The 44,844-nt window shown below is 72.2% G+C and carries 48 protein-coding genes (1 of these 48 cut by a window edge); 38 read left to right on the forward strand and 10 right to left on the reverse strand.

Annotation, left to right across the window (positions count from 1 at the left end):
- The 5 genes from purU to ABZW17_RS06880 all read right to left on the reverse strand — a co-directional run.
- Positions 1-439 carry the 5' portion of a formyltetrahydrofolate deformylase gene (purU, locus tag ABZW17_RS06860; protein WP_354810441.1) on the reverse strand. The gene continues 437 nt to the left of window position 1, outside the view, so 439 of the gene's 876 nt are visible here — the first part of the coding sequence; the start codon lies at positions 437-439; the stop codon falls past the left edge of the window.
- Between the two features lie 14 nt (positions 440-453).
- Positions 454-1,023: a maleylpyruvate isomerase family mycothiol-dependent enzyme gene (locus ABZW17_RS06865; RefSeq protein ID WP_354810443.1), complete on the reverse strand. Its 570-nt coding sequence runs from the start codon at positions 1,021-1,023 to the stop codon at positions 454-456.
- Positions 920-1,621, reverse strand: a complete 702-nt coding sequence (locus ABZW17_RS06870; protein WP_354810445.1) for a VTT domain-containing protein — start codon at positions 1,619-1,621, stop codon at positions 920-922. The genes ABZW17_RS06865 and ABZW17_RS06870 overlap by 104 nt, the downstream gene beginning before the upstream one ends.
- 63 nt (positions 1,622-1,684) lie before the next feature.
- Positions 1,685-2,485: a class I SAM-dependent methyltransferase gene (locus tag ABZW17_RS06875; RefSeq protein WP_354810447.1), complete on the reverse strand. Its 801-nt coding sequence runs from the start codon at positions 2,483-2,485 to the stop codon at positions 1,685-1,687.
- A complete protein-coding gene (locus ABZW17_RS06880) occupies positions 2,464-2,970 on the reverse strand; it encodes a DUF2505 domain-containing protein (protein WP_354810449.1) in 507 nt (168 codons plus the stop codon). The genes ABZW17_RS06875 and ABZW17_RS06880 overlap by 22 nt, the downstream gene beginning before the upstream one ends.
- Positions 2,971-2,994: 24 nt before the next feature.
- Between ABZW17_RS06880 and ABZW17_RS06885 the strand changes: the two genes are divergently transcribed.
- The 7 genes from ABZW17_RS06885 (at position 2,995) to ABZW17_RS06915 (ending at position 10,152) form a co-directional block, all read left to right on the forward strand.
- Complete coding sequence (locus ABZW17_RS06885) at positions 2,995-4,050, forward strand: UDP-N-acetylmuramate dehydrogenase (protein WP_354810451.1); 1,056 nt, start codon at positions 2,995-2,997, stop codon at positions 4,048-4,050.
- Positions 4,051-4,208: 158 nt separating this feature from the next.
- Entirely contained in the window at positions 4,209-5,384 is a 1,176-nt protein-coding gene (locus tag ABZW17_RS06890; protein ID WP_354810453.1) for an Ig-like domain-containing protein, read from the forward strand.
- A gap of 3 nt (positions 5,385-5,387) precedes the next feature.
- Complete coding sequence (locus tag ABZW17_RS06895; protein WP_354810455.1) at positions 5,388-6,203, forward strand: alpha/beta hydrolase; 816 nt, start codon at positions 5,388-5,390, stop codon at positions 6,201-6,203.
- A gap of 52 nt (positions 6,204-6,255) precedes the next feature.
- Positions 6,256-7,530, forward strand: a complete 1,275-nt coding sequence (gene mshA / locus ABZW17_RS06900) for a D-inositol-3-phosphate glycosyltransferase (protein ID WP_354810457.1) — start codon at positions 6,256-6,258, stop codon at positions 7,528-7,530.
- On the forward strand, positions 7,527-8,039 hold the full coding sequence (locus tag ABZW17_RS06905; RefSeq protein WP_354810459.1) for a YbjN domain-containing protein: 513 nt from the start codon (positions 7,527-7,529) through the stop codon (positions 8,037-8,039). The genes mshA and ABZW17_RS06905 overlap by 4 nt, the downstream gene beginning before the upstream one ends.
- A gap of 71 nt (positions 8,040-8,110) precedes the next feature.
- Positions 8,111-8,968 (forward strand): DUF4349 domain-containing protein, encoded by an 858-nt coding sequence (locus tag ABZW17_RS06910; protein ID WP_354810461.1) that lies wholly within the window; start codon positions 8,111-8,113, stop codon positions 8,966-8,968.
- Between the two features lie 434 nt (positions 8,969-9,402).
- Positions 9,403-10,152 (forward strand): phosphoglyceromutase, encoded by a 750-nt coding sequence (locus tag ABZW17_RS06915; RefSeq protein WP_354810463.1) that lies wholly within the window; start codon positions 9,403-9,405, stop codon positions 10,150-10,152.
- 51 nt (positions 10,153-10,203) lie between these two features.
- Here ABZW17_RS06915 and ABZW17_RS06920 read toward each other — a convergent pair whose 3' ends face one another.
- Positions 10,204-10,842, reverse strand: coding sequence for a DNA-binding response regulator (locus tag ABZW17_RS06920; protein WP_354810465.1), 639 nt, complete (start codon positions 10,840-10,842; stop codon positions 10,204-10,206).
- Between the two features lie 67 nt (positions 10,843-10,909).
- Between ABZW17_RS06920 and ABZW17_RS06925 the strand changes: the two genes are divergently transcribed.
- From ABZW17_RS06925 to ABZW17_RS06980, 12 genes are all read left to right on the forward strand, one after another.
- Entirely contained in the window at positions 10,910-11,770 is an 861-nt protein-coding gene (locus ABZW17_RS06925; RefSeq protein WP_354810467.1) for an aldo/keto reductase, read from the forward strand.
- Positions 11,771-11,916: 146 nt separating this feature from the next.
- On the forward strand, positions 11,917-13,158 hold the full coding sequence (locus tag ABZW17_RS06930) for an ATP-binding protein (RefSeq protein WP_354810469.1): 1,242 nt from the start codon (positions 11,917-11,919) through the stop codon (positions 13,156-13,158).
- Positions 13,155-13,844 carry a response regulator transcription factor gene (locus ABZW17_RS06935; protein WP_086680214.1) on the forward strand — a complete coding sequence of 230 codons (690 nt, stop codon included), beginning with the start codon at positions 13,155-13,157 and terminating at the stop codon, positions 13,842-13,844. Before ABZW17_RS06930 ends, ABZW17_RS06935 begins: the two co-directional genes overlap by 4 nt.
- A 123-nt stretch (positions 13,845-13,967) precedes the next feature.
- Positions 13,968-14,951 (forward strand): Ppx/GppA phosphatase family protein, encoded by a 984-nt coding sequence (locus ABZW17_RS06940; RefSeq protein WP_354810471.1) that lies wholly within the window; start codon positions 13,968-13,970, stop codon positions 14,949-14,951.
- Positions 14,952-15,108: 157 nt separating this feature from the next.
- The gene (locus tag ABZW17_RS06945) at positions 15,109-16,761 is read left to right on the forward strand and encodes a hypothetical protein (protein WP_354810473.1); all 1,653 of its coding nucleotides are present in this window, start codon (positions 15,109-15,111) and stop codon (positions 16,759-16,761) included.
- A gap of 69 nt (positions 16,762-16,830) precedes the next feature.
- Positions 16,831-17,643: a sugar phosphate isomerase/epimerase family protein gene (locus ABZW17_RS06950; RefSeq protein ID WP_354810475.1), complete on the forward strand. Its 813-nt coding sequence runs from the start codon at positions 16,831-16,833 to the stop codon at positions 17,641-17,643.
- A 144-nt stretch (positions 17,644-17,787) separates the two neighbouring features.
- On the forward strand, positions 17,788-18,606 hold the full coding sequence (locus ABZW17_RS06955) for a thioesterase family protein (protein WP_354810547.1): 819 nt from the start codon (positions 17,788-17,790) through the stop codon (positions 18,604-18,606).
- 253 nt (positions 18,607-18,859) lie between these two features.
- A complete protein-coding gene (gene proC / locus ABZW17_RS06960) occupies positions 18,860-19,672 on the forward strand; it encodes a pyrroline-5-carboxylate reductase (protein ID WP_354810477.1) in 813 nt (270 codons plus the stop codon).
- A gap of 204 nt (positions 19,673-19,876) precedes the next feature.
- On the forward strand, positions 19,877-20,092 hold the full coding sequence (locus tag ABZW17_RS06965) for a helix-turn-helix domain-containing protein (protein WP_013222402.1): 216 nt from the start codon (positions 19,877-19,879) through the stop codon (positions 20,090-20,092).
- Positions 20,093-20,247: 155 nt separating this feature from the next.
- On the forward strand, positions 20,248-20,349 hold the full coding sequence (locus ABZW17_RS06970) for an AURKAIP1/COX24 domain-containing protein (protein ID WP_007030867.1): 102 nt from the start codon (positions 20,248-20,250) through the stop codon (positions 20,347-20,349).
- A gap of 256 nt (positions 20,350-20,605) precedes the next feature.
- Positions 20,606-21,649: an NAD-dependent epimerase/dehydratase family protein gene (locus ABZW17_RS06975; RefSeq protein ID WP_354810479.1), complete on the forward strand. Its 1,044-nt coding sequence runs from the start codon at positions 20,606-20,608 to the stop codon at positions 21,647-21,649.
- On the forward strand, positions 21,646-22,656 hold the full coding sequence (locus ABZW17_RS06980; protein WP_354810481.1) for a lysophospholipid acyltransferase family protein: 1,011 nt from the start codon (positions 21,646-21,648) through the stop codon (positions 22,654-22,656). Before ABZW17_RS06975 ends, ABZW17_RS06980 begins: the two co-directional genes overlap by 4 nt.
- A gap of 63 nt (positions 22,657-22,719) precedes the next feature.
- Here the strand turns inward: ABZW17_RS06980 and ABZW17_RS06985 are convergent, their stop codons facing one another.
- The 3 genes from ABZW17_RS06985 to ABZW17_RS06995 all read right to left on the reverse strand — a co-directional run bounded on the left by ABZW17_RS06985 (position 22,720) and on the right by ABZW17_RS06995 (position 25,575).
- A complete protein-coding gene (locus tag ABZW17_RS06985) occupies positions 22,720-23,607 on the reverse strand; it encodes an HAD-IB family hydrolase (RefSeq protein WP_354810483.1) in 888 nt (295 codons plus the stop codon).
- Between the two features lie 87 nt (positions 23,608-23,694).
- Complete coding sequence (locus tag ABZW17_RS06990) at positions 23,695-24,768, reverse strand: DUF5667 domain-containing protein (RefSeq protein WP_354810485.1); 1,074 nt, start codon at positions 24,766-24,768, stop codon at positions 23,695-23,697.
- A gap of 114 nt (positions 24,769-24,882) precedes the next feature.
- Positions 24,883-25,575 (reverse strand): sigma-70 family RNA polymerase sigma factor, encoded by a 693-nt coding sequence (locus ABZW17_RS06995; RefSeq protein WP_354810487.1) that lies wholly within the window; start codon positions 25,573-25,575, stop codon positions 24,883-24,885.
- A gap of 314 nt (positions 25,576-25,889) precedes the next feature.
- Between ABZW17_RS06995 and ABZW17_RS07000 the strand changes: the two genes are divergently transcribed.
- The 16 genes from ABZW17_RS07000 to ABZW17_RS07075 all read left to right on the forward strand — a co-directional run bounded on the left by ABZW17_RS07000 (position 25,890) and on the right by ABZW17_RS07075 (position 41,713).
- Positions 25,890-27,401 carry a long-chain fatty acid--CoA ligase gene (locus tag ABZW17_RS07000; RefSeq protein ID WP_354810489.1) on the forward strand — a complete coding sequence of 504 codons (1,512 nt, stop codon included), beginning with the start codon at positions 25,890-25,892 and terminating at the stop codon, positions 27,399-27,401.
- Between the two features lie 10 nt (positions 27,402-27,411).
- Positions 27,412-27,651 carry a glutaredoxin family protein gene (locus tag ABZW17_RS07005; RefSeq protein WP_354810491.1) on the forward strand — a complete coding sequence of 80 codons (240 nt, stop codon included), beginning with the start codon at positions 27,412-27,414 and terminating at the stop codon, positions 27,649-27,651.
- Positions 27,652-27,708: 57 nt separating this feature from the next.
- The gene (locus tag ABZW17_RS07010) at positions 27,709-29,265 is read left to right on the forward strand and encodes a molybdopterin-dependent oxidoreductase (RefSeq protein ID WP_354810493.1); all 1,557 of its coding nucleotides are present in this window, start codon (positions 27,709-27,711) and stop codon (positions 29,263-29,265) included.
- 307 nt (positions 29,266-29,572) lie between these two features.
- A complete protein-coding gene (locus ABZW17_RS07015) occupies positions 29,573-30,487 on the forward strand; it encodes a redox-sensing transcriptional repressor Rex (RefSeq protein ID WP_354810495.1) in 915 nt (304 codons plus the stop codon).
- Positions 30,484-31,791 carry a glutamyl-tRNA reductase gene (locus ABZW17_RS07020; RefSeq protein WP_354810497.1) on the forward strand — a complete coding sequence of 436 codons (1,308 nt, stop codon included), beginning with the start codon at positions 30,484-30,486 and terminating at the stop codon, positions 31,789-31,791. Before ABZW17_RS07015 ends, ABZW17_RS07020 begins: the two co-directional genes overlap by 4 nt.
- Before the next feature lie 20 nt (positions 31,792-31,811).
- Positions 31,812-32,741 (forward strand): hydroxymethylbilane synthase, encoded by a 930-nt coding sequence (hemC, locus tag ABZW17_RS07025; protein ID WP_354810549.1) that lies wholly within the window; start codon positions 31,812-31,814, stop codon positions 32,739-32,741.
- 84 nt (positions 32,742-32,825) lie between these two features.
- A complete protein-coding gene (locus tag ABZW17_RS07030; protein WP_354810499.1) occupies positions 32,826-34,358 on the forward strand; it encodes a bifunctional uroporphyrinogen-III C-methyltransferase/uroporphyrinogen-III synthase in 1,533 nt (510 codons plus the stop codon).
- 160 nt (positions 34,359-34,518) lie between these two features.
- On the forward strand, positions 34,519-35,439 hold the full coding sequence (locus ABZW17_RS07035) for a helix-turn-helix transcriptional regulator (protein ID WP_354810501.1): 921 nt from the start codon (positions 34,519-34,521) through the stop codon (positions 35,437-35,439).
- Between the two features lie 171 nt (positions 35,440-35,610).
- Positions 35,611-36,582, forward strand: a complete 972-nt coding sequence (hemB, locus tag ABZW17_RS07040; protein ID WP_354810503.1) for a porphobilinogen synthase — start codon at positions 35,611-35,613, stop codon at positions 36,580-36,582.
- A gap of 17 nt (positions 36,583-36,599) precedes the next feature.
- The gene (locus ABZW17_RS07045; protein ID WP_354810505.1) at positions 36,600-37,136 is read left to right on the forward strand and encodes a hypothetical protein; all 537 of its coding nucleotides are present in this window, start codon (positions 36,600-36,602) and stop codon (positions 37,134-37,136) included.
- Entirely contained in the window at positions 37,133-37,573 is a 441-nt protein-coding gene (locus ABZW17_RS07050) for a hypothetical protein (RefSeq protein WP_354810507.1), read from the forward strand. The genes ABZW17_RS07045 and ABZW17_RS07050 overlap by 4 nt, the downstream gene beginning before the upstream one ends.
- A 13-nt stretch (positions 37,574-37,586) precedes the next feature.
- On the forward strand, positions 37,587-37,925 hold the full coding sequence (locus tag ABZW17_RS07055) for a hypothetical protein (protein WP_354810509.1): 339 nt from the start codon (positions 37,587-37,589) through the stop codon (positions 37,923-37,925).
- A gap of 62 nt (positions 37,926-37,987) precedes the next feature.
- Positions 37,988-39,274, forward strand: a complete 1,287-nt coding sequence (locus ABZW17_RS07060) for an HlyD family efflux transporter periplasmic adaptor subunit (protein WP_354810511.1) — start codon at positions 37,988-37,990, stop codon at positions 39,272-39,274.
- Positions 39,271-39,975 carry an ABC transporter ATP-binding protein gene (locus ABZW17_RS07065; protein ID WP_354810513.1) on the forward strand — a complete coding sequence of 235 codons (705 nt, stop codon included), beginning with the start codon at positions 39,271-39,273 and terminating at the stop codon, positions 39,973-39,975. The genes ABZW17_RS07060 and ABZW17_RS07065 overlap by 4 nt, the downstream gene beginning before the upstream one ends.
- A complete protein-coding gene (locus tag ABZW17_RS07070; protein WP_354810515.1) occupies positions 39,972-41,174 on the forward strand; it encodes an ABC transporter permease in 1,203 nt (400 codons plus the stop codon). The genes ABZW17_RS07065 and ABZW17_RS07070 overlap by 4 nt, the downstream gene beginning before the upstream one ends.
- 11 nt (positions 41,175-41,185) lie before the next feature.
- Positions 41,186-41,713, forward strand: coding sequence for a hypothetical protein (locus ABZW17_RS07075; RefSeq protein WP_354810517.1), 528 nt, complete (start codon positions 41,186-41,188; stop codon positions 41,711-41,713).
- Here ABZW17_RS07075 and ABZW17_RS07080 read toward each other — a convergent pair.
- On the reverse strand, positions 41,710-42,186 hold the full coding sequence (locus ABZW17_RS07080) for a TspO/MBR family protein (RefSeq protein ID WP_354810519.1): 477 nt from the start codon (positions 42,184-42,186) through the stop codon (positions 41,710-41,712). The two genes, ABZW17_RS07075 and ABZW17_RS07080, sit on opposite strands and share 4 nt — an antisense overlap.
- Positions 42,187-42,246: 60 nt before the next feature.
- Here ABZW17_RS07080 and hemL point away from each other — a divergent pair, with 60 nt between their 5' ends.
- From hemL to ABZW17_RS07095, 3 genes are read left to right on the forward strand one after another with little or no spacing between them, the layout of a single operon-like run.
- Entirely contained in the window at positions 42,247-43,548 is a 1,302-nt protein-coding gene (hemL, locus tag ABZW17_RS07085) for a glutamate-1-semialdehyde 2,1-aminomutase (protein ID WP_354810521.1), read from the forward strand.
- Positions 43,545-44,171 carry a histidine phosphatase family protein gene (locus ABZW17_RS07090; RefSeq protein WP_354810523.1) on the forward strand — a complete coding sequence of 209 codons (627 nt, stop codon included), beginning with the start codon at positions 43,545-43,547 and terminating at the stop codon, positions 44,169-44,171. The genes hemL and ABZW17_RS07090 overlap by 4 nt, the downstream gene beginning before the upstream one ends.
- Complete coding sequence (locus tag ABZW17_RS07095) at positions 44,168-44,734, forward strand: TlpA disulfide reductase family protein (protein ID WP_354810525.1); 567 nt, start codon at positions 44,168-44,170, stop codon at positions 44,732-44,734. Before ABZW17_RS07090 ends, ABZW17_RS07095 begins: the two co-directional genes overlap by 4 nt.
- The last annotated feature ends 110 nt before the right edge of the window (positions 44,735-44,844 follow it).

Here is a 44,844-nt window from a genome sequence, read left to right on the forward strand (position 1 = left end):
GGAACGGGATGCCGTGCGCGCGCGTGATGTCGGCGAGCGAGTCGTGGTTGCCGATCACCGCGGCGACGTCGACGTCGAGCTCCCCGGAGGCGACCCGGCCGAGCAGGTCGTACAGGCAGTGCCCGGCCTTCGAGACGAGGATCACCGCGCGGCGCCGCTCACCGGTGTCGCTGACCTGCCAGCTCGACTCCGCGGACAGCTCCGCGGCCACCTCGCCGAACCGGGCGCGCAGCTCGGCGGCGGCGAAGGGCAGCGAGTCGGCCCGGACCACCTGGCGGGTGAAGAACCAGCCCGTGTCCGGGTCGGTGTGGTAGGCCGCCTCGACGATCCAGCCGCCGTGCTCGGCGAGGAACCCGGAGATCCGGGCGATGATGCCGGTGCGGTCGGGGCAGCCGAAGGTGATGACGTAGCGGCGTTCGGGAGCGGTCACGCCGGACATTCTCCCCGCGCTGGTCAGACGGCCGGGAGCCGGTCCCCGCTGATCGCCGCCCGGTGCGGGCGGCCCCACAGCGCCCGGTAGACGTCGTCGGCGTCGCCGGTCACCTCGGTGCCCGGGGTGCCGACCGTCCACGTCCGCTCCGGGGTCGTGACCCGCACGTCGATGGCGAAGCCGCGACGCGGGACGACGAAGGTCAGGAACTCGTCGATGCCGTCGTTGGCGAATTCGGGGGAGAAGCGGGTGTGTGCCGGGTCCGGTAGGGCGGATTCGGCGTCGAGGCGGTGGATCGCGGTCTCGTGGGCCATCCGGCGGGTCCACGGCGTGTCCGGATTGCGCGTCAGTGCTTCGCGCAGGGCCAGGCGCCGACCGTCCCACCACCCGAGGACGTCTTCCCAGTCCGGTGGCGGCTCGGGGTGCGGCGGCCGCCCCATCGCCAGGCTGGTGATGGTGTCGTGCACGAGCGCGATGTGCGTCACCAGGTCATGGACAGTCCACTTCGGACAGTTCGGCACCGGGGCCGACGGCCCGGCCGCCAGCGCCGCCCGCTTCAGCGCGTCGGCGTGGACGTCGATCGCTTCGAGCATGGGCCGACCGTAGCCGTCGCCCGGCCTCGATGGCGAACACCAGACCCAGGCCCAGGCTGAACGACAGCAGCAGCCCCTTGGCCGGCTCGTCGGCGAAGGCGGCTCCGCCCGCGAGGCCGATCAACACGCTGTACACCGCCCAGATCGCCGCGCCGGCGGCGTCGAGCGGCACGAACCGGCGCAGCGGGTAGCCGAGGCTGCCGTTGGCCAGCGCACTGGCGACGCGGCCGCCGGGCAGGTAGCGGGCCGCGATGATCAGCAGGCCGCCGTTGCGCCGCACCTGGTCACGGGCCCACTCGTAGCGGCGGCGGCCGTCGGGGCCGCGTTGCAGCCGCGCGATGGCCTGCGGCCCGGCGGCGCGCCCGACCGCGTACCCGAGGCAGTCGCCGGCCCACGCGCCGGTGGCCGCGACGGCGGCCAGCAGGGCCAGCCGCGCCGGGTCGGGTCCGAGCAGGACGGCGACGGTGACGACGGTGGTCTCACTGGGCATGAAGGGCAGCAGCGCGTCCAACCCGGACACGGCGAAGACGAGCACCCAAAGCCACGGCGAACCGAGCGCGTCGCGCAGCAGTTCGGTGACGTGCCCCAGGAGTTCCACGGCTCAATGGTGATCACCGAAGGTCACTTCGGGGTGACGCAGCGGGGGTGGGCTGGTGAACGTTCAGGCGGGGGCGACCGCCGCCCACGGCACCGTCAGCTCGCCCAGCCGGATCCGCGACGGCGGGCCCACCACCGGCCAGCCCCGCGCGGCCAGCAGCCGGACCGTTTCCAGCCAGCGCGAACGCACGCCGAAGGACTGGTGGGGTGCCGCGGCCGCCCAGCAGGCGTCCAACCCGGACAGCAGCGCGTGGACGCGTTCACCGGGCACGTTCCGGTGGATCAGCGCCTTCGGCAGCCGCTCGGCGATCGTCGACGGGCGGTCCAGCCCGGCCAGCCGCATCGACAGCGTCAGGGAGACCGGCCCGGCCGCCGAGACCAGCACCCACGTCGACAGCCGCCCGATCTCGTCGCACGTGCCCTCCACCAGGAGGCCCTCGGCGGGCATCGAGTCCAGCATCAGGCCCCACGCGCCGGGCACCTCGTCCTCGGCGTACTGCCGGAGCACGTTGAACGCCCGCACCAGGACCGGCCGCGTCCCGGCCAGCTCGAACCCGCCGCGGCGGAACTCCAGCAGTGGCGGCGCCGCGGCGGACTGGGCGACCGCGACCCGCTCCGGGTCCAGCTCCAGGCCCAGCACGCGGACGTCCGGCCGGACCCGGCGCAGCCACCGCGCCAGTTCGACCGTCGTCACCGGGGAAGCGCCGTAACCGAGATCGACCACCAGCGGCGAGCCTGCCGTGCGCAGCAGCCGGGACGTCGGCGGTGCCGACGCGATCCACCGGTCGACCCGGCGCAGGCGGTTGGGGTTGGTGGTGCCGCGGGTCGGCGCGCCGACCGGGGTCAGTTTGCCTGCGCGAGCCACTTCGCGGTGAATTCGGCTTCGCGCTCCAGCAGTTTCGTGACCTGCTCGGCGATCACGCTCTCCAGCTTCCCGCCGAACAGCGGGATCCGGACGGTGACCTCGCCGCTGGTCCGGTGCACGGTCTTGTCGGCGTTGGCCAGCAGGGCGGTCCGCGCGGTGATCTCGCCCGGGACGCCGCCGACCTCGACCGAAGCGTTGCCCTGGTGGCCGGTGCCGTCGTTGCTGACGCGCCAGGTCTGCGTGCGGGTCACCAGCAGGTCGCCCTTGTGCAGCGTCCGCACCGCCTGCGGCAGCTTGTCCGCGCTGATGCCCTGCCGCAGCTGGTAGCGCAGGTCCGTGCCGGACACCTCGTACGCCAGCAGCGCCGCGTCGTGGCCGCCGATCTCCGCCAGGCGGGCCCGCAGCGCGTCCTCGCCGGCGACGGCCGCGTACGTGGACGCGACGTCGGCGGCGAACTCGGCGCGGTGCTCGATCCGGGATCCCATGGGCCGGACAGTACCGTCAGACCCGTGAACTCCGCCCGAACTCCCGCCCTCCCGAAGCTCTCCGCGTACACCACGCTGCGCCTCGGCGGCCCGGCTCGCCGGTTCGTCAGCGCCGTGACCAGCGAAGACCTCGTCGCGGCGGTCCGCGAGGCGGACGCGGCGGGCGAGCCGGTGCTGCTGCTCGGCGGCGGCTCCAACCTGGTGGTCGGCGACGCGGGGTTCGACGGCACGCTCGTCGAGGTGGCGAACACCGGCTGGCGGCGTGACGAGGACGTCGTCGAGGTCCAGGCCGGCCAGAACTGGGACGCGTTCGTGGCCGCGCTGGTCGAGGCCGGGCTGGGCGGCCTCGAGTGCCTCTCCGGCATCCCCGGTAGCGTCGGGGCGACGCCGATCCAGAACGTCGGCGCGTACGGCTGCGAGGTCGCCGAGTCGATCGTCTCGCTGGAGCTCTACGACCGCGTGACGCGCGAGGTGCGCACGCTCAAGGCCGACGAGCTCGGCTTCGCCTACCGCACCAGCGTCCTCAAGGGCACGGACACCGGCGTCGTCCTCTCGGTCCGGTTCGAGGTCCGCGAAGACGGCCTGTCCGCGCCCATCCGCTACGCCGAGCTGGCGCGCACGCTCGGCGTCGAGATCGGCGCGCGCGTCCCGGCCGCCGAAGCGCGCTCCGCGGTTCTCGGGCTGCGCCGCGGGAAGGGCATGGTGCTCGACCCGGACGACCACGACACGTGGAGCGCGGGCTCGTTCTTCACCAACCCGATCGTGCCGGGCGCCGAAGCCGAGGCCGTCCTCGAGCGGATCACGTCGGCCGTCGGGTCCGAGGTGCCGCAGTACCCGGCCGACGGCGGCGTCAAGCTGTCCGCGGCGTGGCTGATCGAGCGCGCCGGCTTCGGCAAAGGGTACCCCGGGCCGGGGAACCGCGTTTCGCTGTCGACGAAGCACACCCTCGCGCTGACCAACCGCGGCGACGCGACCACCGAGGACCTGTTGGCGCTGGCCAGGACGGTCCGGGACGGCGTTTTCGAGCGGTTCGGCGTCCGGCTGCACCCCGAACCGCTGCTGATCAACTGCGTGATTTGAGCCAAACCGGGCAACCCGTACGTGTCTGGGACGTCTTTGTCGACAAAGGCGTCGCCACCTGATTGGTTGGTCTTTACCTTCCGGCAGGTAACGTCGGCTGCGCTACCAGCGCTAAAGGCGTGTGCCCGCTGGTCCGCGGGGGATTTCGGGAGGTTTCGGTGATCGAACGGCGTACGGTCTTCAAGGCCGCTCTGGCGGCGGGGGCCGCCCTGGTCGCCGCCGCGTGTTCGAGCACGAACGACGGCACCGCGCTGCCCACCGGCGCCGCGGGTGCGGACGGCGAAGGCAGCCAGCCCGTGGCGAAGATCACGGCCGAGCCCGCCGCCGACGCCAAGGACGTGCCGGTGCTCAAGCCCGCCGTGCTGAAGGTGGCCGACGGCAAGCTCACCGAGTGCAAGCTGACCGCCGACGGCGGCAAGGCCGTCAAGGGCGATCTCACGCCCGACGGCCTCACCTGGACCAGCTCCGAGCCGCTCGGCTACGGCAAGACCTACACCTACGCGGCCAAGGCCACCGGCTCCGACGGCAAGCCGGTCGAGTTCAAGGGCACCTTCACCACGGTTTCCCCGGCCAAGCAGGTCCGCGCCACGCTCAACCCGGCCGACAACCAGACCGTCGGCGTGGCCATGCCGATCAGCGTCAAGTTCCAGTCGCCGGTCAAGGACCGCAAGGCGGTCGAGAAGGCCCTGTCCGTGAAAACGGACAAGGAGGTCGAAGGCGCCTGGGGCTGGCTGTCCGACAGCCAGGTCGACTACCGGCCGAAGGAGTACTGGCCGCAGAACATCACCGTGAACGTCGAGGCGAAGCTGTACGGCGTCGACCTGGGCGGCGGCGCGTACGGCAAGGCCGACGTCACGACGAAGTTCAAGATCGGCCGCAACCAGGTGGTCAAGGTCAACACCCCGGATCACCAGATGCACGTCTACCGCGGCGGCTCGCAGGTCAAGAGCTACCCGTGCGCGAACGGGCTGGACGCCGAGGTCGACCGCAACACCCCGAACGGCACCTACATCATCATGACCAGGGAGCCGACGGCCGTCTTCGACAACGCCCGCTACGGCTACACGAACGTCAACAAGAAGTGGGCCTGCCGGTTCTCCAACCACGGCGAGTACATCCACGAGAACCAGGACAACGCGGCCAACATCGGGAAGAACAACAACTCCCACGGCTGTGTCAACCTGCTGGAAGCCGACGCCAAGGACTACTTCGACTCGGCGATGATCGGCGACCCGGTCGAGATCACCGGCTCGAAGCTCAGCCCGCCGATGGCCTCGGACGTCAAGGACTGGAACTACAGCTGGGCGGCCTGGCAAGGGCTGGGTGCGAAGTAACCCGTGCGCACCGAAGTCGTCGGGCACGGCGGGGTCCGGCTCGGCCTGCGGGTCGAGGGCGAGGAGAACAGCCGGCCGATCGTGTTCGTGCACGGCTGGGCGCAGTCGGGCGGCTGCTGGGCCGCGCAGCTCGCCGACCCGGCGCTGACCGAGCGGTTCCGGCTGGTCGCCGTGGACCTGCGGGGGCACGGCGCCTCGGACGTCCCGGCCTCGGGCTACGACGACCCGCAGGTGTGGGCGGACGACCTCGCCGCCGTGCTCGACTTCGCCGGCCCGGACGCGATCGTCGTCGCCTGGTCCTACGGCGGCCTGGTACTGACCGACCACATCCGCGTGCACGGCACCGCACGCCTGCGCGGGCTCGTGCTCGTCGGTGCCATCACCGAGATCGGCCGCGACCGGCCAGGCGGGCGCGTCGGCGCGCTGATGCGCGAGCACATGCGCGCGATGCTTTCGGACGATCCGGACATCGCGGTCCCGGCGCTCACCGCGTTCAGCCGCGGGATGACGACCGGTCCGGTGCCCGGCGCGCAGGTCCAGGCCCTGCTCGGGGCGTCGCTGAGCGTGCCGCCGTCGGTCCGCTCGGCCCTGTTCCGCCGCGACGCCGGCAGCGAAGACGTGCTGGCCGCGATCGACAAACCGGCCCTGGTCGTGCACGGCACGGCCGACCGCGTGATCGAGCCCTCGGCGGCCGAACACGCCCTCGGGAAGATTCCGGGTGCCGTCGGGCGTTGGTTCGTTGACGGGGGGCACGCGCCCTTCGCCGAGTCCGCGGCCGAGTTCGACGCGGTGCTCCGGCAGTTCGCCGAGGAATGCTGAAGTACGCAGGAGACGTGACCAGGTGACCAGCTCCATCCGGAGGTTCCGGGCTGTGCCGCGCCGGATCGCCGTGCTGTCCGTGCACACCTCACCGCTCGAACAGCCGGGCACCGGCGACGCGGGCGGGCTGAACGTCTACGTCAGCCAGACCGCGACCGAGATGGCCCGCCGCGGCGTCGAGGTCGAGGTGTTCACCCGCGCGACCGCGTCCGGCCAGCCGCCGGTGGCCGAGCTGGCGCCCGGGGTGACCGTGCGGCACGTGCAGGCCGGTCCGTTCGAGCCGCTGGGCCGCGACGAGCTGCCCGCCCAGCTGTGCGCGTTCACCTCCGGCGTGCTGCGGACCGAGGCGTTCCACGAGCCCGGCCACTACGACCTGATCCACTCGCACTACTGGCTCTCGGGCCAGGTCGGCTGGCTCGCCCGCGACCGCTGGTCCGTGCCGCTGGTGCACACCGCGCACACCCTGGCGAAGGTGAAGAACGCCGCGCTCGCCGAGGGCGACAAGCCCGAGCCGCGCGTCCGCGTGATCGGCGAGGAGCAGGTGGTCGCGGAGGCCGACCGGCTGGTCGCCAACACCGCGGTCGAAGCGCGGCAGCTCATCGACCTCTACGACGCCGAGCCGCACGCGGTGCACGCCGTGCCGCCGGGTGTCGACCTCGAACGCTTCACCCCGGGCTCGCAGTCCCTCGCCCGCGCGGAGCTGGGCCTGGCCGACGACGACGTCGTGCTGGCCTTCGCCGGCCGGATCCAGCCGCTGAAGGCGCCGGACGTGCTGCTGCACGCCGCGGCCGCGATGCTGCGCCGCCGCCCCGAGCTGGCCTCCCGGCTGGTCGTGCTGATCGTCGGCGGACCGTCCGGGACCGGGCTGGAGCAGCCGCAGGCCCTGCGTGAGCTGGCCGTTTCCCTCGGCATCGAGCGGCAGGTCCGGTTCCTGCCGCCGCAGCCCGGCGAGGCGCTCGCCCGGGTGTTCCGCGCCGCCGACGTCGTCGCGGTGCCGAGCTACAACGAGTCGTTCGGCCTGGTCGCGCTGGAGGCGCAGGCCTGCGGGACGCCGGTGGTCGCGGCCGAGGTCGGCGGGCTGCCGGTGGCGGTGCCGCACGGCGTCTCCGGGCTGCTGGTGCCCGGGCACGGCGCCGACGAGTGGGCCGACGCGCTGGCCGCCGTCGCCCTGCGCCCGGACCGGCGCCGCGAACTGGCCGCCAACGCCGTCGTGCACGCGCGGCGGTTCTCCTGGCGCCGTACGACGGACGCGCTGCTGGACATCTATGCTCAGGCCACGAGCGCGTTTTCCCGCGCGCTGGACCTGCGCACGGAGGTGGCGGTGTGAGCCTGGACCGGCTGATCCAGTCTACTTTGGACTCCGCCGAGCTGAAGTACGACAAACGCGGTCCTGGCAAGTACTTCGTCACGCTGCCGGGCACCAAGAAGCTGCAGACGAACGCGTGGCTCGTCGACGGCGACCACGCGTTTTCGGTGGAGGCGTTCGTCTGCCGCCGTCCCGACGAGTCCCATGAGGACGTTTACCGGTTCCTGTTGCAGCGCAACGCCAAGCTCTACGGCGTGCACTACACAGTGGACAGTCTCGGGGACATCTACCTGGTCGGCCGGTTCGGCAAGGAGACGATGTCCGCCGACGAGCTCGACAAGGTGCTCGGCCAGGTGCTCGAAGCGGCCGACGGCGACTTCAACACGCTGCTGGAGCTGGGCTTCGCGACGTCGATCAAGCGCGAGTGGGACTGGCGCGTCTCCCGCGGCGAATCGCTGGCCAACCTCCAGGCGTTCAAGCACCTCGTCGCGCCCGAGAAGCCGCACGAACCGGGCTTGACCGAGTCGTGACCGGAGGCCGTGCAACGGCCGTGAACCGGACATCCGTCTCCTCGCCAGTCGAAACTGGAGGGAGACGCAGAATGCGAACTCGATGGAGAGCCGGGCTCGCGGCCGCCGCGGTGGCGTTCGCGCTGGCCGGGTGCTCGGCCGCGGAAAACGGGGCATCGTCCACGGCGGACAGTGCCGGGACCGGGCCGGTCCCGGCCGCGCCGCAGCAGGGCAAGGGCGGCGCGGCCAAGGTGACCCCGCCGCAGGCGGGTGCGACCGACCGCAAGCTCTCGCGCAGCGCCCGGCTCGAACTGACCGCCACCAAGGTCACCGACGTCGTCGCCCAGGCCCGCGGGATCGCGCAGGGCGCCGGCGGCTACACCGGGCAGGAGAGCACCGGCGACGAGTCGGCGACGCTCAGCCTCGCGGTGCCCGCGGACAAGCTCGACGGCGTGCTCGACCAGCTCTCGCACCTGGGGACGAGCCTGGTCAAGCGGGAGCTGAACACCCAGGACGTGACCGAGCAGGTCGTCGACGTCGAAGCGCGGCTGGCGACGCAGCGGGCGTCGGTGGAACGGATCCGCGCGCTGCTCGCGCGGGCGACCTCGGTGTCCGAGATCGCGTCGGTCGAAAGCGAGCTGACGAGCCGCGAGGCGACGCTCGAATCGCTCGAGCAGCAGCGGAACTCGCTGGCGGGCAGCGTCGCGATGGCGACCGTGGCGATGACCGTCCGCAGCGTCGCCGCGCCCCCGCCGCCCGGTGAAGACCACAGCGGCTTCCTCGGCGGCCTGGCCGGCGGCTGGCACGCGTTCCTGGTCTTCGGCGGCGGCCTGCTGACGGTGCTGGGAGCGATCGCGCCGTTCCTGCTGTTCCTCGCGCCGCTGGGCTGGCTGGCGTGGTGGCTGCACCGGCGTCGCCGCATCCCGGCGCCGGAACCGGAGCAGGGCTGAGCGGAACAGGCGGGACGGCTCGAGGGAGGGGGGAGTCGCGATCTCGAGCCGCCCCGCTGAAGTTCCCGCCGATCAGGACCCGGTGACGAGGGGGGTGCCAACGGGGCCGGGCGGGCCGCGGCTCGGCAGGGGGGAGACGAGCCGCGGTCAAAGCCCGAAACCGGCCGGGGAGTGCGTGGAATCCGGCCGCTCGGGACGTAGTCAACCTGTCAGATCCCGCCGGGTAATCACAAGGCTACTGGCTAGCCCGTTCGAGTGAATTTACCGCTGAGCGATAACAGTGCGCAGTCTGTTGCCGGGATTTTGCGCGTTGTTGGCCAACGGCCTTGTCGAAGAGTGAAGTGTTACTTCGGAGTAACACACTCTCGGTAGGACGCCGGGTGCGGCGGAGGTCACCAGTGGGCCGCGCGGTCCGTTCTGGCAGGCTAAGGGCCATGGCCGAGATTGGGACGTTGGTGCTGCTGCGGCACGGGCAGAGCACGTGGAACGCGGAAAACCTGTTCACCGGCTGGGTGGACGTACCGCTGTCGGAGCAGGGCGAGGGCGAAGCCCGCCAGGGCGGTCAGCTCCTGGCCGGCGCCGGCCTGCTGCCGGACGTGGTGCACACCTCGCTGCTGCGCCGTGCGATCTCCACCGCGAACATCGCGCTGGACGCCGCCGACCGGCACTGGATCCCGGTGAAGCGCGACTGGCGCCTCAACGAGCGCCACTACGGCGCGCTGCAGGGCAAGGACAAGAAGCAGACGCTCAACGAGTTCGGCGAGGAGCAGTTCATGCTCTGGCGCCGCTCGTACGACACCCCGCCGCCGGCGATCGACCCGAAGGACGAGTGGAGCCAGGCGGGCGACGCCCGCTACGCGAACCTCGGCGACGACGCCCCGCTGACCGAGTGCCTCAAGGACGTCGTCGAGCGGCTGCTGCCGTACTGGGAGTCCGAGATCGTGCCGGACCTGCGCGCGGGCAGGACGGTGCTGGTCGCCGCGCACGGCAACTCGCTGCGCGCGCTGGTCAAGCACCTCGACGGCATCTCCGACGCCGACATCGCGGGCCTGAACATCCCGACCGGCATCCCGCTGCGCTACGACCTCACCGAGGACCTGCGGCCGGTGCGGCCGGGCGGCGAGTACCTCGACCCGGAAGCGGCGAAGGAAGCCGCCGCCGCGGTGGCCAACCAGGGCCGCTGAGCTTTTCCGAAGGCCGCGCAACCGGGATCCCGGTTGCGCGGCCTTCGTGCGTCACAGGAGCCCGGCTTCGCGGGCGCGCGCCCCGGCCTGGAAGCGCGACGACGCCCCGAGCAGTTCCATCAGCTCCGCGACCCGCCGCCGGTACGTCCGCAGGCTGACGCCCAGAACCCGCGCCGCCGTCTCGTCCTTGCAGCCCGAGCCCAGCTGCTCCAGGATCTCCCGCGCGCCCAGCTCGGCGAACCGCGCCTGGTAGGACTCCAGGTCGGTCGCGCCGTGCCAAGCCGCCTCGAACAGGGACCGGATGCCCTGGACCAGGTCCGGGTTGCTGATCACCGTGTAGCCGCGGACCCCGCCGACCAGGTCGCCGGCCACGATGGCGATGCGGCGGTCGAGGATGATCGTCTCGTTGATCTCGCGCTCGGTGATCCGGATCCGGGCGCCGTTCTCCGCCATGAAGCGCAGGTGCTCGGCCAGCGCCGGGTCGAACAGCACGCCGGGCAGGTACACCTTGCGCACGGTCATCCCCTGCACCGACCGCTCGCGCTCGGGTGCGCTCGGGTGGGCCACCGACCAGGTGTGCAGGTCGCGAGCCGCGCACGAAATCTCCGTCGCGACCTCGAACAGGTGCGCCGTCCGCTCGAACAGCTCGGCCTCGCCGCGGACCATGACGACGTCGGTGACCTTCTCCACGTGTTCCAGTGTGGCAGCAAACTGCCAAACCCGGAGGTCACGCGAGCCCCGCCGGAAGGCTGGAGCCATGACCACGAACACGCTCCCCGCCGCCGCGGCGGGCACCTGGAAGCTCGGCTCCTTCGAAGTCAACCGCCTCGGGTTCGGCGCCATGCGCCTGATGTCCACCTCGGACGGCGGCATCCGCGCCCGCGAGACGTCGATCGCCGTGCTCCGGCGCGCCGTCGAGCTCGGCGTGAACCACTTCGACACCGCCGCCTTCTACTTCGCCGGCCCGCGCTCGGCCAACGAACTGCTCAACACCGCGCTCGCGCCCTACGACGACCTCGTCCTCACCACCAAGGTCGGCCCCGGCCGCGACTACGAGGGCACCTTCTACACCGCCCGGCCCGAGCAGCTGCGCGCCCAGGTCGAGGAGAACCTGCGCGAGCTGGGCCTGGACCACCTCGACGTCGTCAACTACCGGATCGGCCAGGCCCTCGACCGCGGCACCGGCTCGCTCGCCGACGGCTTCGGCGCCCTCGCCGAACTGCGCGAAGCCGGGCTGATCCGCGAGCTGGGCATCTCCAACGTCGGCCCCGAGCACCTCGCCGAGGCCCTCGAAATCGCGCCCGTCGTCTGCGTCCAGAACCAGTACGGCCTCACCGCGCGCCGCGAGGACGACGAGCTCGTCCGGATGTGCGCCGAGCGGGGGATCGCGTTCGTGCCGTTCTTCGCCGTCGCGAGCGGGACCGGCGAGGACGAGCGGGTCGCCGAAGTCGCCCGCCGCCACGACGTCACCCCGGCGCAGGTGCGGCTCGCGTGGACCCTGCACCAGGGCCCGCACGTGCTCGCCATCCCCGGCACCGGCGACGTCGGGCACCTCGAACAGAACGTTGCCGCGGCCGCGATCGAGCTCACCGAGGGCGATCTGGCGACCCTCGGGTGATTTCACCCGGAATGTCTCGCCGGGGAATCGATCGGGTGAACGCCGCCTGAAGCCCCGGCGAACATGTCCTCCGCAGGTGTCGCGGTGCTCACGACAAGGCGGACAACGCTAGGCCGAAGGGCCACTTCTCAGCTTACGATCGGGCCGTGACCACGCCTGTTTCACTCGCACTGGCCATCGGCGCACTGGTGGCCGGTGCGGTGGTCGGCTACTTCCTGGCGCGGGCCCGCACCCGCCGGGAGACCGCCCGGCCGCCGGGCCCGACCGTCGCGGAACTCCTCGAACGGCTGGTCCGCTCGTCCACCAACGGCATCGTCGTGCTGAACCGCTTCGGCGACATGGTGCTGCACAACCCGCGGGCCTACGAGCTGGGCCTGGTGAAGGTCAACCAGGCCGACCCGCGGGCCCGCAAGGCCGCCGAACAGGTCGTCGAGACCGACGAACCGCTGGAAATCGATCTCTCGCCGCTCGAAGCGCGCGGCCGCCAGCCGGAGGCGGTGCTCGGCCAGGTCCGGCCGCTCGGCGACGGCTTCACCGTCGTCGAGGCCGTCGACCACTCCGAGGCGATCCGGCTGGAGGCCGTGCGCCGCGACTTCGTGGCCAACGTCAGCCACGAGCTCAAGACGCCGGTCGGCGCGATCGCGCTGCTCACCGAGGCCGTGCTCGACGCCGCCGAGGACGTCGAGGAGGTCCGCCGCTTCGGCGGCAAGATCCTGCGCGAGTCCACCCGGCTCGGCCAGCTCGTGACCGAGCTGATCGCGCTGTCCCGGCTGCAGGGCGCCGAGCGGCTGCCCGACCTCAACGTCGTCGAGGTCGACGCGGTCGTGCGCGAGGCGCTCGGCCGGACCACGCTGTCGGCCGAGTCCGCCGACATCAGCATCACCACCGACGCGGCCAGCGGCCTGCTCATCGAGGGCGACCGGACGCTGCTGGTCACGGCGCTGTCGAACCTGCTGGAGAACGCGGTCGCGTACTCGCCGGCCGGCAGCCCGGTGTCGATCAGCAGGCGGCTGGCCGACGGCATGGTCGAGGTCGCCGTCACCGACCGCGGCATCGGCATCCCCGAGGACGAGCAGACGCGTGTGTTCGAGCGCTTCTACCGCGCCGACAAGGCCCGCTCGCGCGCCACCGGCGGCACCGGGCTGGGCCTGGCGATCGTCAAGCACGTCGCGGCCAACCACGGCGGCTCGGTCGGGCTGTGGAGCCGTCCGGGCACCGGCTCGACGTTCACCCTGCGCATCCCCGCGCACGTCAGCCCCGAGCCGGCCCCCGAGCCGGCGCGGGCGGCCAAGACCTCGCCGGCACCGCGGCAGGAGAAGACCCCCGAGCGCACCCAGAGGCTCGTGGTTACCGGGCAGGACAGCCCAGATCATGGAGGAAACCTGTGACCAGGGTTCTCATCGTCGAGGACGAGGAGTCGTTCGCCGACCCCCTCGCCTTCCTGCTGCGCAAGGAAGGGTTCACCGCGGCCGTGGCCGGGACGGGCCAGGCGGCGCTGGAGGAGTTCGACCGCAACGGCGCCGACATCGTGCTGCTCGACCTGATGCTGCCGGGGATGAGCGGCACCGACGTCTGCAAGCAGCTGCGCCAGCGTTCGGCCGTGCCGGTCATCATGGTGACCGCGCGCGACAGCGAGATCGACAAGGTCGTCGGCCTGGAGCTGGGCGCGGACGACTACGTGACGAAGCCCTACTCGGCGCGCGAGCTGATCGCACGGGTCCGCGCGGTGCTCCGCCGCGGCGGAGAGCCGGGCACGGACGGCGAGCTGGCCCCGCTGGTGCTGTCGGCGGGCCCGGTCCGGATGGACGTCGAGCGCCACGTGGTGACGGTCGACGGCGCGGAGGTGTCGCTGCCGCTGAAGGAGTTCGACCTGCTGGAGTACCTGCTGCGCAACGTCGGCCGGGTGCTGACCCGCGGGCAGCTGATCGACCGGGTGTGGGGCGCGGACTACGTGGGCGACACGAAGACCCTCGACGTCCACGTGAAGCGGCTGCGCTCGAAGATCGAGCCGGACCCCGGCTCGCCGCGGCACCTGGTGACGGTTCGTGGCCTGGGCTACAAGTTCGAGACGTAAGTCCTTTTCGGTGCGGTATCGCCCGGTAACGCCCACTGTGGAGGCGCGCCGGGGCGGTACCGCACCGAGTGTTTTCGGTTACAAGTTCGAGACCTGGCGCTGGGGCCGGTACCGTGGACACCCGTGCGCCTAGGGGTACTCGACGTCGGTTCCAACACCGTCCACCTGCTCGTGGTCGACGCCCACCGGGGCGCCCACCCGACGCCGATGCATTCCGAAAAGGCCGTGCTCCGCCTCGCCGAGCGGATCACCAGGGGCGGGGAGCTCAGCCGGGCCGGGGCCGACGAGCTCTGCACCGCGGTCCAGTCCGCCAAGGAAGCCGCCGCCCGCCTCGGGTGCGAGGAAGTCATGGCCTTCGCCACGTCGGCCGTGCGCGAGGCGAAGAACTCCGCCAAGGTGCTCGCCCGGGTGGCCGAGGAAACCGGCGTCGAGCTGCAGGTGCTCTCCGGGGTCGACGAGGCCCGGCACACCTTCCTCGCCGTCCGGCGGTGGTACGGGTGGTCGGCCGGGCAGCTGCTGGTGCTCGACATCGGCGGCGGCTCCCTCGAAATCGCCATGGGCCGCGACGAAGAGCCCGTGCTGGCCGAATCCCTGCCGCTGGGGGCCGGGCGGACCACGCGCACCCGCTTCAGGCACGACCCGCCGACGCGCTCGGAGCTCGTCGCGACATCCGCGTGGCTGGACGACCAGCTCACCGAACTCGCCCGCAAGGTCACCAAATGGGGTGAACCCGATCGGGTCGTCGCCACGTCGAAGACGTTCCGCTCGCTCGCCCGGCTGACCGGCGCCGCCCCCTCGGCGGCGGGCCCGCGCGTGCGACGTACGCTTTCGGACACCGCATTGCGCCAGCTCCTGGCCTTCATCTCGCGGATGCCGTCGGCCGATCTCGCACAGCTCGAGGGCGTCAGTTCGAGCCGGTCGCACCAGCTGGTGGCGGGGGCGCTCGTCGCGCAGGCCACGATGCGGGCGCTCGGTGTGCCCGAACTCGAGATCTGCCCGTGGGCGCTGCGAGAGGGTGTCATCCTGCGGCGGCTGGACCATTCCAACGGCGCGGATGAGACTGGAGCCGCCCTCGTGGGGCGCTTCGGCGCACAGGAGGACCGGTGAAAGCACACGGCTGGACTTCGCACGCAGAGGATGGGCACGGTGGAGAGGTGACGGACATGCAGAGGACGGCGTACAGCGCGCGCTGCGCCACCGAGCTGCCGTCGGGGACCTCTCCGAGAGGTGCCGAGGACCCGGAGCGCGCAGGGGATTACCAGGTATGACGGACCAGACCGGAGGCGACCAGCCGCCGCAGAAGACCGTGGCTGAGCTGCTCGCCCAGCACGGTGCCCAGGTCGACGGCGGACGCCGTCGCCGTCGCCGCGCGGCCGATGACGACGACGAACCCGGCACCCCCGAAGTCCCGCCCGGGGCGACCGGCTCGCACCGGCGTCCCGGCGTGAGCGACACCGGCCCGCAGGCGATCATCGACCGGGTCGCCGCGGAGGGCACGCCGCCCCCGCCGGCGCCCCCCGCCCGGCCGGCCGGACGGCGTCGCGCCGAGCCGCCACCCCCGCCGCCGCCCGCGCCCCGGGCGGTGCCGCAGGACTCCCAGCCGATGCCGCGGCCGGTGCCGCCGCCCCCGGCGCGGCCCGCCCCGGGCGGCGCCGAGTCCGGCCAGTACGCGCGCCCGGTCCCGCAGGAGTCCGGCCAGTTCGCCCGGCCACCGCAGGAGTCCGGGCAGTTCTCGCGCCCGCAGGAGCCGGCGCAGCCGCCGGCGCCACCCCAGCCGTCGCAGCAGCTGCCCGTGCCGCCGCGCGGGGCGCCCCGGCGGCAGCCGCCGCCTCCTTCGCAGCAGCTGCCGGTTCCGCCGGCCGCCGAGGAGACCCGCGGGGCCGTCCCGCCGGTCCGGCGCCGTCCCGGGCCGCCGCAGCCGTCCCAGCAGCTGCCGACCCCGCCCCAGCCGTCGCAGCAGCTCCCGGTGCCCCCGCCGCCCGGCGGGCCGCTGTCGGCCCGGCTCGACGGCCTCAACGGCACCCCGGACGCCGACATCGACGTCCCGCCGGGCCCGATGGCCAGTGGAACTTTCGCGACGCCGCCCGCCGCGCCCGGCCGCCCGCGCCGCGCCCCGGCGCGCCGTCCCGAGCCGAAGCGCGAGGACCACACCGAGCAGTTCTCGGCGATCCCCGACGACGAGCCGCCGGCCCCGCCGGTGCCGCCGAAGGGCAAGAAGCCCGAGCCGCCGGAGCCGTCGTCGCCCGCGGGCCTGGCGAACTGGCGCAAGCGCCGCCAGAAGGAGCAGATGGAGGACACCGAGATCGGCGTGATGCCGGCGGTGCCCACCGACGCCCCGGACGACGGCTACCCCGAGGACGACTTCGAGCCCGACGGATTCGCCCCGGAAGGCAGCGGCTACCAGGCCGCCTACGACGCGGGCCCGCCGACCGGCGCGTACCCGCCGCCGATGCCGTTCGCGCCCGGCGACCGTGCCTCCCGGGCGCCGATCCCGGACGACCTCGAGCCCTACGAGCGCGAGTTCGCCGACGGCTACCCGGCGGACGGCCCGGACTTCGAGCAGGACGACTACGCCTACGAGCAGGGCGAAGGCTACGAGGACGACGAGTACAACGACGTCCCCGAGCCGGCCCCCGAGCCGGAGCCGGCGGCCTCGCCCGGCAAGCAGTGGCTGGCCCTGGCCGGCCAGCTGGCGATGGGCGTGGTCGGCGGCGCGGCCGTCTGGCTGGGCTTCAACTGGCTGTGGGTGAACATCCCGGCCGCCGCGCTGGTCGCCGCGCTGCTGGTGGTCGTCGCGCTGGTCTGGATCGTGCGGAAGATCCGCCGCGCCGAAGACCTGCAGACGACGGTGCTCGCGGTGCTGGTGGGCCTGGTGGTGACGGTGTCACCGGCGGCGCTGCTGCTCGTCGGACGCTGACGCGGGAGCGGTGACCCGGGTCGCGTTGACGGACCGGCGGTGCCGCGCACCCACCGCGGGCGAGGCAGGATGGCGCGCGTGACAGACGAGCAGCCGATCCCCGTGGGACTCAGCACGGCGTCCGTGTGGCCCCTCAAGGCGGGGACGGCCTTCGAGCTGGCCGCCGAGCTCGGCTACGACGGTGTCGAGGTGATGGTCTGGGCCGACCCGGTCAGCCAGGACGTCACGGCGCTGCGGCGGCTGTCCCGGCGCACCGGCGTGCCCGTGCTGTCGATCCATTCGCCGTCGCTGCTGATCACGCAGCGGATCTGGTCGCCGGACCCGGTCGTGCGGCTGCGGATGTCCGTCGACGCCGCCGTGGAGCTCGGTGCGCGCACGGTGGTGGTGCACCCGCCGTTCCGCTGGCAGCGCCGGTACGGCGACGCATTCGGCGATCTGGTCGCGGAACTGGAGGAGTCGAGCGGCGTCGAAATCGCGGTCGAAAACATGTTCAAGGTGCGGCCGCCCGGTGGTTCGAAGAATTCCCGCGTCTCCGCGTTCCGGCCGTCGATCGACCCGACGGACGTCGGGTTCCGGCACTACACGCTCGACCTGTCCCACACAGCGGCAGCCGAGATGGACGCGCTGGCGCTGGCGCAGCGGATGGGGGACGGCCTCTCGCACGTCCATCTGGCCGATGGCACCGGCGTCCCGAAGGACGAACACCTGGTCCCCGGACGCGGCGGCCAGCCCTGCGCCGAGCTGCTCGAGAAGCTGGTCAGCAACGGTTTCGCCGGCCAGATCGTGCTGGAGATCAACACCCGCCACGCCGTCACCGCGGCCACGCGGGTCCGCGATCTGGCCGAGGCGCTGTTGTTCGCGCGGTTCCACCTCGGGCAATAACCCGGGCACGTTCCGGCCGGACACCACTGCTCCCGAGTGCATTTCCGCCGATCCAACCCGTAAAGTTCGGACCGTGAAACCGTCGCTCTCGTTGATCGTCACCTCCCGGAATTCCCGAATCGGCGCGGACCGTTCGTGAGCGGAATCGACGGCACCGCCGTGTCCTTCGACACGGCGAGTGCGGCGCGGTCGCTGGGGGACGGCACCTTCACCGCGGTGCTGCGTGCGGAATGGGCCATCGGCTCGCACCCGCACGGGGGTTTCCTGCTGGCCCTGCTGGCGCGCGCGGCGATCGCCGCGCTGCACGAGCGCGGCGAGCCGCACGCCGAGCCGCTGGTGGTCAGCGCGGAGTTCCTGCACGCGCCCGCGCTCGGCCCGGTGCTGCTGCGCACGGACGTCCGCAAGGTGGGCCGCCGCGCGACGGTCGTCGAGGTTCGCCTGGAGCAGCGCGGCCGCAGCTGCGTCGAGGCCCGGGTGACGACGGGACGGCTCCCGATGCGGCGCCCGGAGTGGACGGACGTGCCGTCGATGCCGGCCGAGCCGCCGCCCGGGGCGCTGGCGATGGCCGAGAGCACGGAGGGCCCGTTCAACCTGGCCAAGGGCTGCGAGGTCCGGCTGGACCCGGCGACGGCGGGTTACCTGGCCGGGCGCACGGGCGAGCCACCCCGGATGCGGCTGTGGGTGCGGCCGCGGCACAGCCTGGTGGACCCGTACTTCACGCTGCTGGCCTCGGACGTGAACCCGCCGGTGGTGATGAACCTCGGCCGCATCGGCTGGGCTCCGACGGTCCAGCTGACGGCGTTGCTGCGGACCCGCCCGGCCCCGGGCTGGCTGCGGGTGGTGGTGGAGTCGAGGTCGGTCCACGAGTCGTGGTTCGACTCGGACGCGACGGTGGTCGACGCCCAGGGCCGCCTGGTGTGCCAGGCCCGCCAGCTCGGCCTGGCCCCGGCCCCGGGCGGCTGACCCCCCGGCCGACCCTCCAGGTACGCGAACCGACCCTCCAGGCACGCGAACCGACCCCTCAGGTACGCGAACCGACCCTTCAGGTACGAACGCGCCTCCGGGCCCGGAGGGGCATCACGTGCGCTCCGAGAGGCATCACGCGTGACTGGCGGGGCATCACGCGTGATCGAGGGGGCATCACGCGTGATCGGGGCGGCGGCACGGGCTGGCCCCGGCACCGGGGCGTCCACTCCCGTTTGGGACGCTTGAGCGCATGACGGTCATCGCGGTGCTGGGTGCGGGCAAGATCGGCGAGGCGTTGCTCTCGGGGCTGCTGCACGGCGGCCACGAAGCCGGCGACCTCCTCTTCACCGAGCGGTACCACGCGCGCGTCGAAGAGCTGACCACGCGCTACGGCATCCGCGGCGTCGAGGTCGAGGAAGCCGCCAAGCGGGCCGATGTGCTCGTCGTCGCCGTCAAGCCGCAGGACATCGAGCCCGTGCTCGACGAGCTCGCGCCGCTGCTCGGGCCGTCGTCGCTCGTCGTTTCGCTCTGCGCCGGGCTGCCCACCGCGCTCTACGAACGGCGGCTCGCCGAGGGCGTGCCCGTCGTGCGTGTGATGCCGAACACACCGATGCTGGTCAACGAGGCCATGAGCGCCATCTCCGCCGGCCGGTACGCGACCGCGGACCACCTGGCCGTGGTGCGGGACCTGCTCTCGCACGTCGGGCAGGTCGTCGAGGTGCCCGAAGCGCAGCAGGACGCCGTCACCGCGCTGTCCGGGTCCGGGCCCGCCTACTTCTTCTACCTGGTCGAGGCCATGATCGACGCCGGGATCCTGCTGGGCCTGCCGCGGGCGCTGGCCGGGCAGCTGATCATCCAGTCGGCCGTCGGCGCCGCGAAGATGCTCGCCGAATCGGACGAGCACCCCGTGCTGCTGCGCGAGGCCGTGACCTCGCCGGCCGGGACCACCATCAACGCCATCCGCGAGCTGGAGAAGCACGGCGTCCGCGCGGCGCTGCTGGCCGCCATCGAGGCCGCGAAGGACCGGTCCGTGGAGCTCGGCAAGGCGCACGACGAAGACTGACGCCAGCCTGATTTCCCCGAAAAGGGCGATTGCCCGGGTCTTGCACGCGCGGGTGCTTGTGCGTTAGCGCTGGTAGGAGCCCATCTCGGTGACAGGCGTCGCATTAGTCCCACCAGTCCCGCTACTCTCGATAGAGCACGTGCGTGTCGATACCACAGGTGGGGAAGCCTCGTGGCGCGACACGTGTCGAAGGACGCGGTAAACATGTCGCCGAACAAGAAGGAGGATTTGCCCGCCGTCGGGCAGGTCCAGTTCCTGACGGTCGCCGAAGTGGCCACGCTGATGCGGGTCTCCAAGATGACCGTCTACCGTCTCGTGCACTCGGGTGAGCTGCCCGCCGTCAGGGTCGGGAAGTCCTTCCGGGTGCCGGAGAAAGCAGTGCACGAGTACCTCCAGGGTGCCTACTACGACGTGGGTTGATCCACGCCCCGGCCAGCGGCACGTCGTGCTACGACGTGCCCGCTGACCGGCCCGCCACGGGAGACGGGTAACCTGGAAAACCGCTCGTGCCTGTGCGCTCCACCCGTTGGACGCTGCGCCGGGCAGCGTGACCGACGTCGAACTAAGGAGCGCCCATGGGCTCTGTGATCAAGAAGCGCCGCAAGCGCATGTCGAAGAAGAAGCACCGCAAGCTGCTTCGCCGTACGCGCGTCCAGCGTCGTAAGGCCGGCAAGTAAGCCTGCTGAGCGTAACCGTGGCCCGTCCAGTCTCTGGACGGGCCACGTCCATGTGGTGGGCACGTGCCGCCCGTTCGAGTGAGGCGTTCGTCGCTTTCCGGGGGTTTCGGCGTCAATAGCACGTGAGACAGGCCTGAGCTACCACTGAAGAGCGGTAACATCTCAAGGGCGTCCGCGCGATGCTTCCAGTGAGTGCAGGTTCGCGCGCCTCGGGTGACCGTCCACCCCCCACTTGCCCTACGCCGCAGGGAGTCGCATGCCGTCGAACATCGTGCTCGTCACCGGGGTCGCCGGGGAACTGGGCGGGAAACTGCTCGCCCGGCTGGGCAACAACCCCGACTTCGAACGGGTCATCGGTGTCGACACGGTCCCGCCCGACAAGGCGGTCATGCAGCGCATGGGGCACGCGGAGTTCGTCCGCGCGGACATCAGGAACCCGTTGATCGCCAAGGTGATCAGCACGGCTCGCGTCGACACGGTGGTGCACGCGTCCTGCACCGCGCACCCGGCCGGGCCGGGCCGGCGCACCGCGATCAAGGAAGTCAACGTCATCGGCACCATGCGGCTGCTGGCCGCGTGCCAGCGGTCCCCGCAGGTGCAGAAGCTGGTGGTCAAGTCGACGGCGGCCGTCTACGGCGCCGGCGCCCGCTCGCAGGCGGTGTTCACCGAGGACTCCGAGCTCATCCCGACGTCGACCAGCGGGTACGCGAAGGACGCCGTCGAGATGGAGGGGTACGTCCGCGGCCTGGTGCGCCGCCGCCCGGACATCACCACGACGCTGTTCCGGTTCGCCAACATCATCGGGCCGGAGACCGACACCGTCCTCGCCCGCTACTTCGCCCTGCCGGTGGTGCCGACGGTGTTCGGCTACGACGCCCGCATCCAGCTGCTGCACTCCGCGGACGCGCTGGCGGTGCTGGAACGGGCGACGCTGACCGACCGGCCCGGCGTGTTCAACGTCGGCGCGGAGGGGGTACTCACCCTCTCGCAGGCGATCCGGCGAGCCGGCCGGGTCGAGCTGCCGATGCCGCGGAGCGTGGTGCCGTCGGTCGGCAAGGTCCTGCGCGGCGCGCGCGTCGTGGACTTTTCCGCCGACCAGGTCCGGCTGCTGAACTTCGGCCGGGTCGTCGACATCGCCAAGCTGAAGCAGGAGTTCGGGTACACCCCGCGGTGGACGACGCGTGAGGCGTTCGACGACTACATCGTCGGACGCGGGCTCCGCCCGGTGCTCGACGGCGGCAAGCTGGCCGGCCTGGCCGGCAAGGTGCTGGTCGCCGCCGCCACTGGGCAGAGCCGATGAGCAGGCCGCAGGACTACTTCGGAAGCGAGGCGGAGACGGTGGGCGGTGCCGAAGCGCAGGTCATCCCCCTGCACGGGCCGGGCCGGGAGAAGCCGGAAGCGGCGGAGCTCAGCGAGGACGCACCGGTCGTCGCCTTTCCCGGCGGCGTCGAGCGGCCGGCGCCCGAAGAGCCCCTGTCGGACGCCGCGCGGTCGGCGCTCGGTTTCATCCGCGACCGGCTGACCGGTGACTACACAGTGGACGAGTTCGGCTTCGACGCCGAGCTGACCGAGGCGGTCTTCCTGCCGCCGCTGCGCGCGCTGTACAAGAAGTGGTTCCGCGTCGACACGTACGGCGTCGAGAACCTCCCGGCGTCCGGCGGCGCGCTGCTGGTGTCCAACCACTCGGGCACGATCCCGCTGGACTCCCTGATGACGGCGGTCGCGGTGCACGACGAGACCGGCGGCCGCCACCTGCGCGGCCTCGGCGCGGACCTGGTGTTCCAGGTGCCGCTGGTGGGGTCGTTCGCCCGCAAGTCCGGCCAGACGCTGGCCTGCCACGCGGACGCCGAACGCCTGCTGCGCAAGGGCGAGCTGGTCGGGGTGTGGCCGGAGGGCTTCAAGGGCGTCGGCAAGCCGTTCGCGTCCCGCTACAAGCTGCAGCGCTTCGGCCGCGGCGGCTTCGTTTCGGCCGCGCTTCGCGCCGGTGTGCCGATCATCCCGGTGTCGGTGATCGGCGCCGAGGAGATCTACCCGAAGCTGGGCGACATCAAGGTGCTGGCGCGGATGCTGGGCCTGCCGTACTTCCCGGTGACGCCGTTCTTCCCGATGCTGGGCCTGCTGGGCGCGGTCCCGTTGCCGACGAAGTGGAGCATCGAGTTCGGTGCGCCGATCGCCACGGACGCCTACGGCCCGGAGGCGGTCGAGGACCCGATGCTGGTGTTCCAGCTGACGGACCAGGTGCGCGAGTCGATCCAGCAGACGCTGTACCAGCGGCTTTCGCAGCGGAAGTCGGTCTTCCGCGGCTGAGCCTCGTGAGTGGTAAGGCGGGTTCTAACCCGCCTTACCACTCACGACAACTTGCGCCGAGCGTCAGCGGCGGCGGTAGGCCATTCCGGCCGCCACCGCGCCCGCCAGCGCTCCCGCGCCCAGTACCGAAGGCACGCCGATCTTCGCCGCCTTCCGTCCGGTCCGGAAGTCGCGGATCTCCCAGCCCCTCGCCCGGGCCACGTCGCGCAGTCCGCCGTCCGGGTTGACCGCTACCGCCGTGCCCACCGCCGACAGCATCGGGATGTCGTTCGCCGAGTCCGAGTACGCCGTGCAGCGCTTGAGGTTCAGGCCCTCGCGGGAGGCCAGGGCCCGTACCGCGTGGGCCTTCGCGCGGCCGTGCAGCAGGTCGCCCACCAGGCGGCCCGTGTAGACGCCGTCGCGGGTCTCCGCCACCGTGCCCAGCGCTCCGGTGAGGCCGAGGCGGCGGGAGATGATCGCCGCCAGCTCGATCGGGGTGGCCGTCACCAGCCAGACGCGCTGGCCCGCGTCGAGGTGCATCTGGGCCAGTGCGCGCGTGCCGGACCAGATCTTGTCCGCCATCAGCTCGTCGTAGATCTCTTCGCTGATCGACGTCAGCTCGGCCACCGTGCGCCCGGCCACAAAGGACAGTGCGCGCTCGCGGTGGGTCTTGATGTCCTCTTTGTTCTCGCGGCCGCCGAGCCGGAACTTGATCTGGCCCCAGACGAACCCGGCCAGGTCGGACGACGTGAAGAACTTCCGCGCCGCGAGCCCGCGGGCGAAGTAGAAGATCGACGCGCCCATCATCATCGTGTTGTCGACGTCGAAGAACGCGGCCGCCGTGAGGTCCGGCGGGGCGGGCGGCGCGACGGGGCCGGCGGCCACGTGGGCGGCCTCGGCCGACGCCTCGCCCGCGAGCGCGGCGAGCCGCTCCAGCTCCTGACTCTTATCCCTGCCACGCCAAGCTGACACGCACACCGCCTCCACGTTCGCGCACGTCCGGTCCTTCGCACAGCGTAGCGAGCCGCCCACTGCGTCGTCGCAGGTGTGGCCGGGACCTCAGCCGATGACGATCGGCGGCAGACCCGGCAGCAACGGCGGGATCGACACCAGCGGGGGCGGGGACGTCGTCGTGGTCGTCGACGGCGGCCGCGGCGACGTCGTCGGCACCTGGCCGTACACCGGGGGCGGTGTCACCCCGCCGGTCGGGGCCGGGATGCCCGGGGTCGCGGCGGCGTCCGACGGCGGCAGCTGCGTGCCGGTCGGCGCCGGCGAATCGCTGCCCGCCGACGAGGGCGCGACCGGCACCGCGGTCGGCTGCCCGCCGGCCGCCGGGGCGGGCCGCTGCGTGCACGCGCCGGTCGCCGGGAGCGGGCCCAGCTCGTCGGACGTGCCGGTGGTGATCTGGTAGCAGTTCATCCGGGCCACCAGGCCGCTCGTGCGCTCCTGGACCTTGCCCAGCAGGTCGTGGACGTTGCCGAAGACCGGCGCCGCGTCCGCCGGCAGCGGCTGCGAACCCAGCCGCGCCGCCTGGTTGCGCGCCCACAGCCGGACGTCGGAGAGCGCCTGCGTCCCGCTGCCGTCGCTGGTCGCCGCGGCGGACATCTCCGCGACGCCGGCCCGCAGGTCGGCGGCGAAGTCGTCGTAGGCGGTCCGGTAGTCGGCCTCGCTCCCGCCTTCGGCGGCCAGCTCACCGAGCTCGGTGATCCGGTTGGTGGCGAACTCGAGGTGCTTGCGCGCCTTCTCCTGGTCGCCGAACGTGAGGCCGAGCGCGGTCGACTCGCCGGCGCGCTTGACGCCGTACAGCGGGTCACCGGGCAACGCCGTGCGCGAGAGCACCAGCGTCAGCCCCGAGAGGACGAGGAACAGGAAGAGCGCGGCGGCCACCAGGTCGGCGGTCCGCGGCCGCCACCTCCGACGGGGGGTGGTGGCCGCCGCCGTCTCGAGGCGGCCCGCGATCTCCGCGCGGATCCGCTGCCGCGTCTCCAGGTCCGGGGCCCCGGCCGCGCCGAGGTCGCGCAGGGCGCCGACGAGCGCGAGTTCGTCGGCGAACTCCCCGTCCCGGCGTACCGGGGACGGTTCCAGGGCACGCGCGAACCGCTCGCTCTCGGCTCGCTCACGCGCAGACCTCACGGCGCTGCTCTTCCTCTCGGGCCACGGCCGGCCTGACACCGGTCTGCGTGGGGTAACGATCCAGAAGCCGCGAGGGTTACCGGATTCGGTCGACGAACAGAAAAGTTCGCGGGTTCAGCGCAATCCGGTGGGCAGAAGTTGTGCCAAACGGCGTACGGCGCGGTGTTGCAGCGCCTTGACCGCGCCCTCGTTGCGGTTCATGATCTCCGCCGTCTCGGCCACCGACAGCCCCTGCAGGAACCGCAGCACGATGCATTCCCGCTGGTCGTCGCCCAGTTCCGCGACGCAGCGCAGCAGCTCGGTGCGGGTGGCGCGGCTGATCGCCTCCTGCTCGGGCCCGGCCTGCGCGGTCGCGCCGACGCTGAACGGCGCCGAGCCCGGCTCGGTCACCTCGTCGGTGACCACTTCGAGCTTGAACCGGCTCGACTTCACGTGGTCGAGCACGAGGTTGCGGGCGATGGTGACGAACCAGGCCCCGACGTCACGTCCCTGGTAGCTCACCGACGTGATCCGGCGCAGCGCACGCAGGAACGTCTCGCTGGTGACGTCCTCGGCCAGGTCGCGGTCGCCGAGCCGGAACAGCACGTAGCGGTAGACCACGTCGACGTACCGGTCGTAGAGCCGGCCGAAAGCCGACGAGTCGCCGTCCTGCGCGGCCCGGACCAGCTCCCACGCCTCGGCCTTCGCCGCCTCGGCGCGCTCGTCGTCGGACGCCTGCCTGCTCAGCGGTACCGCCGAGGGACGTCCGAAGACGCGCTCGGCGAACATGAAGACGGGCCCGCGGCTCACGGCGGTCGGGACGGTCATCGGGCGGCACCTCCGGCGGCGGCTTCGGCCCAGCGGGCCACGGTACCCCCGGAACACCGGCGAGCAGGGGCCGGCCGGCTCGCGTGCCCCACGACCTCGTGGGCAGGCAAGTTCGTCACGGCGACTCCCTCTCTCCGGCCGCGGCGGTGATCAACGACACCGGCGCGACGCAGTGCAGCATACGTGTTGTTACCGCTAAGTAGGTAGTGGTTCCGGGGTTGCGCAGACGCGACGCTCGCGGTCAGCACCCATGACGTCGCTTCAGATGACAGACTTGCAACGGTTCGGTTCGGGTGAGGAGAGGCGGGTCGCGGGTGAGCGCCGGAACGGAGACGCAAGCAGGGGTCGGCGGGCTGCTCACGCGGGCCGCGGCCACGTGGCCGGACCACCCGGCCGTGCGCGAGACCGGCACCGGGCGCGGCCTGAGCTACCGGGAACTGGCGGCCGCCGCCCAGGTCCAGGCCGGGCGGCTGGCGGAGGCCGGCGTCGGGCCGGGGGACCGGGTCGGGCTGCGGCTGCCGACGTCGGTCGACTTCGCGGTGGCCTTCTTCGGCGCGCTGCGGGCGGGGGCCGTCGTCGTGCCGCTGTCGCCGCAGGTGCCCGGGCCCGAACTCGGGAAGCTGCTGGAGCACAGCGGTGCGAAGGTCGTCGTCCAGCGTGATGCGGACGCGGACCTGCCGGACGGCGTGAGCGGCGTCACGCCCGTGACTGACCCGGATGGCGTAGTCGAATCCGTCGAATCCGACCGGTCCGGAGAGGACATCGCGGTCGTTTCGTACACCTCCGGCACCACCGGGCCGCCACGCGGGGTGATGCTGTCGCACCGCGCGCTGCTGGCGAACCTCGAGCAGATCAGCGGGGTCGACGGCGTCCTCGAACACGACGACCGGGTGCTGATCACCATCCCGCTCTTCCACGTCTACGGCCTCGGCCCCGGGCTGCTGCAGGCCGTCGCCGCCGGCGCGACCGCGATCCTCTCGGAACGCTTCGAGGCCCAGCGCACGCTGGACGACTGCGCCGAACACGGCGTCACCTCGATCACCGGCGTCCCGACGATGTACGGCGAGTTCGCCGCCCTCGGCGCCGACGAGCTCCGCCGCGGGCTGGCCACCGTGCGGCGGATGACCTCGGGCGCGGCGCCGCTGCACCCGAAGGTGCTGACCGCGATCCGCGAGGCCACCGGCCTCGACGTCTACGAGGGCTACGGCCTCACCGAATGCGCCCCGGTGGTGACGTCGACGCTGGTCACCGGCTACCCGAAGCCCGGCTCGGTCGGCCGCCCGCTGCCCGGGGTCGAGCTGCGGCTGGTGGACAGCGACGGCACCGACCAGGCCGTGCCGCTCGACCCGGACGACGTCGGCGACGTCTTCGAGGCCGTGGGCGAGACCGGGCTGGTGTCGATCCGCGGCGCCAACCTCTTCTCCGGCTACTGGCCGGACGGCGGCCACGGGCCCGACGCCGAGGGCTGGTTCCGCACCGGCGACGTCGGCTACCTCGACGTCGACGGCGACCTGCACCTGGTCGACCGGGCCAACGACCTGATCATCGTCAACGGCTTCAACGTCTTCCCGCGCGAGGTGGAGGAGGTCATCGGGCAGCTGCCGGAGGTGGCCGAGGCCGCCGTCGTCGGGGTCGTGGACGAGCGCAGCGGCGAAGCGGTGAAGGCGTTCGTCGTGCCGGCGGCCGGGGCGGCGCTGTCCGAGCAGCAGGTCGTCGACCACTGCGCGGCCCACCTGGCCGGGTACAAGGTGCCGCACCTGGTCGAGTTCGCCGAGTCGCTGCCGCACTCGGCCACCGGCAAGCTGCGCCGCCTGCGGCTGCGGTAGGAAGGACGCCATGGCGCACGAAGTGACGGTCATGGGCCGGGACGGCTGCCACCTCTGCGAGGTCGCCGAGGTCGAGGTCGCCCGGATCTGCGGCGAGCTGGGTGTCCCGTGGCGGGCCAAGGACGTCGACACGGACCCGGAGTGGCGCGCGGAGTACGGCGACCGCGTCCCGGTGATCCTGGTCGACGGCGCCGAGCACGGCTACTGGCGCGTCGAAGAGGACAGGCTGCGGCGAGCGCTTCAGCCGTAACACGTCCGTAAGCGGGATCGAGCAGCCGCTTCACGCTTCCGCTCCGAAGATGGAGACGTGAGCACTCTGCAGGAAGCGCCGCCCGAAGCACCCCGGCGGCTTTCGCTGCCGGTCGCGACCCTGATCGGGCTCCTCGCCCTGGCCGCCGCGCTCGGCGTGGGACACCTGGTGGCGGGGTTCGTCGGGTACACGGCGTCGCCGTTCATCGCGGTGGCCAACTACGTGATCGACCACAGCCCGACCGCGATCGTGAAGTGGGCCGAGCGGACGCTGGGCACCTGGGACAAGCCGGTGCTGAAGCTCGGGCTCGCCGTGGTGCTGGTCCTGCTCGCGCTGCTGGCCGGGCAGCTGTCGCGCCGGACGCCGCGGGCCGGGCAGGTGCTCGTCGTCCTGCTGGGCGCGGCCGGGGTCGCCGCGGTGTTCGCGCGCAGCGACCTCGGGCAGATTTCGCTGCTCGCGCCGGTCGCCGCCCTGGTCGCCGGGCTCGCGGTGTTCAGCTGGCTGCACCGGCTCGCACTGCCGCCCGGCGTGGTCCACGACCGCGGCTTCGACCGGCGGAAGTTCCTGCGCGCCGGGGTCGGCGTCGTGGCGGGCTCGGGTGTCGCGGCCGTCGTCGGCCAGGTCGCCGGGACCAGTTCGGACGCCGAAGACTCGCGGGCCGCGGTCGGGCCGCTCGTCCCCGCGCGGACCGCGCCGCCGCTGCCCGCGGACGCCGACTTCGCGAAGCTGGGCTCCCCGCCGTTCCTCACGCCGAACGCGGCCTTCTACCGGATCGACACCGCGCTGGTCGTGCCGCAGCTGCGCACCGAGGACTGGAGCCTGAAGATCCACGGGATGGTCGACCGCGAGGTGACGTTCTCCTACGCCGACATCCGCAGCCGGCCGCTGGTCGAGCGCCGGGTGACGCTGACCTGCGTGTCCAACGAGGTCGGCGGCCCGCTGATCTCGAACGCCTCCTGGATCGGCGTCGACCTCGCCGACCTGCTCGACCAGGCCGGCGTGCAGGCGGGTGCGCAGCAGATGTTCGCCACCAGCGTCGACGGCTGGACCTGCGGCACCCCGGCGAACGTCGCCCTCGACCGGACCCGCGGCGCGATGCTGGCGATCGGGATGAACGGCGAGCCGCTGCCGGTCGAGCACGGTTTCCCGGCGCGGATCGTCATCCCCGGCCTGTACGGGTACGTGTCCGCGACGAAGTGGGTCCAGTCCCTCGAATTCACCCGGTGGGACGACCGGCAGGCGTACTGGCTCAGCCGCGGGTGGGCGGAGCAGGCGCCGATCAAGACCGAATCGCGGATCGACACCCCGTCGGCGTACGCGCGGGTGAGCGCGGGCAAGGTCCGGCTGGCCGGCACGGCGTGGGCGCAACACACCGGCATCGCCAAGGTCGAGGTCCGGCTGGACCAGGGCCCGTGGCAGCCGGCGGTGCTGTCGGCCGAGGTGAGCAAGGACACCTGGCGGATGTGGTGGATCGAGCTCGACGTGCCGCAGGGCTCGCACCAGGCGTCCGTCCGGGCGACCGACCAGGACGGGTACACGCAGACGGAAAACCGCGCCGACCCGGTCCCCGACGGCGCGACCGGCTGGCACTCGGTGACCCTCAACGCGAGCTGACGTCCTCTGCCGCGGCCCTCGTGAGTGGTAAGGCGGGTTAGAACCCGCCTTACCACTCACGACCGCGGCGGCAGAGTGCTTGGCGGACAAGGATTCTGACGCCGTGTCATGATCGCGCGGCCGGTCCGGAGCGCCGGGAACCGCCTCCGACCTGTGACTTTGTGCGTGCGTTCACAAGTGGTCTACCGTAGGGCCATCGCCCCCGGGCGTCCGGCATCGAACCGGACTCCGTGACCGGGGTCAAGACACAGTTCGGTACGGCCGTGGCGATGGCCGCCGGGTGCACAGTGGGCAGGGAGACGACGGCGTGGTGACAGAGCGGGGGAGGCGCGACGCGGCGGACTCCCCGGGCCGGGCGCCGCGACGGCCCCGCCGTCCGGCCACACCGGACGCCGACAACGCCCCGACCGCCGAAATGCCCGCCGTCCCCGCCGGGGTGCCGGGCCGCAACGGGGATGCCCCCGAGGCCGTCCGGGCGAAGTCCATCCCCGAAGCCGCGGTCGCCCGGCTCGCCGTCTACCTCCGCGTGCTGTCCGGGATGTCTGAACAGGGCGCGACGACCGTTTCGAGCGAAGAGCTGTCGCAGGCCGCCGGAGTGAACTCCGCGAAGCTGCGCAAGGACCTCTCCTACCTGGGCTCCTACGGCACCCGCGGCGTCGGCTACGAGGTCGGCGTCCTGGTCAGCCAGATCGAGCGCATCCTCGGCCTGACCCGGCAGCACAAGGTGGCCGTGGTCGGGATCGGCAACCTGGGCCACGCGCTGGCCAACTACGGCGGCTTCCCGGGGCGCGGCTTCCCGGTCGAAGCGCTGTTCGACCTGGACGCGGACCTGATCGGCGTGCCGGTCGGCGGGCTGCCGGTGTCGCACATGGACGACATCCCGCGGATCTGCGCCGAACGGGGCATTTCGATCGGGGTGATCGCCACCCCGCCGACCGCCGCGCAATCGGTGTGTGACCGCCTGGTCGCGGGCGGTGTCCAGTGCATCCTCAACTTCGCGCCCGTCGTGCTGCAGGTTCCCGCTCACATTGAGGTCCGGAAAGTGGATTTGGCCGTGGAGCTGCAGATACTCTCGTTCCATGTGGCCCGCCGAGCGGACGACGCCGCCCTGAATCAGGCCAGTTCCGGACTACCGGGTGCGGTGGCGCCCGCCGAGAACGGGAACGGCAGGCGGAACGGCACGGGTCCGGACAGCGGACGGGGAATGGTGGTGCGCTCATGAGCGTCTTGGCGGTCGGTCTCTCGCACCGGAGTGCGGAGCTGAGCACGCTGGAGCGCGTCGCGATCCCCGCGCCCGAGATCGGCAAGGTCCTCGACGAGCTGCAGCAGGCCGAGCACGTCAGTGAGGTCATGCTCGTCTCGACGTGCAACCGGATCGAGGTCTACGCGGTCGTCGAGACCTTCCACGGCGGCCTCGACGACGTCAGCCGCGTGCTGTCCCGCCAGGCCGGGATGGAACCCGCGGAGCTCTACGACAGCCTGTACGTCCACTACGCCGGCGCCGCGGTCGAGCACCTCTTCTCGGTCACCTCGGGCCTGGACTCGATGGTCGTCGGCGAGACGCAGATCCTCGGCCAGATCCGCTCCTCCTACGCCACCGCGCGCGAAGCCGGCACGGTCGGCCGCACGCTGCACGAGCTGATCCAGACCACGCTGCGCGTCGGCAAGCGCGTGCACACCGAGACCGGGCTCGACCAGCTGGGCGCGTCCGTCGTCTCCGAGGCCCTCGCCGCGGCCGGGGACGTCACCGGCAAGCACGCCGTCCTCGTCGGCGCCGGCTCGATGGGCGCGCTGAGCGCGTCGCAGCTGCGCAAGGCCGGGATCGGCGAGATCACCGTGGCCAACCGCACCGACGCCCGCGCCCGCCGGCTCGCCGCGAACGTCACCGAGCAGGGCGTGCCGGCCCGCGCGATCCCGCTGTCCGGGGTCGCCGACGCCGTGCGCGACGCCGACATCGTGATCTGCTGCACCGGCGCGCAGGACGCCGTCTTCGGCCCCGGGCACGTGCTGCCCCGCGGCGGCCGCACCCTGGTCGTCTGCGACCTGGGCCTGCCCCGGGACGTCGACCCCGAGGTCGGCGAGCTGGCCGACGTCCGGGTGGTCGACCTGGCCACCATCCAGCGCCGGATGCGCGAGGCGGGCACGCCGACCACCGAACGCCAGACCGCCAAGGCGACCGGGATCGTCCTCGACGAGGTGCGCGACTACCTCGCCGGGCAGCGCAGCGCCGAGGTGACGCCGACGGTGACCGCGCTGCGCCGCCGCGCGGCCGAGGTCGTCGACGCCGAGCTGCTGCGGCTGGACAACCGCCTGCCGGACCTGGACGGCGCCGTCCGCGAGGAGGTCGGCCGCACGGTCCGCCGGGTGGTCGACAAGCTGCTGCACGCGCCGACCGTGCGGGTCAAGCAGCTGGCCGCGGAGACGGCCGACACCGACTACGCGAACGCGTTGCGCGAACTGTTCTGCCTCGACCCGCAGGCCCCCGCCGCGGTGGCGAGCCCGAAGCCCCCCTCAGAGAAGAAGTAGTGGTGACCAGAGTCATTCGCATGGGCACGCGCGGTTCGAAGCTCGCGCTCACCCAGACCGGGACCGTCGCCGACGCCCTGCGCGCCACCGGCGTCGAGGTCGAGATCGTCAAGGTGACCACGCCCGGCGACAAGTCGCTGGCACCGATCGCGACGATCGGCGTCGGCGTGTTCACCTCCGCGCTGCGCGAAGCGTTGCTGCGCAACGAGGTCGACGTCATCGTCCACTCCTACAAGGACCTGCCGACGGCGCCGGAATCCGGCATCACGCTGGCCGCCGTGCCGCCGCGCGAGGACCCGCGGGACGCGCTGATCGCGCGCGACGGGCTCACGCTGGGTGAGCTGCCGCCGGGTTCGACGGTGGGCACGGGCGCCGCGCGGCGCACCGCGCAACTGCGCGCGCTGGGTCTCGGTTTGGAAATCGTGCCGATCCGCGGCAATATCGACACCCGCATGCGCAAGGTGACCGACGGCGAGCTCGATGCCGTGGTGCTCGCGCGTGCCGGACTGGCCAGGGTCGGACTGGTCGAGGCGATCACCGAGACCCTCGACCCGATCCAGATGCTGCCCGCGCCCGCCCAGGGCGCGCTGGCGGTGGAGTGCCGGACCGCCGACGTGGACCTCGAGCAGCTGCTCCGGTCCACATTGGACGACGAGGGCACGCGGGTCGCGGTGACGGCCGAGCGGGCCCTGCTGGCCGCGCTCGAGGCGGGGTGCAGTGCGCCGGTGGGCGCGCTCGCCGAGATCGTCGAAGATCTCGACGCCGAGGGCAAGGTCGTGGAACGCATCTCGCTGCGCGGCACCGCTGCCGCGGAAGGCGAGAACGGCGCGGTGGACATGGTCCGGGCCTCCGCGCTGGCCGACAAGGACCAGGCCGCCCAGCTGGGCAAGGACCTGGCCGCCGAGCTGCTGGACCTGGGAGCCGGAGCCCTCTCCGGCCCTGCCCAATAGCGCTTCTCGCGAGCGCTTTCGAAGACGTAGGAGATCTGCGTCCGTGCATTCGCGCACGGTCGCCGCAAGAGGAGAAACGCACAGATGACCCCCGCGCGAAAGACCACCGGGCGCGTAGCGTTCGTGGGCTCCGGGCCCGGCGACGCCGGCCTGCTCACGGTCCGTGCCCAGGAGCTGCTGACCAAGGCCGAGGTCGTGGTGACCGACCCCGACGTGCCGCAGGCCGTGCTGGCCATGGCCGCCGAAGGCGCCGAGGTCCGGCCCGCCGTCGGCGAGGCCGCCGAGGTGGCCAAGGACCTGACCACCGAAGCCAAGGCCGGCCGGCTGGTGCTGCGCCTGGTCGCGGGCGACCCGCTGACCACCCCGGCCGTGGTGGCCGAGGTCCAGGCGGTCGCGCGCACGAGCGCCGTGTTCGACGTCATCCCGGGTGTCTCCCCGGCCGCGGCCGTCCCGGCGTACGCGGGCGTCGCGCTGGGCGGCACGCACACCGAGGTCGACGTCCGCGGCGACGTCGACTGGGCGGCCCTGGCCGCCGCGCCCGGCCCGCTGGTGCTGCACGCGTCGTCGGCGCACCTGGCCGAGGCCGCGTCGGCGCTGACCGGCAACGGCGTCCCGGCGTCGACCCCGGTCGCGGTGACCGCGAACGGCACCATCAACACCCAGCGCACCCTCGACACCACGCTCGAGAAGGTCGCGAACGACGCGGGCGAGCTCGTCGGGCCGCTGATCGTCACGATCGGCCAGGCCGCCGGGCACCGCTCGAAGCTGTCCTGGTGGGAGTCGCGCGCGCTGTACGGCTGGAAGGTCCTGGTGCCGCGCACCAAGGAGCAGGCCGGCGAGATGGCCGAGCGCCTGCGCGGCCACGGCGCGACGTCGCACGAGGTGCCGACCATCTCGGTCGAGCCGCCCCGCAGCCCGGCGCAGATGGAGCGTTCGGTCAAGGGCCTGGTCGATGGCCGCTACCAGTGGATCGTCTTCACCTCCACCAACGCGGTCCGCGCGGTGTGGGAGAAGTTCGAGGAGTTCGGCCTCGACGCCCGCGCGTTCTCCGGCGTGAAGATCGCCTGCGTCGGCGCGGCCACCGCGGAGAAGGTCCGTTCGTTCGGCATCATCCCCGAGCTGGTCCCGACCGGCGAGCAGTCGTCGGAGGGCCTGCTGGCCGAGTTCCCGCCGTACGACGACGTGCTCGACCCGGTCGACCGCGTGCTGCTGCCGCGGGCGGACATCGCCACCGAGACGCTGTCGGCCGGCCTGCGCGAGCGCGGCTGGGAGATCGACGACGTGACGGCGTACCGGACCGTCCGGGCCGCGCCGCCGCCCGCCGAGACCCGCGAGATGATCAAGACCGGCGGGTTCGACGCGGTCTGCTTCACCTCGTCCTCGACCGTGCGGAACCTGGTCGGCATCGCCGGCAAGCCGCACACCCGCACGCTGGTCGCGTGCATCGGCCCGAAGACCGCGGAGACCGCCGTGGAGTTCGGGTTGCGGGTCGACGTCCAGCCGGAGAAGGCCGACGTCCCGCACCTGGTGGACGCGCTGGCCGAGCACGCCGCGCGGCTGCGCGCGGAAGGCGCGCTGCCGCCGCCGCGGAAGGCCAAGCGGGCCCGCCGCTCCTGATCGGTCGTGGTGGGGCGCCCCCGGGGCCCCGGGGGGGGGGGCCGGCGCCCCCCCGCGGGCTCCGCCCCGCGGGCCCCCCCCCCCCGCAGGGCCCCCCCCCCCCCCCCCGGCCCCCGGGCGCCCCCCCCCCCGCTTCGGGGGAGAGCCAGACCAGGCGCGGGTGGACGTGTGGGCTGGTGCGGAACCCCCGAAGGGCGTGCTCCGGCGCGGTCAGGCTCATGCGGAGCCTGCCTTCGACGACGTCGGCGCGGTCCTCGAAGGCCAGGCCCCAGCCCGCGATCCGCGCGTCCACCCGTTCGCCGTACTCCTGGACGACAGCGAACAAGCGGGGTGCTTCGGCGAGGGCCAGTTCGGTGAGCAGGGTGGAAAACTCCGGTTCGCCGCACAACGGCGGGAGCTGCGCTGGCTGGCGTTCGAACTGGTCCGGCTCCGCAAGGAGGCCGGGCTGGAGCAGAAGGACGTGGCGAAGGCGCTGCGCTGCACGGTCGCCAAGGTGTCCTACTACGAGACCGCGGAACGGCCGGTCGTCCTGCGCGACCTCGACGAGGTCCTGCTGCCGCTGTTCAAGGTGCCGAAGAGCCAGTGGCCGGACTATGTCGACGCGGCACGGCATTCGCGGACCAAGGGCTGGTGGAAGAGCTACTCCGAGACCGTGCCGAGCTGGTTTTCGCTTTATCTCGGCTTGGAGCAGGGCGCATCGCAGGTGCAGACCTTGTTGTGGGCTGTGATCGACGAAGCAGTTCTGCGTCGGCTGGTTGGTGGCAGGAAGGTCATGCGCGGCCAGCTGGAGCATTTGGTGCGAGTGGCTCGCGAGTCGAAGGCCACCATCCAGGTGCTGCCGTTCGATCGGGGTGCTCATCCTGGCGTCTTCGGCCCGTTCGCCATAGTCACGTTTCCTTGGCCGCGGGAGCCTGTGGTCGCGCATGTCGTGTACATCGAGCATCGCGCCGGCGGGCTTTATCTCGAGCAGCCCCATGAGATCGAAGCGCACAAGGTGGCGTTCACGCACCTCAAGGCGCAGGCTTTGACACCGGACGAATCGGTCACCTTCATCGAGCGGTTGGCGGAGGAGTGTCGATGAGCTTCGAGGATCTTGTTGGTCGCGACACTGCGGATGTGTCCTTCACCCGCGAGGAGATGGCCGCCTGGGTGCAGGGCTGCCGCGCGGGTGAGTTCGACGACCTGACCTGACCGCGGCCCTGGAGCACCCTTGCGGAACCCGGGCAAAAGCCGCCGGAGTAACTTGGTAAGGGTGTTCCCCGAGCATCGTCCCCGCAGGCTTCGCACCACCCCGGCCATGCGCAGGCTGGTGGGCGAAACGACGCTGCGGCCGCGCCAGCTGATCCTGCCCATGTTCGTCGCCGAGGGGCTCGATGCGCCGCGGCCGATTTCGAGCATGCCGGGCGTTGTCCAGCACACCCGTGACACGCTGCGGAAGGCCGCCGTCGACGCGGTCAACGTCGGCGTCGGCGGCCTCATGCTGTTCGGCATCCCCAAGACGCGGGACGCCGAGGGCTCCGGCGCGGTCGACGAAAAGGGCATCCTCAACGTCGCCCTGCGGGACCTGCGGCAGGAACTCGGCGACGCCACCGTCCTCATGGCCGACACCTGCCTCGACGAGTTCACCGACCACGGCCACTGCGGCGTCCTCGACGCCGACGGCGGGGTCGACAACGACGCCACCCTGCGGATCTACGCGCAGATGGCCATCGCGCAGGTCGAAGCCGGGGCGCACGTGCTCGGGCCGTCCGGGATGATGGACGGCCAGATCGGCGTCATCCGCCGGGCGCTCGACGAGGTCGGGCACAAGGACGCGGCGATCCTCGCGTACGCCGCGAAGTACGCCAGCGCGTTCTACGGCCCCTTCCGCGAGGCCGTCGACTCGCAGCTCAAGGGCGACCGCAAGACCTACCAGCAGGACCCGGGCAACGGCCGCGAGGCGCTGCGCGAGATCGAGCTGGACCTCGCCGAGGGTGCGGACATGATCATGGTCAAGCCCGCGCTCTCGTACCTCGACGTCATCAAGGCGGCGGCGGACATCTCGCCGGTCCCGGTGGCGGCGTACAACATCTCGGGCGAGTACGCGATGGTCGAGGCCGCGGCGGCGAACGGCTGGCTCGACCGCGAGCGGACCGTCCTCGAGGTGCTCACGTCGATCCGCCGCGCGGGCGCCGACATGATCCTCACCTACTGGGCCGCCGAAGCCGCTGCCTGGCTGGACTGACCCGTTAGAGTCTGCGCGTGGAAGACAAAGAGGACCTCACCGGTCTGACCGACGACGAACGGCGCAAACTGGGCCGCTCTCCGGATCCGGTGCTGCCCGGCGCGAAGGCCCCGAAGGCCAAGCCGCCGCGTCCGGTGGCGGTGTCGTTCTGGCTGTGGCTGGCCGGCGGGGTGCTGCTGGTGCTCGGGTACGTCCAGCTGATGGCGGGCAAGTCGGCCGTCATCGACCGGTACGTCAAGGGGACGACCGACCCGAAGATCTCGCCGCAGATGATCGCGGACGGCGTCACGGCGATGCTGTGGTTCCTCATGGTCGGGTCGGCGGTGTTCACGCTGCTGTTCCTGCTCTTCGCGTACAAGGCCCGCGAAGGCACCCGCTCGGCCCGGACGGTGCTGACCGTCCTGCCGATCGTGATGGTGCTGCTGATCTTCACGTTCGCGCCGGTGCTCACCTACCTGACGCTGGTCGCGGTGCTGCTGTTCGTCATCGCGCTGGTGCTGCTGTACCTGCCTTCGGTGAGCGGCTACTTCCCCAAGGTCGGCAAGAAGCTGTGAGGCTCTACGCCGAGTCCGGCGTGAGCTGGGCGGCGATCGGCTGGGGCCCGGTGTTCGCGCTGGTCGGCGCGCTGGCGGAACTCGTCACGGGCGGTCCGGTGCACGTCGTGGGCTGGCTGCTGGTCGCGGCCGGGCTGTGCGTCATCACGATGCCGTGGGTGTACGCACGGCGCCGGTTCCTGTCACTGGAAGTGACGAGCGAGCAGCTGCGCCAGGGCCGCGAGAAGGTGCCGGCGGCGGACATCGCGTCGGTGACGGACGTCGGGACGCCGGTCGGCGCGCGCGTCCTCGGCGGCGGCTGGTCGGTGCCGCGCAAGTACGACTCGCTGCCGGTGCAGCTGGCCGACGGCACGGTGGTGCTGGCGTGGGCGAAGGACGTCGAGGCGCTGCAGGACGCGCTGGACCGGCTCGTCCGGGCGACGCCGGGTGAAGCATGAGAAAATCGGTGTCGTGATCGACCTCCCGCAGCCCACCGGGGCCGAGCTCTGGCCGCCGGACGAACCCGGCCCGCGTGCGCGGCTGCACAAGCCGTGGCGGACGCTGGTCGCCGTCGTGGAAGTCCTGCTCGCCGTGGCCGCCGGCTGGGCCGCGTACGCGTGCTGGCACCACAGCGTCGCCACCGTCGTCACGCGGACCGACGACGGCGCCGTGCTCGAGTCGCACCGGTACTTCGGCGGCCTGCTCGCCGCCGCCATCGGGCTCGGGACGGTGGCCGCGTTGCTGCTGGTCGACGCGGTGCGTCAGCTGTCGCTCGCGATCCGTGCGCGGAGTCCCCGGCCCGCGGCCTGATACACAGCTGGCGCACAGGGAACCAACAGTCAATTGCTAACGAGCGGCACCAAGGTTGCCGCATGACGCGCGTGCGTGCCTCGAAGGCATGGGTGATCAACGGTGCTCTGGTCGTACTGCTGGCCGGAGCGGGATTCGGGATATACCAGGCATTCAGCCCGGCCCCGAGCTCGGCGCAGGCCCAGAGCCGCAGCACCCCGGTCCGCCGGGCGACGGTCACCGAGACGGTCTCCGCCGCCGGCACCCTCGCCAGCAGCTACACCGGCGCGGCGAACTTCGCGACGGCCGGCAAGGTCACCTCGATCGACGTGAAGGTCGGTGACGTCGTCAGCGCCGGGCAGAAGCTCGCCACCGTCGACGGCACGCAGGCGGCGAAGCAGCTTCAAGTCGCGAAGGCGAACCTCGCGGTCGCGCAGGACAGCCTGGACACCGCCGAGACGGCCGAGAACACCCCGGCCACCGGGCAGAACGCCCAGAACGCCCAGACCAACGCCGCCAACAACGTCACCTCGGCGCAGGCGAAGCTCGACCAGGCCCAGCTCGACGTCCAGACCGCGCAGCAGGCCCTCGACAACACGGTCCTGTACGCGCCGGGCGCCGGCACGGTCACCGCGATCAACGGCGCGGTCGGGCAGCAGTCCTCCAGCGGCTCGTCCGCGAGCTCGCAGACGTCCAGCAGCCAGGGCGGCCAGGGCTCGTCGAATTCGAGTGCCGCCGCGTCGAGCAGCAGCAGTAGCAGCTCCGGCAGCGGGTTCATCACCATCACGAACATGACCGGCCTGGTCGTCAACACCTCGGTCGCGGAGATCGACGTCAGCAAGGTCAAAGCGGGCCAGAAGGCCACCGTGACGCTCAACGCGCTGCCGGACAAGCCGGTCCAGGCCACCGTTTCGAGCGTCAACCTGACCCCGACCACGAGCGGCAGCGTCGTCTCCTACGGCGCGCAGCTGGCCCTGACCAGCCCGCCGGACGGGCTGCGGCCCGGCCAGTCGGCGAGCGTCGTGATCACCGTCGCCGAGGCGGACAACGCGCTGAGCGTGCCGGCCGCGGCGGTGCAGACCGCGGGCGGGACCAACCTCGTCACCGTGCAGGAGAACGGCCAGAACGTCACCCGCCCGGTGCAGGTCGGCCTGCGCGGCGAGTCGACGGTCCAGATCACCTCCGGGCTCACCGAGGGCGAGAACGTCGTGCTCACCGGGACGGCCACCACCGGCACCGGCGGGACCGGCCGGACGGGCGGCACCGGCGGGACGGGCGGGTTCCCGGGCGGCGGGACGGGCGGGTTCCCTGGCGGCGGCCAGCGCGGCACGGGCACCGGCGCCGGCGGCGGCTTCGGCGGGCGCGGATGAACCCGGTGATCGCGGTCTCCGGGCTGCGCAAGACCTACGGCGCCGGTGAGACGGCGGTGCACGCGCTGCGCGGCGTCGACCTCACCGTGTACCCCGGCGAGTACGTCGCCATCATGGGCGCGTCCGGCTCGGGGAAGTCGACGCTGCTGAACATGCTCGGCTGCCTGGACGTGCCGACGTCCGGCCGGTACCTCCTCGACGGGTTCGGTGTCAGCCGGCTGAACGAACGGCAACTGGCGTTGCTGCGCAACCGGAAGATCGGCTTCATCTTCCAGTCGTTCAACCTGGTGCCCCGGACGTCGGCTCTGTCCAATGTGGAACTTCCGCTCGTCTACAGTGGACTGCGGCGGTCCGAGCGGCGGCGGCGGGCGCTGGCGGCGCTGGAGATGGTGGGTTTGTCCGACCGGGCCAAGCACCTCCCGAGCGAGCTCTCCGGCGGCCAGATCCAGCGCGTCGCGGTGGCGCGGGCGCTGGTCACCGGCCCGGCGATGCTGCTCGCCGACGAACCGACCGGCAACCTCGACCGGCGCAGCACCGAAGACGTCCTCGGCGTGTTCGACCGGCTCAACGCCCTCGGCCGCACCATCGTCGTCATCACGCACGAGGACGAGGTCGCCGAACACGCGCACCGCGTGGTCCGCGTCGACGACGGCCTGATCGTGTCGGACGAAACCACGCGCGCGGTGGGGGCGGTCTCGTGAACCTCCTGGAGATCCTGCGCTTCGCCGTCCGCGGCCTGACGGCGAACAAGCTGCGCTCGGCCCTGACCACACTCGGCATCACCATCGGCGTCGCCGCGGTGATCCTGCTGGTCGCGGTGGGCAACGGCGCTTCGGCGGCCATCGCGGCCAGCATCCAGGGCCTCGGCACCAACGTCGTCAACGTCTCCCCGGCCCGCGGCGGCGGCCAGGGCGCGACGGCCCGGCCGCTGACCGTCCAGGACGCGCACGCCCTCGTCGACCCCGTCGGCGCCCCCGACGTCAAGGCCGCTTCGCCGGTGGTCAACACGACGGCGACCGCGACCTACGGGCAGACGTCCTACGACATCTCCAGCGTCGCCGGCACCGAACCCGCGTACTTCACCACGACCAACCGCGAGCTCGCCCAGGGGCAGCTGTTCACCGCCGAGGACGTCTCGGCCGCGCGGAAGGTCGTCGTGCTCGGCCCGACGACCGCGGAGTCGATCTTCGGCACGGCCGACCCGGTCGGCAAGAACGTGCTGCTCAACAGCATCCAGTTCACCGTGATCGGGGTGCTGCAGGCCAAGGGCAGCACCGGGCTGCAGAACGCCGACGACGTCGCCATCGCGCCCATCTCGGCGGTGCAGAACTCGCTGGCCGGGTACGGCAACCTCAGCCAGATCGCCGTCCAGGCCACCAGCGCCGACTCCGTCTCGCTGGCCCAGTCCGAGATCACCGCCATCCTGAACGCCCGCCACGGCATCCGCCTCGGCGGCACCCCGGACTACCAGATCCAGAACTCCGAACAGCTCCTCGCCACCCGGACGTCGGCGACCGAGACGTTCACCGTGCTGCTGGCGGCGGTCGCGGCGATCTCGCTGCTGGTCGGCGGCATCGGCGTCACCAACATCATGCTGGTCACGGTGACCGAGCGGATCCGCGAGATCGGCATCCGCAAGGCCATCGGCGCCCCGCGCTCGGCCATCCTCGGCCAGTTCCTCGCCGAAGCCACCATGCTCAGCCTGTTCGGCGGGCTGCTCGGCGTCGCGATCGGCGTGATCGGCAGCCGGTTCACCATTTCGGGGATCAAACCCGTCGTGGTGCCCTCGTCGATCCTGCTCGCCTTCGCGGTGTCCGCCCTGATCGGGCTGTTCTTCGGCAGCTTCCCGGCGAACCGGGCCGCCAAGCTCCGGCCCATCGACGCCCTGCGTCACGAATAAGGAGTCTTCGCATGTCTTCGTCCACCACGACCCCGCCGAACGCGGAGGACATCATCGCCAGTCCGGCGGTCGAGGGTGACCTGAACGCCGAGATGCGTCACGCGGCGAAGCCGTTCTCCCGCACGACGCTGGTGCTGGCCGGGCTGGTCGTGCTCGCGATCGCGTTCGGCGGGGGCGCCTGGACGCACGCGGCGTTCGGCTCCTCGTCCTCGACGCCCACGCGCCCGGCGGGCGCGACCCAGGCCCGAACGCCGGGCGGCACCGGCCAGCAGGCGGGCACCGGGCAGCAGGGCGGCGGGTTCCGCGGCGGCCGCGGCACCACGGGCACGGTCGACCGCGTCGACGGCACCACGGTGTACGTGAAGACCGCGCAGGGCACCGACGTCAAGGTGTCCACATCGGACTCCACCACGGTCGGGGTCACCCAGCCGGGCAAGCTGGCCGACCTCAAGCCGGGGTCGACCGTGGTCGTGCAGGGCCAGGCGGGCGACGACGGCACGGTGGCCGCCCAGGCCATCACCCAGCAGGCCGCGCGCTAGCCGAGCACCAGGATCGCGGTGTTGAGGGCCGTCGCGTAGAGGATCCAGCCCAGGTAGGGCACCAGGAGCGCGGCGGCGGCCTTCGACCGGCGGCCGAAGAGGACGATCGTCACGACCACGGTGACGTCCAGCAGCAGGATGTCGGCCAGCGCCACCCCGGTGGCGCGGCCTTCGAAGAACAGCGGCGTCCAGAGCAGGTTGAACAGCAGGCCGACGCCGTAGGCGGCGAACCCGCGGGTCTCGCCGTCGGTGCGCCAGTACAGCCACCCGGACACCGCGATCATGACGTACAACGCGGTCCACACCGGACCGAACAGGGAGGCCGGCGGCGCCCACGACGGCAGCTCGAGCCGGGCGTAGACGTCCTTGGCCGAGGTCGCGGCCAGCGCGCCGACCACGGCCACCACGCCGACGACACCGGCGAAGCCGGCCAGCACGAGCCACGGGTTGCGGTGGGGGACGCGTTCGGTCACCGGCTGTTTTCCTCCCGGGCGGCTGCCCGTCATAGTAGGCGGGTTTGGTTCACTGGACCCGTGAGCACTGGAACCGAGCAGTCCAAGGCATGGTTCGACCGCGCGAAGGCGGCCATCCCGGGCGGGGTGAACTCGCCGGTCCGGGCGTTCAACTCCGTCGGTGGCACCCCGCGGTTCATGGTCCGCGGCGAGGGCCCGCACCTGTGGGACGCCGACGGCAACCGCTACGTCGACCTGGTGTCCTCCTGGGGCCCGATGATCCTGGGGCACGCGCACCCGGCGGTCGTCGAGGCGGCGCGCGCGGCGGCGACGTCCGGGCTCTCCTTCGGCACGCCGACGATCGGCGAGGTCGAGCTGGCCGAGGAGATCATCGGCCGGGTCGAGCCGGTCGAGCGGGTCCGGCTGGTCAACTCGGGCACCGAGGCCACGATGAGCGCGATCCGGCTGGCCAGGGGGTTCACCGGCCGGACGAAGATCGTGAAGTTCGCCGGCTGTTACCACGGTCACGTCGACGCGCTGCTCGCCCAGGCCGGCTCCGGCGTCGCGACGCTCGGGCTGCCGACGTCGCCGGGCGTCACCGGCGCCCAGGCCGCGGACACGCTGGTGCTGCCCTACAACGACCTCGACGCGGTCCGGAAGTCCTTTGTGGACAACCCGGGGGAGATCGCCGCGGTGATCACCGAGGCCGCGGCCGGGAACATGGGCGCGGTCGCGCCTTCCGACGGCTTCAACGCGGGCCTGCGCGAGCTCGCCCACGAGCACGGCGCACTGCTGATCATGGACGAGGTGATGACCGGGTTCCGCGTCTCGCACGCGGGCTGGTTCGGCCTCGAAGGCGTGGCCGGCGACCTCTACACGTTCGGCAAGGTGATGTCCGGCGGCCTGCCGGCGGCGGCCTTCGGCGGCCGCGCCGACGTGATGGCCAAGCTCGCCCCGGGCGGGCCGGTCTACCAGGCCGGGACGCTCTCCGGGAACCCGGTGGCGGTGGCCACGGGCCTCGCGACGCTGCGCGCGGCTGACCACGCCGTGTACGCGGCGCTCGACGCCAACGCGAAGCGCCTCGGCAACCTCTTCCACGCCGCGCTGAGCGAAGCGGGCGTTGCGCACAACGTCCAGTACGCGGGCAACTTGGTGAGCGTCTTCTTCGGCGAAGCTCCTGTACGCGACTACGCGGGCGCGCAGGCGTCGGAGACGTGGCGCTTCCCGCCGTTCTTCCACGCGTTGCTCGACGGAGGCGTGTACGCGCCTCCGAGCGCGTACGAGGCTTGGTTCGTCAACGCGGCGATGGACGACGAAGCGTTCTCCGTGATCGAAGCGGCTCTGCCGGCGGCGGCGCGCGCGGCGGCTGGGGCCGTCCAGTGACCACCGTCGTCCACATGCTGCGTCACGGCGAAGTGCACAACCCCGAGAAGATCCTGTACGGCCGCCTGCCCGGCTACCGGCTCTCGGAGCGCGGGCAGCGGCAGGCGCTGACGGTCGCCGAGGCCGTCGCGGGGCACGACCTGGTGCACGTCGTGGCGTCCCCGCTGCAGCGGGCCCAGGAGACGGCGGCCCCGATCGCCGCCGCCCACCGGCTCGACATCGCGACCGACGCCGACCTGATCGAGGCGGGCAACCAGTTCGAGGGCCTGCACGTGGCGGTCGGCGACGGCGCGCTGCGGGAGCCCCGGCACTGGCCCAAGCTGGTCAACCCGTTCAAGCCGTCGTGGGGCGAGCCGTACCTCGAGATCGCCCACCGGATGCTCGGCGCGGTCCACCGGGCGCGCTCCGCCGCGGAGGGCCATGAGGCTCTGTGCGTGTCCCACCAGCTGCCGATCTGGACGTTGCGGCGGTTCCTGGAGGGCAAACGCCTGTGGCACGACCCCCGGCGTCGCCAGTGCTCGCTGGCGTCGTTGACGTCCCTGGTCTTCGACGGCGACGAGCTGCGCGAGATCGTCTACAGCGAGCCGGCGGGGACGACGGACCCGAAGGTGACCGGGGCATGAAACGGCTGGTCCTGTTCGTTTTGCTCGCTTCGCTCGCGCTGGCCGGCTGCAGCGCGGGCAAGGACGCGGTCGTGCAGGGAAGCAGCTTCAACTTCGTGTCGCCGGGCGGCAAGATCGACATCACGTACGAAGCGCCCGACCGCCAGACGGCCCCGGTCCTGGCCGGCGAAGACCTGATGAACGAGGGCAAGCAGCTCTCGCTGGCGGACTTCCCGGGCAAGGTCGTGGTGCTGAACCTGTGGGGCCAGTGGTGCGGCCCGTGCCGCACGGAGGCCCCGGAGATGGAGACGGTGGCCAAGCAGGGCGTCCAGGTGGTGGGCATCGACGTCCGCGACCCGGCCCGCGAGGTGGCCCAGGACTTCGTGCGGGACCGCAAGCTGACGTACCCGTCGATCTACGACCCGGACGGGCGGGTGCTGCTGAAGCTGAGCGGCTACCCGCGCAACATCATCCCGTCGACGATCGTGCTGGACAAGCAGCACCGGGTGGCGGCGGTGTTCCTGCGGCCGGTCCTGGCGCAGGACCTGCTGCCGGTGGCCCAGCGCCTGACCGCGGAGGCCTGACCGCCGAGGTTTCTGCCGCGGCTGGTCGTGAGTGGTAAGAGGTCGGCGTGCCCTACATCGTGGTCGCGCTGAACAAGGCCGACATGGTCGACGACGAGGAGATCCTCGAG

This window comes from Amycolatopsis sp. NPDC004625 (assembly GCF_040609695.1).
In the GTDB taxonomy this organism is placed as follows: Bacteria; Actinomycetota; Actinomycetes; order Mycobacteriales; family Pseudonocardiaceae; genus Amycolatopsis.

Bases quoted from the DNA above. Each gene is read 5' to 3' on its own strand.
- ABZW17_RS06995 (WP_354810487.1), bottom strand. From the start codon at position 25,575: ATGACCGTCCCGACCGCCGTGAGCCGCGGGCCCGTCTTCATGTTCGCC.
- ABZW17_RS07065 (WP_354810513.1), top strand. From the start codon at position 39,271: ATGAACCCGGTGATCGCGGTCTCCGGGCTGCGCAAGACCTACGGCGCC.
- ABZW17_RS07075 (WP_354810517.1), top strand. From the start codon at position 41,186: ATGTCTTCGTCCACCACGACCCCGCCGAACGCGGAGGACATCATCGCC.
- ABZW17_RS06980 (WP_354810481.1), top strand. From the start codon at position 21,646: ATGAGCAGGCCGCAGGACTACTTCGGAAGCGAGGCGGAGACGGTGGGC.
- ABZW17_RS06950 (WP_354810475.1), top strand. From the start codon at position 16,831: ATGGCGCGCGTGACAGACGAGCAGCCGATCCCCGTGGGACTCAGCACG.
- ABZW17_RS07005 (WP_354810491.1), top strand. From the start codon at position 27,412: ATGGCGCACGAAGTGACGGTCATGGGCCGGGACGGCTGCCACCTCTGC.
- ABZW17_RS06865 (WP_354810443.1), bottom strand. From the start codon at position 1,023: ATGCTCGAAGCGATCGACGTCCACGCCGACGCGCTGAAGCGGGCGGCG.
- ABZW17_RS06970 (WP_007030867.1), top strand. From the start codon at position 20,248: ATGGGCTCTGTGATCAAGAAGCGCCGCAAGCGCATGTCGAAGAAGAAG.
- ABZW17_RS07095 (WP_354810525.1), top strand. From the start codon at position 44,168: ATGAAACGGCTGGTCCTGTTCGTTTTGCTCGCTTCGCTCGCGCTGGCC.
- ABZW17_RS06915 (WP_354810463.1), top strand. From the start codon at position 9,403: ATGGCCGAGATTGGGACGTTGGTGCTGCTGCGGCACGGGCAGAGCACG.
- ABZW17_RS06880 (WP_354810449.1), bottom strand. From the start codon at position 2,970: ATGGGATCCCGGATCGAGCACCGCGCCGAGTTCGCCGCCGACGTCGCG.
- proC (WP_354810477.1), top strand. From the start codon at position 18,860: ATGACGGTCATCGCGGTGCTGGGTGCGGGCAAGATCGGCGAGGCGTTG.
- ABZW17_RS07060 (WP_354810511.1), top strand. From the start codon at position 37,988: ATGACGCGCGTGCGTGCCTCGAAGGCATGGGTGATCAACGGTGCTCTG.
- ABZW17_RS07030 (WP_354810499.1), top strand. From the start codon at position 32,826: ATGACCCCCGCGCGAAAGACCACCGGGCGCGTAGCGTTCGTGGGCTCC.
- ABZW17_RS06945 (WP_354810473.1), top strand. From the start codon at position 15,109: ATGACGGACCAGACCGGAGGCGACCAGCCGCCGCAGAAGACCGTGGCT.
- hemC (WP_354810549.1), top strand. From the start codon at position 31,812: ATGGGCACGCGCGGTTCGAAGCTCGCGCTCACCCAGACCGGGACCGTC.
- ABZW17_RS06910 (WP_354810461.1), top strand. From the start codon at position 8,111: ATGCGAACTCGATGGAGAGCCGGGCTCGCGGCCGCCGCGGTGGCGTTC.
- ABZW17_RS06975 (WP_354810479.1), top strand. From the start codon at position 20,606: ATGCCGTCGAACATCGTGCTCGTCACCGGGGTCGCCGGGGAACTGGGC.
- ABZW17_RS06965 (WP_013222402.1), top strand. From the start codon at position 19,877: ATGTCGCCGAACAAGAAGGAGGATTTGCCCGCCGTCGGGCAGGTCCAG.
- ABZW17_RS07020 (WP_354810497.1), top strand. From the start codon at position 30,484: ATGAGCGTCTTGGCGGTCGGTCTCTCGCACCGGAGTGCGGAGCTGAGC.
- ABZW17_RS06925 (WP_354810467.1), top strand. From the start codon at position 10,910: ATGACCACGAACACGCTCCCCGCCGCCGCGGCGGGCACCTGGAAGCTC.